35 protein-coding genes and 1 pseudogene are annotated in these 57671 nt (G+C 34.1%); 23 read left to right on the forward strand and 13 right to left on the reverse strand.

Annotation, left to right across the window (positions count from 1 at the left end; genetic code table 11):
* Positions 1 to 217: 217 nt before the first annotated feature.
* From ACFSSE_RS12325 to ACFSSE_RS12370, 10 genes are all read right to left on the reverse strand, one after another.
* Positions 218 to 2992: a putative Ig domain-containing protein gene (locus tag ACFSSE_RS12325; RefSeq protein ID WP_379040217.1), complete on the reverse strand. Its 2775-nt coding sequence runs from the start codon at positions 2990 to 2992 to the stop codon at positions 218 to 220.
* 452 nt (positions 2993 to 3444) lie between these two features.
* Complete coding sequence (locus ACFSSE_RS12330; RefSeq protein ID WP_379040215.1) at positions 3445 to 4338, reverse strand: glycosyltransferase family 2 protein; 894 nt, start codon at positions 4336 to 4338, stop codon at positions 3445 to 3447.
* 50 nt (positions 4339 to 4388) lie between these two features.
* Positions 4389 to 5834: an oligosaccharide flippase family protein gene (locus ACFSSE_RS12335; RefSeq protein WP_379040214.1), complete on the reverse strand. Its 1446-nt coding sequence runs from the start codon at positions 5832 to 5834 to the stop codon at positions 4389 to 4391.
* A 91-nt stretch (positions 5835 to 5925) separates the two neighbouring features.
* The gene (locus ACFSSE_RS12340) at positions 5926 to 7143 is read right to left on the reverse strand and encodes a hypothetical protein (RefSeq protein ID WP_379040213.1); all 1218 of its coding nucleotides are present in this window, start codon (positions 7141 to 7143) and stop codon (positions 5926 to 5928) included.
* A 47-nt stretch (positions 7144 to 7190) separates the two neighbouring features.
* The gene (locus tag ACFSSE_RS12345; RefSeq protein ID WP_379040212.1) at positions 7191 to 8093 is read right to left on the reverse strand and encodes a glycosyltransferase family 8 protein; all 903 of its coding nucleotides are present in this window, start codon (positions 8091 to 8093) and stop codon (positions 7191 to 7193) included.
* A gap of 116 nt (positions 8094 to 8209) precedes the next feature.
* Positions 8210 to 10579, reverse strand: a complete 2370-nt coding sequence (locus tag ACFSSE_RS12350; protein WP_379040211.1) for a GumC family protein — start codon at positions 10577 to 10579, stop codon at positions 8210 to 8212.
* 10 nt (positions 10580 to 10589) lie between these two features.
* Positions 10590 to 11387: a polysaccharide biosynthesis/export family protein gene (locus tag ACFSSE_RS12355; RefSeq protein WP_379040210.1), complete on the reverse strand. Its 798-nt coding sequence runs from the start codon at positions 11385 to 11387 to the stop codon at positions 10590 to 10592.
* 87 nt (positions 11388 to 11474) lie between these two features.
* Positions 11475 to 12239 carry a WecB/TagA/CpsF family glycosyltransferase gene (locus ACFSSE_RS12360; RefSeq protein WP_379040209.1) on the reverse strand — a complete coding sequence of 255 codons (765 nt, stop codon included), beginning with the start codon at positions 12237 to 12239 and terminating at the stop codon, positions 11475 to 11477.
* Entirely contained in the window at positions 12232 to 13146 is a 915-nt protein-coding gene (locus ACFSSE_RS12365; RefSeq protein WP_379040208.1) for a polysaccharide deacetylase family protein, read from the reverse strand. The genes ACFSSE_RS12360 and ACFSSE_RS12365 overlap by 8 nt, the downstream gene beginning before the upstream one ends.
* Positions 13139 to 14209 (reverse strand): glycosyltransferase family 4 protein, encoded by a 1071-nt coding sequence (locus ACFSSE_RS12370; RefSeq protein WP_379040207.1) that lies wholly within the window; start codon positions 14207 to 14209, stop codon positions 13139 to 13141. The genes ACFSSE_RS12365 and ACFSSE_RS12370 overlap by 8 nt, the downstream gene beginning before the upstream one ends.
* Positions 14210 to 14342: 133 nt before the next feature.
* Here ACFSSE_RS12370 and ACFSSE_RS12375 point away from each other — a divergent pair, with 133 nt between their 5' ends.
* From ACFSSE_RS12375 to glgB, 23 genes are all read left to right on the forward strand, one after another.
* Positions 14343 to 15134, forward strand: coding sequence for a polysaccharide biosynthesis/export family protein (locus ACFSSE_RS12375; protein WP_379100943.1), 792 nt, complete (start codon positions 14343 to 14345; stop codon positions 15132 to 15134).
* Between the two features lie 5 nt (positions 15135 to 15139).
* Positions 15140 to 17518 carry a GumC family protein gene (locus ACFSSE_RS12380; protein WP_379040205.1) on the forward strand — a complete coding sequence of 793 codons (2379 nt, stop codon included), beginning with the start codon at positions 15140 to 15142 and terminating at the stop codon, positions 17516 to 17518.
* Between the two features lie 44 nt (positions 17519 to 17562).
* Entirely contained in the window at positions 17563 to 18843 is a 1281-nt protein-coding gene (locus tag ACFSSE_RS12385) for an O-antigen ligase family protein (protein WP_379040204.1), read from the forward strand.
* 21 nt (positions 18844 to 18864) lie between these two features.
* Positions 18865 to 20295, forward strand: a complete 1431-nt coding sequence (locus ACFSSE_RS12390) for an oligosaccharide flippase family protein (RefSeq protein ID WP_379040203.1) — start codon at positions 18865 to 18867, stop codon at positions 20293 to 20295.
* Position 20296: 1 nt separating this feature from the next.
* The gene (locus ACFSSE_RS12395) at positions 20297 to 21457 is read left to right on the forward strand and encodes a glycosyltransferase family 4 protein (protein ID WP_379040201.1); all 1161 of its coding nucleotides are present in this window, start codon (positions 20297 to 20299) and stop codon (positions 21455 to 21457) included.
* Positions 21458 to 21844: 387 nt separating this feature from the next.
* Positions 21845 to 23284, forward strand: coding sequence for a DUF4832 domain-containing protein (locus tag ACFSSE_RS12400; RefSeq protein WP_379040200.1), 1440 nt, complete (start codon positions 21845 to 21847; stop codon positions 23282 to 23284).
* Between the two features lie 300 nt (positions 23285 to 23584).
* Positions 23585 to 23815, forward strand: a complete 231-nt coding sequence (locus ACFSSE_RS12405) for a hypothetical protein (protein ID WP_379040198.1) — start codon at positions 23585 to 23587, stop codon at positions 23813 to 23815.
* Positions 23816 to 23940: 125 nt separating this feature from the next.
* Positions 23941 to 25020, forward strand: coding sequence for a formylglycine-generating enzyme family protein (locus ACFSSE_RS12410; protein WP_379040197.1), 1080 nt, complete (start codon positions 23941 to 23943; stop codon positions 25018 to 25020).
* Between the two features lie 395 nt (positions 25021 to 25415).
* Positions 25416 to 25490, forward strand: a complete 75-nt coding sequence (locus ACFSSE_RS12415; RefSeq protein WP_379100956.1) for a hypothetical protein — start codon at positions 25416 to 25418, stop codon at positions 25488 to 25490.
* 1103 nt (positions 25491 to 26593) lie between these two features.
* Positions 26594 to 27187: an RNA polymerase sigma factor gene (locus ACFSSE_RS12420; protein ID WP_379040196.1), complete on the forward strand. Its 594-nt coding sequence runs from the start codon at positions 26594 to 26596 to the stop codon at positions 27185 to 27187.
* Between the two features lie 93 nt (positions 27188 to 27280).
* Complete coding sequence (locus ACFSSE_RS12425) at positions 27281 to 28489, forward strand: FecR family protein (RefSeq protein WP_379040195.1); 1209 nt, start codon at positions 27281 to 27283, stop codon at positions 28487 to 28489.
* Positions 28490 to 28675: 186 nt separating this feature from the next.
* On the forward strand, positions 28676 to 32185 hold the full coding sequence (locus tag ACFSSE_RS12430; RefSeq protein WP_379040194.1) for a SusC/RagA family TonB-linked outer membrane protein: 3510 nt from the start codon (positions 28676 to 28678) through the stop codon (positions 32183 to 32185).
* Positions 32186 to 32199: 14 nt separating this feature from the next.
* Positions 32200 to 34050, forward strand: coding sequence for a RagB/SusD family nutrient uptake outer membrane protein (locus ACFSSE_RS12435; protein ID WP_379040193.1), 1851 nt, complete (start codon positions 32200 to 32202; stop codon positions 34048 to 34050).
* A gap of 25 nt (positions 34051 to 34075) precedes the next feature.
* The gene (locus ACFSSE_RS12440) at positions 34076 to 36922 is read left to right on the forward strand and encodes a SusC/RagA family TonB-linked outer membrane protein (protein ID WP_379040192.1); all 2847 of its coding nucleotides are present in this window, start codon (positions 34076 to 34078) and stop codon (positions 36920 to 36922) included.
* Between the two features lie 26 nt (positions 36923 to 36948).
* On the forward strand, positions 36949 to 38649 hold the full coding sequence (locus ACFSSE_RS12445; RefSeq protein WP_379040191.1) for a RagB/SusD family nutrient uptake outer membrane protein: 1701 nt from the start codon (positions 36949 to 36951) through the stop codon (positions 38647 to 38649).
* 92 nt (positions 38650 to 38741) lie between these two features.
* Positions 38742 to 39776 carry a hypothetical protein gene (locus ACFSSE_RS12450; protein WP_379040190.1) on the forward strand — a complete coding sequence of 345 codons (1035 nt, stop codon included), beginning with the start codon at positions 38742 to 38744 and terminating at the stop codon, positions 39774 to 39776.
* 140 nt (positions 39777 to 39916) lie between these two features.
* Entirely contained in the window at positions 39917 to 41347 is a 1431-nt protein-coding gene (locus tag ACFSSE_RS12455; RefSeq protein WP_379040189.1) for a glycoside hydrolase family 30 protein, read from the forward strand.
* Positions 41348 to 41360: 13 nt separating this feature from the next.
* Positions 41361 to 42806 carry a glycoside hydrolase family 30 protein gene (locus ACFSSE_RS12460; protein WP_379040187.1) on the forward strand — a complete coding sequence of 482 codons (1446 nt, stop codon included), beginning with the start codon at positions 41361 to 41363 and terminating at the stop codon, positions 42804 to 42806.
* 61 nt (positions 42807 to 42867) lie between these two features.
* The gene (locus ACFSSE_RS12465; RefSeq protein WP_379040186.1) at positions 42868 to 44292 is read left to right on the forward strand and encodes a glycoside hydrolase family 30 protein; all 1425 of its coding nucleotides are present in this window, start codon (positions 42868 to 42870) and stop codon (positions 44290 to 44292) included.
* A 395-nt stretch (positions 44293 to 44687) separates the two neighbouring features.
* Positions 44688 to 46421, forward strand: a complete 1734-nt coding sequence (locus ACFSSE_RS12470) for a cellulase family glycosylhydrolase (RefSeq protein WP_379040185.1) — start codon at positions 44688 to 44690, stop codon at positions 46419 to 46421.
* 52 nt (positions 46422 to 46473) lie between these two features.
* A complete protein-coding gene (gene bglX / locus ACFSSE_RS12475) occupies positions 46474 to 48693 on the forward strand; it encodes a beta-glucosidase BglX (protein WP_379040183.1) in 2220 nt (739 codons plus the stop codon).
* Positions 48694 to 49279: 586 nt separating this feature from the next.
* The gene (locus tag ACFSSE_RS12480) at positions 49280 to 51790 is read left to right on the forward strand and encodes a glycoside hydrolase family 31 protein (RefSeq protein ID WP_379040181.1); all 2511 of its coding nucleotides are present in this window, start codon (positions 49280 to 49282) and stop codon (positions 51788 to 51790) included.
* A 221-nt stretch (positions 51791 to 52011) separates the two neighbouring features.
* On the forward strand, positions 52012 to 54123 hold the full coding sequence (glgB, locus tag ACFSSE_RS12485) for a 1,4-alpha-glucan branching protein GlgB (protein ID WP_379040180.1): 2112 nt from the start codon (positions 52012 to 52014) through the stop codon (positions 54121 to 54123).
* A gap of 222 nt (positions 54124 to 54345) precedes the next feature.
* Here glgB and ACFSSE_RS12490 read toward each other — a convergent pair whose 3' ends face one another.
* The 3 genes and pseudogenes from ACFSSE_RS12490 to ACFSSE_RS12500 form a co-directional block, all read right to left on the reverse strand.
* Positions 54346 to 55002 carry a T9SS type A sorting domain-containing protein gene (locus ACFSSE_RS12490; protein WP_379100959.1) on the reverse strand — a complete coding sequence of 219 codons (657 nt, stop codon included), beginning with the start codon at positions 55000 to 55002 and terminating at the stop codon, positions 54346 to 54348.
* A pseudogene (locus tag ACFSSE_RS12495) lies at positions 54976 to 56239 on the reverse strand (ice-binding family protein); the annotation flags it as partial. The gene ACFSSE_RS12490 and the pseudogene ACFSSE_RS12495, both read right to left, overlap by 27 nt.
* A 112-nt stretch (positions 56240 to 56351) precedes the next feature.
* Positions 56352 to 56870, reverse strand: coding sequence for a helix-turn-helix domain-containing protein (locus ACFSSE_RS12500; RefSeq protein ID WP_379040179.1), 519 nt, complete (start codon positions 56868 to 56870; stop codon positions 56352 to 56354).
* Between the last annotated feature and the right edge of the window lie 801 nt (positions 56871 to 57671).

The raw sequence follows: 57671 nt of genomic DNA on the forward strand, positions 1-57671 counted from the left end.
TGTTTTACAGGACTACACTCCGTTTCGGTATTTTTTTTGAAAAATGTACAAACCCTTTCAACCGCTAACATATTAGACTTTAAACAGAATTTATTGGCTCACCTTAAATTATCTTTTTTAAAAAAGAGCTACTCAAGCCATTCGGTGTATTAATACAAAAACAGGTTCCCTATTAAATATAGAGAACCTGTTTTTTAGCGGTTAAGTTGGTTGTTCACTACCTCTTAACCACCAATACTTTAGCTATCGTTTCTTGATTACCTACAAGCTTTATTAAATAGCTTGATGATGGTAAATCTCCTACTTCTAATGTAATCTCTGTTGCTTGTGTGGCAATTACTTTTTTCTGTACCAATCTACCATTTAGGTCTACTAATTCTATGCTGGTAAACTTTCCTGACTCAAATACTATATTTACTAAATCTGTACTTGGATTTGGATAGATTGTCACTTTTGAATCATTTGCTAATGCTACTTTCGCACTTCTTATCCCTAAATCTTCTCTAGCTCCATCTAAATCTACTTGTACCAATTTATAATAATTATCTCCACTTTTTGGTGTTCTGTCTGTGTAGTTATATAAGCTGCGTTGAGTGGTTGTTCCATTTCCTTTTATTGTACTTATCACTACAAAGTTTTGTCCGTCTGTTGATTTTGATATTTCGAAATAATCATTGCTTTGTTCTGCAAAGGTATCCCACGTTAACAATACTGTTCCGTCTGTTTGTAATTTAGCTGAGTATTGGTTAAAAGTTACTGGTAATGTTGCTCCAACTACAATATTAAAAATAGCAGTAATTGTTCCTCCACTTCCATCATTTGCTATCACATCTATACTTACCGTTCCAACATTTGCATTTAATGGTGTGCCAGAGAATGTTCTTGTTGCCCCGTCAAAACTTAACCATAATGGTAAAGCTCCACCACCATTTAATTGTGCCGTGTAGGTTAAAATTGCGCCTGCATCCATATCTGCAAAGGTGTTTAGAGCAAATTGGAAATTGAATGCCTGATCTTCTGTTGCGTTTTGATTTGGAATGGCGTTAGCTACTATTGGTGCATCATTTACATTATTTATGTTGATAGTAAATACTTTTTCGTAACTGAGTGAGCCTTGGTCTGTTGTTCTGATTCTTACTGAGTAGCTATTTTTTACCTCAAAGTTTGGACTATCGGTAATTCTTAAACTGCTTCCGCTGATGTTGAAACTTGCATTATCTGTACTTCCTGCTCCTGCTACCAAAGTATAAGTGAAAGTATTGCTCGCATCTGGGTCGGTGGTAGTGAATGTGCCGACCTGACTGTTTGCTGCTACATTTTCATTGATACTATTCGCTGATAAGGCAATATCCGTAGGCGTTTCGTTAACATTGTTGATTGTTATCGTGAATGTTTCTTCATAGAATAAGCCTCCTTGGTCTGTGGTTCTGATTCTTACTGAGTAGCTATTTTTTACCTCAAAGTTTGGACTGTTTGTAATTCTTAAATTAGCTCCGCTTATGCTGAAACTTCCATTATCAGTATTGCCTGTTCCAGCTACCAAAGTGTAAGTGAAGCTATTGCCTGCATCCGGATCGGTTGTAGTTAAAGATCCTACTGTAGAATTGGCGGCAACGTTTTCGTTGATGCTTGTTGGTGATAAGACAATATCTGTTGGAGCATCATTAACTGGGGTAATATTAATTTGAATTTGACCAAGTACTACGGTTTGACCTCCGCCGGAACCCGTATTCCCGTTATCATTTGCGGATACAGTTAAGGTTGCTGCATTTAGTCCACTTAGATTTGCTGGAGGCGTGTATACAACATTGGTATTAATATTTAAATAGGTCTCAATATTTTGTACTGTTCCTGTAAAAGTACCTGTAGAAGTACCAGGACCAGTGATATTTACTCCTGTCCCAAAAGGATTTGCATAATTCAGAGTTCCTTGATTAACACTGAGAGTCAAGGTTACATTGTTGCTCCCTGCATCAATATCATTAAAAGTCCCCGACGATAGTGCACCGCTTAGGTCTGCATTTATAGCATCCTCTACCACAGTAACAGAAGCAGGTAGTCCCGTAAATGTCGGGTCATCATTTACTCCTGAAATGTTAAAAGTTACTGTGGCTGTATTAGAGTTTACAGTACCATCATTGGAAACAAAAGAAATAGAGCCAGCATTGGTGCCAAACAAATTGGGTGTTGGTGTAAATGTTGCTGCATCCAATGCAGTATTAATAGCTGTCAGGGTTCCTGATGCAGTGAAGCTGGATGAGCCATTTCCTCCGCCTCCAAAAGTAATTCCAGCGGTGCCAAGAGAAACCGTACCTCCAGTTATGGTAAAGGTCACCGATTGATTGTCTCCGTTGACATCAGTAATCTGAATATTATCAGCTAATGCTACTGCCACGGCATCTTCTTGAACTGTAGGTGCTGTAGGTGCAGTGGCAACGGGAGCAGCATTCACAGGTCCCGTAAATACTGAACCATAAGTGAAGTTATCTATCGCAACATAAATGTCTGTTGCTTCTATTCTAATTTCATCCACATCATAAAAATCCGGGTCACTTGCGTAATCTTTTACCCCGTTGAAGTTAATTGTTTTAGCAGATCCGGTCGGATTTCCATTTTTATACCCCCTAATAGTACCACTTGTACTGGACCCAAAACCTCCTTCTTGTATATAGATACTCCTAAATTGAAATTCTGATCCTCCATTGCGACTAATAGTCCATCTTGTTAGCGCTCCGGACACTACATTATTATCGGACAAAGCCCTCGTTCCTCCCTCTCCCATATTATTATAAAACCCAACACCATATTGGTTGGTCAAGTTTGAGGCAAATGTAAATCCTTCAACTGAATGTTGTTTGACAATCTCAGTTCCGTTTGGTGCGCTAACTTCAGAATTAAAATCAATAACAGTAACCTGCGCAAATCCTTGCTGTGGGAAACTTGAAAGTAAAAACGCAATTAAAAAGAGTGGCAGAAGTAGAATTTTTTTCATCTTGATGTGGGTTTAATAAATTTGAAACATTTAAAAATCACTTGAAACAGAGTTTAAATCGCCTTAAGAGATTTATTTTGATTAAAATTTAGGAATGTAAATACCTTCAATATAAATGTTATGGTTAATTCCCAAATAAGGTTTTAGTTATAAATATTAAATAGGTAGCAAACAATTGTTTGAAGGGGTAAATACACAGCGTTTTCATAAATTATTTTTTTATTAGATAATTAATTAAAATAAAATATAATAAGCGTCTTTAAAGATAAATTACAATACTAAATTAGAATTATATAAATAAATTACAAAATAAACTGATGATAAATATTAATAAAATGTGTAATTAATTAAAAGGTACTACCGTTAAGCTTCTTAATTTTCGGTAATATTCAACTTGCTGAAAACTGTTGTACTCAGCGGGCGAAATGGCAAACTTAATTTTGACTTTTAAATCAAATCTTAATAAAATACGCTAACGGATACCACTTTTGTTCAGCGCTTTCCTGCAATTTTTTCTTTTCGTAAGATTTTAGAAATATTTTTTTAATTACAGGTAACTGTATAGTGATGTAGTAGGCATTTATATACAAAAGTTTCGCTAAACGATAAGGGTTATTCAACTTTAATTTGAAATATCTTTTCAGCGCATTCCTAAAAACTTTCTGCTGTATTTTTAACAAGCTTTCTTTAGAATCGGCAGTGAGTTGGTCGGCACCGTTTCTTCGTAGTGCTGCACCATAATGGTCAGAAAAATTTCCTTTGTAAAATTCACTGATTCTCATCCAAAGGTCAATGTCTTCGCCATGATAAATATCTTCATGAAATACGCCCACCTTATCAAAAACTTCCTTTTTAAAAATGAAGCCATTTGTTTGAGCCACGTTATGCGATGCGATATTCAAATTTATAATCTCTCTTTCGTTAATTTCTTCTTTTGTCCATAAGCTAAAAGTAGGAGGTGTGGTGGTTTCATTAATTTCTAAAATTCTACAAAATATATAGCCAAACTCTGGGTTTTCTTCAATTGCGGCAACCATTTTTTTGATGTGCCCGGGAAAAAAGTAATCATCAGAATCTAAAAATAAAACATAAGGATTTGTTGCAGCTGCTATCCCTCTGTTGCGGGTGCTAGATGGTCCTTGCGTTTTACAATCATGCGGTTTTAAAACAATTTTAACCTGCGCTCCAAATGACGCGGCAATTTTAAGTGTATCATCTTTAGATCCATCATCAGAAACAACTATCTCTACTTCGCCATCAAAATCCTGAGATAAAACACTCTCAATTGCTCGTGGTAATAACTTTTCTCTGTTGTATGTTGGGATAATAATACTGACGCTTTTCATTGATTTATTTAACACAAAATGACCATCTAAAAATTAATGATTTTAATATACTATTTAGGTTGAAAATAAGATTTTACTTCTGTAAAATACTTTTTATAAAGTAAGAAAACTGCCACTAATGAACACAATAAAAAAAGTAAAATCTTTATATTAAGGTTAATCCCTTCTGGTATTTGAACGGATAGGAAATAGCCGATTACCAAAAACAAGAAAATTTTAATATAAAACATTGTTGAAATTTGCTTTTTAACAAACCTATCTACCACAAAAAAGTGTAATATTAAATTAATGCCGGTGGCAACCATAAAAGCGGCAGAAAGGTATTGAGCCCCAAATTGCGAACCATACCATAGCAAAGGCACTCCAATTATTGTACAAACAAAGGAGAGATAACCCAATTCTTTTTGCCTGTTGATGGCACCCAAAATAGTTCCGAATAAACATACTACAGAGAAAAATGCAATGTACCAGCATTGATAACTTAATACCAAGCTGGAGCTGATGTACTTTTCGCCATATAATAGCACCACAATTTCTTTGCGGAAAAGTGTGACGCCAAAAGCACCGGCAATGCCAATAAAGCTGATGGCTAAACACATGGTTTTGAAAATATTTATAAAACGGGCAAAATCACGCTCATAAAGTCTCGCAAGAATTGGAAATATGGCAGAAAGTGCGGTGTTTACAATGATACTGATAGGCAGTAAAACCTTGCTTGCAATGTTGAAATAGCCAATTTGTTCTGTCCCGGAGCGATACTCTAAAAACAGAATGGGTATTTGCATACTCAATAGAGAAAAAAGGTCTAGGTAGTAAAAAGGTAAACTTTCTTTACCCAATGAAAGTGCAGTATCTGGCGAACTAACTGTATTTGAAAAGTTGGCTTTATAGTTTGTTTTTTTTCTGATAACGAATAGAAAAAGCAACACCTTGATAATATTAAATAAGGCAAATAGTAAGAATACAAAGTTTAGGTTTAAATGCTCATCAGGAATTAAAAAGATGGCTAACAGCCAGCAAATTGTGCTTGTGAAATTTACAAAACCTGAAAACTCCATTTTTTCTAATCCAAAAGCAAGGCTATTAAAATGGTCGAAACTTACCGTCATAATCACCGCTGAAATGACCAGTGCAAACAGGAAAATATCGTAAGATTTAAAAAAATAATAGTAAATCCCAAAAATTAAAACGGCAAAACCTGTTCCTATTAAACGTAATATTAAAGAGTTTTTAAGTAGGCTATTAACGTTTAATTTATCCCTAGCAATGTTTCTGATGATGATTCTACTTATACCTAAAGTACCTACTACAGAAAATATGGTTGCATGCAGTTGTAGTAAATTGTAAACACCAAAATTGTACGGACTTAAAACTCTAGCAATTTTAATCCCAATTACCATACCTAAAAACTGTGTCAAAACGGTTGACAAAGTAAGTACAGAAAAGTTTTTAAAGAAAGTATTCTCTTTTAAAATTCTATTAAAAGCGGCTATCATTTGTATTTAATTATTTGGCAATATGCATTGCTTTAACTTCTATTTGAACGGATAAATGATTGTAGAGTTTCATTAAAAACTACTGTTAATCTCATTGTTTTCTTAAAAAGTCTCCAACTCTTTCAATAACTTTAGTTTCTTCATAATTGCACCTTATTAAATAAAGCGCAATAACTGTAGAAGGCATATATCCAGGGTCAAAAATAGAATATCCCGTAAAAGCTGTAATAAAAATCATTAAAAAGTAGGCTTTAACATGGGTAAAATTCTGAGTGTTTACCATACTAAAAGCTTTGTAAAAAAACAAAATCCATATAATTTCACCAAATATCCCAAAAAAGCTAAAAAGACCCGTTAAACCAACATCGGAGGTAAAAAAACCTTTGTCCTGCCCGTAATAAGTAATGGTTTCTAATTTGCTCCCTTTTGCAGGATAACCATTCCCGAAAATAACAGTAGGCCAACCGCCTTGTAAATCGTTTAAAAAGAAACTGTAGGCTTGTACCCTTATATCTTCTCCGGCAAATTGCGCCTGTTCTGCATTTTGTTCTTTAATACCTTCAAAAACACCTGATGTTAAATAAACTAAAATGCCCATAGCTAAGCCCGCAAAAGCAAAAACATAACGGTACCTAAGCTGGCTTAAAAGTAAAATAACCACAGAACCTAAACCCATACCCACCAACATCATTCTAGATTGTGTTAAAAAGAATAAGAATATGGCGCCTATAGCATAATAAAGTAAATGCAACAGGTTAAAAGTTTTGAAATATTTTTGAAGATAGTAGAAAGCACCTAAAAATGTAAAGCCTTGTCCGTCAAAAAAAATGGTAATTCCGTTTCTTCTTTCTTCGCTACGCATGGTGAAAGTGGGGTTGGGGAACGTAAAAAAACCAATTACAAAAATGATGAGTGTTAAAAAGAAAATGATTAAAATGATTTGCTCAACTTCTTTTTGCGTTAGCTGAAAATAGACCAGTACAAAGTATAGAAAATAGATGTAGAACAGCCGGTAAGATAAAAGCGAGGTGCCAATGGGTTGCCCCCAATACCAATAAGCTGTGAAAAAACTTAGAAAAACGGCGGCCATAAAAAGGATAACCAATTTATCTAAACCACAAATAAAGAAGTCGTTTTTAAATAAAATTGTATTTATCGATAACAACATCATTAACATACCGCAACCAAAAATTGCAGTGGGGAGCACTTTAGAGTCCTCACTTATTCCTGTGTAAGAAAAAAACTGGAGGAAAATGAAGATGATTAAAATAATCATTGCTTTTACCCAGAAGTATGATCTGCTCTTCATTAATGATAAATTATGATTTTTTAAATTACCCCAATTGGCAATTAAAGTTAAATGGTATAATCTGGTCCCGAGCTAAATTTTTGCCTAAAAAAACGAACATATTTTCTACCAATATTTTCTAAAGTTATGTTTTCCGTTTTTAAATTTCTAAAAGGGGTCATCTTTAAATATTTACGGTAAAGATGTTTGTTTGGGCTATTATCAACATAATGCCAAGGTTTAGAGTTTCCCAAATAATGTAAAATAATTGGGAGCTTGGGGTATTTTATTACTGCATCTTTATTGTAGGTAGCATCTAATTCTTTTTTATCATTCTTGAAAAAGATGTTCATAATATCCTGATCTAGGTAAACCAAATTTTTACCATATTCTCGGCCAATTTCAATCATTTTTTCGGCCATGCCCTCTGCTCTCCATTTTTTCAAATTGGCATAAAAAACGCCAGTATTAAAATAGCTAGTTAAATTAGCACCCACTTTATTTAGTCTTTTTATTTCCCTATCTGCCCTCACGTCTGTTACTGCAAATAATGATGTTTCTTTATGATTATCATCATAAAAACTTAGGTTAATAAACTCTTTTAGAGAGCCAACAACAACAATGTCACAATCTAAATATAAGCCACTTGTAACCGTTTCAGGAATCATTTTCCCTAACAGTAATTTAAAATAGCCTGCTTTGGTGATATGCTCTGAGATAAAAAAATCATTAAAATATTTATCCTCAAAATTTATCAACTCCACCTTTTGGTTGTATTTATCTTTAATAAATTTACAAGTGAGGTCTAACATATCATTTTGTCCCATTTCATGTAAAACAAACACTTGGATATTTAAATCCTTGTTATTTTCAAAAATAGAAGTTAATGTTACTGAAAAAGGTACGATGTAATTTCTATCGAGAACAAAAAAAATATTTAGCGTATTGTCTTTCGTTAATTTTTTATCCATTTCAATTTCAAAAATATTGCTGTTAATTATAGGAACATTCAATTATGTTACCGCTGTAAGTTATTTTTTTGTGCGAAGTGCAAAATCCGGATTGCTCTCAGCAGAATTTTACTGCTTTAAAATCTTTTCCAAAAATCTGTAAAAATAGATTTTTTTATGGTTTTGTTATAGTAACTGTTTTTATAACTATATCCATATCCATATTTGGCTTTTTGTATGCCATTAAAAACAATATGTACGTTAATTAACTGGTTTTTTTCTTCTAATTCTTTAAGAAATTCAAGTTCTGTTTTTTCTGTATATCCTTGTTTAATAATGTATAAGGTTACATCTGTAAAACGAGATAAAATGAGTGCATCTGGAACCAAATGAACTGAGGGACTGTCTATAATGATATCATCATAACTGTTTTGAAGTGTAGCAATTAAATCTTTTAATTTTTCACTTTCTAATAATTCTGAAGGGTTATCAACTTCTTTACCGCTTCCAATAATATGTAGAAATGGGTTTAACTCATATTGCTGAACAATTTCATCAAGTTTAGCTTTATTGTTTAAAAAATCTGAAACACCAGGCACCTCACTAGAAATATTTAGGCTATCGTCTAAATTAGGCTGGCGTAAAACCATTTTAAGAATAATAGTTTTTCTGCCAATTTGAGATAGGCTAAGAGCCAAGTTATTACTAATAAAAGTTTTCCCTTCTCCTTGTACGCTAGAAGTAACTAAAGTGATTCTTCCACGCTTTTTATCGCCGTAAAGCGTGTAAAGATTGGTTCGCAGGGTCCTTAATTGGTCACTCACGATATTTGCTTCACCCTTTTTTGAAATTATTAAACCTTGTGATTTTTCTAAGGATATGTCTCCAATAATAGGCGTATCAATAATGTCTTTAATTTGTTCCGCATTAATAATTGAGTCATTTAAAACATTTCGCAGAAAAATAATTCCGATAGGTAAACCAAATGCTAAAATAAGTGCAAGGGCTAAAACTATTGCTTTTTTACTTTTAGGAGTGCTAGCATAAGCTTGGTCAACAACACGATCGGAAACTGCTATGTTTGAATAATTTGTGGCTATTTCTTCTCTTTTTTGAAGTAAATAAGTATAAAGGCCAGCTTTTACCGACTGTTGTCTTTCTATGCTTTGCAGCTGACGCTCTAAGGTTGGAATGTTTTTTATGGATGATGCTAAACCATTATTAAAAGACTGCAATTTAGAACGAGTATCTAATAATGATGATTTGATATTTGCAACATTCTCTTTTAAAGCCGCCTTAGTACTTGCAATTTGTCTATCTATTGGGTCAAAATCTGGGTTAGTTTCTGGCGATACTGCCAAAAGTTTTTCCCTTTGCAATTGTAATCTCGATAAATTCTCTATCAAATTATTTAATACCGGATCTGTTATGCCAACTGTTGCTGGTGCTTGCGCCAGCTTAGATGAGTTTACATAATTTTCAATACTATTGATAATACTTAGTTTAACATTTACATCGTTCAAACTTTGGTCAATATTTTGAATATTTTCTAAGTTTATTTTAGATTCAATACTAATATCAGTAAGTCCGCGACTACTTTTAAACCCTTCAATCCCTTCTTCTGCTATGTTAAGGTCTTTAATTAACGAATCTAAACGATTATCTAAAAAGGCTAAAGTTGCTTTAGCCTTTAATTCGTTTTCTTCTATAACTAAGCGATTGTAGTTGAAAATTAGCTGATTAAGAATATCTTTTCCTCTTTGAGGTATTTTGTCTTCTAAATTTAATGAAATAGCGGTAGATAACTTGTTAGGTATAGAAACATCAATTGCTTTTTGATATTCTAAAGCTAATTTATCTCTATCTGTGATGGTTATTTGTATAGTTTGGCCTTTAAAATCGGTTACTAAATATGTTGGTTCTAATTTCCAAGTACCCCAACTATTACTTAAATAAGTGTTAAAAGCATGTTCTTTTAACTGATCATCAGCACTTTTAAGAAAAAAACTTTTATTGTCTTTTATTACAACAGTAATCACTTCTTTATTAAAAGTGGTAGGGTTTCTGTCAGAAGATAAAACTTCGTTAAATAGCTTTAGTTTTACTGGTCCTGATTTATATAAATCTGTGGTATTAAAATCATCTTTTTTTAGGTAAGCTATGTCTAACTCTAACTCTTTTACTACTTGGGTTATTAATCTGTTTGATTTTAGAACTTCTATTTCATTTTCAATCAATTTTGCAGAATTTACCAAATCAATTTCACTCAATGCCGATTGCTGTTCTGGCGCTTTCTTATTGTCTTTAATAATTAAGCTAGCATTAATCTCATATACAGGTTTGGCAAATTTTATGTAAACTATAGCTGGCGGTAAAGCTATTAAAAGTGTTAAAAAAAATAATGGCCAATGGTAAACATACCTTGTAATTAGTACCTTAATGTTTAAAGCCCGCTTTTTTTGCTCGGGAATAATTAAGGTTGTAATTTGAGGTTGCTGTGTAGCCATGCCTAAAGGTTTATCTTAATAAATTAGATATCACAATTGCAAAAACTGAAAGCCCAGATAGTACTAAAGTTGCAGTACGATAACCCCGATCTACAGGAGCGTACTTGGTACGATCTGGAGTTACATAAATTTCATCATTATTTTTAAGGTAATAATAAGGAGATTCAAATATTTTTTTAGAAGTTAAATCAATTGGTATGTAGTTTCTAATACCATCAATTTCTCTTATTAAGAGTACATTTTTACGCATTGCCGTAATGTTCAAATCTCCAGCCAAACTTAGCACTTGTGTTATTGTGGTTCGTTCGTTTTGTAATGTATAAAGGTCTGGTTTTTGCACATCGCCATAAACAGCAACTTTAAAATTTATAATTCTAATACTTACCGTAGGTTCTTTATAAAGCTTAAGCAACAATGGCCTCATCTTCTCTGTTAATTGTGATGTAGTAATGTCAGAAACTTTTAAGACCCCAATTAAGGGTAATTCTATATTCCCTTTTTCATCAACCAAATACCCTGTAACAGGGTTATCGCTAGAGTTATCAAAGTTATTTCCATTTATTCTATTCAAATTATAATTAAATGCAGCAGAAGATTCAGGATTTCTACTATTAACATTTATTCCCAAAATATCTCCGGGTTGAATGGTTAACGGCGAAAAATTAGAGGTTGGTTCTTGTGAAGGACTTTTACGATTAAGGTCTTGATAATAAGGAATATCCTTATAAGACCCGCAAGAACTACAAATGATGATTAATATTAGATATAAAAAAATATTACTTTTATTCATAGTAAATGATACGCTCATAAGTGGGCTTAAAGGTAAACAATTATGTTTTAAGTGAAAAACTTAATATGAGTTCTCATTATAAGCATTTTATAAAAAAGAGAAATTTTAAAGTGGTTTAGATTCTTTTAATGTGTTAAATGCACCCGTTCTATATCTTTCTTTAATCATGTATTTAAAAAATACAGGTCCAAAGTATAAGTATCTCTTCCATATTCTTTTGGGTTCATTAAGCAATCTTTTAAACCATTCTAAACGCAAATCAATCCAAATTTGACTAGGTCTTCTGACAGTACCTGCATAAAAATCAAATACAGCACCAATAGAACAAATTAATTGAGCATCTAATTGGTTTTTAAAATTATAAGACCATATTTCTTGTTTTGGAGCTGTCATGCCTACAAACAATACGTCTGGCTTAAAACTGTTTACTTTCTCTAACATTTCCGCATTTTCCTCATCTGTAAATGTAGGTTTATACGGCGGAGAAAATGTTCCGACTCTAATATTTGGGTACTCTTTTAATACACGATCCTTAATTTTATCTAGCGTTTTATCTCCAGAACCTAAATAAAAGCAAGAGCCATGTTCTCTATTTAATTTTTCTAAACAATACAAATGTAAATCGTCACCAGCTATTTTCTTTATAGTTGTATTATCAATAAGTTTTACCGCTACAACAATTGCAACACCATCTGGCAATAAAACATCTGATTCTTTTAATGAAGTTTTAAATTCTGGGTCTTTTTCTGCTAGGCAATACGAATATTGGTTAATAGTATTAACTAAAGTTTGATGTTTTGTTGGAAGATAATCTAAGCTCGATGCAAATATGCTATAACCTAAACTAATTACGCTTGTTGGCTTATCCATTTACTATTTTTTGAATTTCTCTCCTGTGCTTATACTCTCCAGTACTTTTTATTCTTTTTAAATTGTCCCAAACAGCTCCTAAAATTAGTTTTGCTTTTAAAAACAACATCGATTCGTTGTTTGAAACGCCAATTCTAGGAATGCTCATTATTTCATTTTTAGAATTGAAATTTTTAGCCTCGGTAGAAAAGGTGATTTTAATATCGTTTGCTCTTAACAAATTTTGTTCTCTTTCTGTAAAATCATAACCTGGTATGCCATTAGGGTAGGAAAAACATTTTATTGGATGTCCTAATAATTCTGCTAATTCTTTTACCGAGTTATTTATCTCAAATGTAGCACTTTCATCATTTTCGTTATGCAAAACAGGATGATTCATAGTGTGCCCACCAATTGTAACTAAGCCATCGTTATCAACTTCTTTTAACTCTGCAATACTCATATTTTGGTATGGCTTTAAAGCTGTGTTTGTTTTTTTACGGTATAGTTCTAAAAAATGATGAATAGTTGCTATGTCAAAAACTTTTAATACGTTAAAAATTGAATAAGGGTTTAGTTTTTCTGCATCTATTTCTTTTTCTTCTGCAATAATTTTCTTCAAAATGTTGGTGTTATAACCTTCAACTTCTTGAAACCAGTAATTTATGCCCTCGTTAAATATTTTTGGAGACACATATAAAGATGCTGGAACGTTGTGCTTTTTTAATATCGGATAAATGTATTTGTAAAAAGTTTGGTCGCCATCGTCAACAGTTATATGGCAAGCGTTTTTTAGTTCAATTTTGCCTTCATAATAATCAACCAAAGTATCAATACTTACCATTTGGTATTTAGATTTTATGAGCTTAATTGCTTCTTCAAACCATGCTAAATTATCAACCAAATGGAAGTTTAAAATTTTATTCATAACTGTAAATTTGGTTTAGTTTTTTGATGTAATTGATAGGATTAAAGTTATTAAAAACAGTTTGTTTTGCTTGTATTGCAATTTTGGTTTTTAATTCTTGATTATTGCTAACAGCGAGTATAGCATCAACTATGTCTTGGCTGTTTTTTGTTTTTACAAAAAGTCCGTTAATTTTATTTTCAACAACATATTTTATAGAGCCTACATTGGTTGTAATTGCAACTTGGCCAAAAGACATTGCTTCTAATAAAGATATTGGTAAGCCTTCAAAAAATGAGGGTAATAAAAATATGTTGCAATCTTTTAATAATTGGGTTTTCTTTTCTCCAAAAATCACCCCTTCAAAAATGAAATCTGAATTTAATAAGTCTCTAAATTTTTTAACATATTCTTGCTCTTCTTCTCCTTTACCTGCCATATAAAACTTAATCGGAAATTGTTGTTCTTTTAAAGTTTTAAAAGCTTGGTAAATATATTCAATGCCTTTTTCTTTACTTATTCTGCCTAAAAATAAAAATTTTAATTCGTTATCAACATTTTCATTTCTGTTAAAATCTACTGCATCATCTAAATTTAAGCTATTAGGTAGTACCTCAACATTTTTGCATTTAAAAGTATCTACAATAAATTCTTTTTCTGTTTGGCCTAAAACAATTTTAGGATTTTTGCCATTAAAACAAATTTTTATTAAAAATTTAGCCCAACTAGGGATGTTGTGGTTTGCAATATAAGCTCCTCCATGAATATGAATAATCATTTTTACACCTAAAAATTTTGTGATAATTATTAGAGGACAGTCTCTAATCACAGATTTTGCATCTAAAGGAAGGTTAAAGTGAACTAATTTATTTTTGGTTGATAGTAAAACATAAAGCCATTTAAAATAACTTTTTAAAATATTTAATACTCTAGTGAAACCTCTTCCATCATTATCTCGTTTACCAATTTCAAAATGGATGTAATTTTTTGAAGGATTTTTTGCAATTATAAAGCTTGCAACAGAAGAAATGCCACTTACATTAAAATTAGAATTTAAAGAAGGAGCAGTGATGATGATGTTCATAAATTAAATATGTTTAAAAATAAGTTCTTTTTCTGAGAGCTAATGAATTAATTTTACTTTTGGGCTAAATTGGATAGTTTTGTTAAACTATTTCTTAGCAGTTTAATAAAATAGGCTAAACACAAACTATTAAATGGGCTATAAAAAACAAATTTATATATTTTTTTTGTTGACTTTCTTTTTATCCTCTTGTGGTAGGTATAATCAAATTCCATATTTTCAGGATTTAAAATTAAATGGTCCTGTACAAGAAGAAATTAATAATCTTTCTGCGCAAACTATCCAAAAAGATGATGTTTTAGGGATAATAATTAGCAGTTCAAGTGCAGAAGCTTCAGCCGTGTTTAATAATAAATTAACAAGGCTTAACAATAATAACGATGATGTAAGCTCTGCAAATCCAATAAACCCCTACGAAGGATATTTGGTGGATAGCAGCGGAGAAATTCAGTTTCCGGTTTTAGGTGCTTTAAAAGTTGCAGGCTTAACCACTCCGCAGTTAAGAAAAATGCTTACAGATAAGCTTAATCAATATTTAAAAAATCCGGTGGTTATTGCTAGAATTATTAATATGAAAGTTTCCGTTTTAGGAGATGTAGCTAAACCAGATATTTATCCCATAAAATCTGAACGTATAACTGTATTGGAGGCTTTGGCTTTGGCTGGCGATTTAAATATTACCGCTAAAAGAAAAACAGTAATTTTAATAAGAGAACAAGATGGTAAAAGAGCGTACATTCCTATTGATTTAAATGCAAAAGCATTATTTAAATCTGACTATTATTACCTAAAAAGTAATGATGTGATTTATGTACAGCCAGATAAAACCAAATATGCTCCTTATGATATTGGTTATAGAAACGCTACTTTAATTGTTGCGGCACTATCTGTACTTGTAATTGGTTTTTCTACTATTTACAGATAGGGTTTATGTTTAACACTACTCCAAAAAATGATTACCCAATTGTAAGAGCTTATAGCCAAGACGACTCTTTTAAGCCGAGAGAAGTTTTGATGAAATACCTTTTTCATTGGCCTTTATTTTTTATTTCTTTAACAATGTGTATTGCATTGGCTGCTGTTTACCTAAAAATCACCCAGCCAGTGTACGAGATTAAAGCATCGCTATTAATTAAGGATGATAATAATTTAGAAAACAACAGACGCTCTGGAAATGCTTTACAAGAGCTTGATTTAACTTCTCCAAATAAAGCAGTTGATACTGAAATGGAGGTGCTAAAATCTAGAAGTTTAATTACTACTTTAGTAAGCGATTTACAACTTTGGATAGATTATCAATCTGATAAAAAAATAGGTAAAGAGAACTTATTTGGAAAAAGTCCTGTTAAAATAAATTTCAGTAGAACTGACGAAAAAATTGAATCGAAAAAAATACTTGTTTATATAAAAAACGATAAAACTTTTTTTATCACAGAAAAAGCTGATATAGCTGTTGAATATCAGTTTGATAAAGAAATAACCAGTTCAATTGGTACATTCGTTATAGAAAAAACACCTTTTTATAAAGATTATGTTGGTAAAGCTATTGTTATTTCATTTAAAGATTTTGAAAGAACAGTTAGTGATTATCAGAAAGGAATTGAAATTGCGTTGCTGAATAAAAAATCGCCTACGGTTGGATTAACCCTTACTGATGCTACCAGAGAAAGAGGAAAAAGCGTACTAAATTATTTAATAACCATTTATAATAAAGCCACCTTTGCCGAAAAGAATAGGGTAACTGCAAGTACTCTGAATTTTATTGATAGTAGGCTTGCAACTATTTCAAAAGAATTAAGTGAAGTTGAAAAGGAATCTGAACAGTTTAAAAGTAGCAGAAGGTTAACAGATATTACTTCAGAGTCGCGTATATTTTTAGAAAACGCACAAGCTAATGATACTAAACTAAATGATGTTAAGGTAAAACTAAATGTTATTGAAGGAATTGAAGAATATATTAGCTCTAACTCGCTTTACAAAAAAGTGCCATCTACTTTAGGTATTGATGATCCAGGGTTAAACGGGATGATTGCCAAGCTTAATGAATTAGAAACTAATAAGGCAAGGCTATTATCAACCACGCCAGAAAATAACCCAATATTTAACCCAATTAATTCTCAAATTGCAGATTTAAAAACGGCAATAAAAATAAATATTTCTACCATAAAGCTAACACTAGAAAACACTAAAGCAAAGTTAGAAATATTTGAGGAAGGCTTTAAAGCTGATATTAGTAAAATACCAGGCGAAGAACGCGAGTATATTGCTATTAAAAGACAACAAAATGTTAAGCAAGACTTGTTTCTTTATTTACTAAAAAAGAAAGAAGAAATATCGTTAAGTTATGCATCAACATTGGCAGATGCAAGGGTGATTGATGCAGCTTACGCTGGCCCGGTAAAATGGCCTAATAAAATTTTAGTATTGGTAATTGCGTTATTGGCCGGTTTAGGTTTGCCACTTGGGCTATTAATTGCCAGAAGCTTATTTAACGATAAAGTTAAAGACAGCGCAATTGTTAATAGAGAAACTGTTTTACCAGTAATTGCAGAAATAAGACAAATATCTACTGACAAACCAATAATTATTAATAACCCTTATTTTAATGGTATTATAGAAGAATTTAGGTATTTACGTACCAAAATTTTGGATTTACATTCCAAAACAGAACAAGGCAGAATTACTTTGCTTACATCAAACGTTACAGGAGAAGGGAAATCTTTTATAGCGTCTAACTTGGCTTTATCTTTGGCAAAATCTGGACGTAGAGTAGCTTTATTAGATTTAGATTTAAGAAGAAATTACTTAGCCTCTTTTTTTAGTATTGCAAGTGATGAGCCTGGAGTTATTCAGTTTTTAGAAGGAGAGATAGCACTAGAAAGTTTGGTTAAAAAATCTGAAATGCACTATGGTTTAGATGTAATACCAAGTGGTTTTTCATCAGAAAATCTTGCGTCAGAGTTGATTGAAAAAGTAGAATTAGAAATTTTAATGAATAGGCTAAAGCAAAATTACGACGACATTGTTATTTATGCGCCACCAATTAGGTTAGCTGCCGATGCACTAATTTTAGCTAAATTTAATCCGCTTTTATTATTTGTTGTGCGCTGTAACAGAACAAAAATTGGATATCTAAAGTTTATTAATTCGCTACAAAAGAGTTTTACTCAAACGGGCATAGTTATCAATTCGGCCAAGCCAGAAGAGGGTATAAATAATTACGGAAATAGCTATTATCAAAACAAAGGATATAATAAACCAAACATAGGGTTTAAAAGAAAGTTTTTTGCGTTTTTTAAACGTTTTTAAAAGCTTTAATTGGTAATTAAAATCAGGTTATTTGAAACAAAAATTTGAAAGAGTTAATCTTAAAAATAATTCCGTATTTAGTTATCCTGCTTTCTTTTTATGCCATTTTAAAAAGCAAACAGCCGGGTAAAGAATACCTGCTTTTTATCCTCTATTTTTATCCTATAATTTACTCAGCAGATTCTGTTTATAGCGCTTTTCAGTTTATCACCTACTTTTATTTTCTTTATTCTTTACGCAATAATCAACCTTTGTTTAGCAATAGTAAGTTTGGGATAAGCTTATATTTAATATTAGTACTGTTTTTAGGGGCTTTAAGCTCTAATTTTGTGTCCAATTCAATATTAGGCATTGTCAAGTTTTTGCCCATTATTATATTTATACACGTACTAATTTCTGAATGTTTAAAAGATAAAGAATTTGTTTTTAGAGTTATTTCTGCACTTAAATTTACGTTAGCAATTTCTGTTGCTTTTTTGTTTTTACAGATAGTTTTGGGCTTAGATTTTTCATTAACCACCATGGAAAATCCCAACATTACTTTTGAGAGCATTCGCTATCCAGGTATTTTTCAGGATCCTCAAAAACACGCTCAGTTTTTATCAGCTTTAGCTTTTATAGCATTAATAAAAAAGCCAGGTAATAAAGATTATTCAAAATATAGCTATTATTTATTTGGAGCGGCAGTAATTGGTCTTTTTTTAACAGGCGGAAGGGCAGCATTGTTGGGCTTAGTATTAGGTATTTTTTTTATAGTACTTTTTAGCGAAACAAAAGTTAAATTTTTAGGATTGTTAGGGATTTTACTAATTGGTGCCATAGTGGTTAGCTTGAGCCAATACTTAATTGTGTTTAGTAGAGGAGAATCTTTAGGAGATTCTTACGCCGTACGTAACGCTATTTGGCAAGATGCGTATAAAATGTATTTTAGCCATTTTTGGTTAGGTATAGGGATAGATAATTATTCTAAATATGTAGAAATATATTTCCCAGACCAGTTTTGGTTGGTTGCCGGCGAAAAAGTGTTTTTTGACCACCCAGAGAATGGGTATTTAAAGTTTTTGACAGAGTTAGGCACTTTAGGCACTTTAGGGATATTTGCTTTTATTTTAAACGCGATTACGAGAGGTTTACATACTTTTTTAGTGAAAGTAAAAGATTTTAACATCATATTCTTAATATCGGCTTTATTAAGTTGGTTTTTAGGTTTTTACTCGGTTTATTCTTTAGGCGATACCCGAATTATGATATTAATAGCTACCATTACAGGTGTATTAGTGGTTTATGCCCAAAGATATAATGAGGGAGTTCTTATTGTAAAATAGATTAGTGCTTATAAATATAACATGACAAATAAGAAGGGACTTTTACAAAATAGTATGTGGGGCTTGGCCTCAAATATTTTGCAAAATATTTTATTAAGTGTATTCTTCATAATTATTGCCAGAGAATTATCTGAACAAGATTTTGCCAATTATTTAATTGCCAATTCTTTGTATTTGGTAATTAGTTCTGTATCTGCTTTAGGTTTGGGCCAATGGTTTATTAGGCAATTAAATGATGAAGAAGATGTATCACATTTTTTGAATAAATTTTTAAAAATTCAGCTATTAGCCGGCTTGTTCTTTTATTTAATAAACGTAGCAGTTGCATTTACTTTGTATCAAGATAAAACCATACAAATATTAAGCATTTTAATAGGGGTTAACATTGTGTTTGATAATGTTATTTATGGGGTTAAGCACTTAAACATAGCTCAGTTTGAACAAAATAAAACATTTGTAGTATTAATTGTTGAAGCAGCTATCAAACTTTTATTGGCAGTTGTAATTTATTTATATCCATACACTGTAATAGAAATGGCAGTTGTTTTGGTGATTATAAGAGTAGTTACCCTTAATTTATTTCTCCGAATTTCAACTTCTAAATTGGCTAATTTAGCATCAATTATTAAAAATAAAATTAGTTTTACCGATTTTAAAAAGCTGATAATTGCCAATTGGCCTTTTATTATTGTGGGCAGCATTGCTATAATTTATTGGCGAATTGGTAGCATTTTAATCTCTAAATTTTTACCAGTAAGAGACGTTGCAACTTATGAAATTGGTTATAAGTTTTTCTCGCTCACGCAAATTATTCCTGTAATTGTATCGGCATCAATATTCCCCGAATTGTTAAGAGCCCATAAAGAAGGGGGTAAAGAAGCTTTTAATAATTTATACAAGCTATTTTATAAAATTTATTTAGTGTTTGGCTTTTTAGCCTTCTCTTTTATGTACTCATTTGCTGATGATGTTATTTTGTTAGCTTTTGGAGAAAAATTTGCAGATGCAGGGTTTTATACCAAAGAGATGTTTTTAACTATTTTAGTTTTTCCAACAGCTTTACTACAAGCCAATGTATTAATAATTCTCAAAATGGAACGCAAAGACATGTGGTTTAATATAGCCAGCTTTGTACTTAATTTTTCTTTGGCATTTATAGGTTTAATGTATTTTAAATCCTTATCAGTAATTAACCTTTCTATTTTCATATCTTTTATAGTGTTCCATTTACTACAAGATACTGTAATGGTAAAAGAAAAAATCACCAAACCGCTCCATATTATTGGTTCTTACCTCATCTTATTTATGGCTTGGTTTGCTTACGCTTACTTATCAGATATGGTAAACCAATATTTGCTTTTTATAGGTTTTTGGATAATTGGTTTTACAGTTTTTATATATACCGATAAAAGAATTTTAGGTTTCATTAAAGAAAAGGCAGGTTTTAAATAGAATGGTTAAAGTAAACTACATTACAAGACCTTGGTTTTTTGATATCTCTATAGAGTTTATTAAAGAATTAAAAGAACATGTTGAACTTCATGTGATTTTAATTATTGCACCTGCAACTTTAGGCTATTTAGGCATATCTAAAACAGATGGAGAAAAATATCTGAATAAAACTTTAAACATAAAGGATGTTTTAAAAGGAGATAACGCTCTTAAATTTGCCGAATATTTTGATGGGGCTAATGTATTTTGCAAGTTTGAACAACATAAAGAAACCAATTACCATAATGCTTTAGCTTGGATAAAATTGCTTAGTAAAAATAAAAATTTACTGAAAGCAGATTACACCATTATTGAGTCTTTAAGTTTAGCCGATTGGTATTTTCTATTAAGGTTCATCAATAAAAAATTAGCCTATATAATACATGACCCTATTGCACATAGCGGCGAGGAGCGAGGCAGAGTTGATAAATTGAATAATATTTACTTTCCATATATCAATCAGTTTTTTACCTATTCAGAATTTGCCGGTAAGCTTTTTAAACAGAATTTTCCGAAGTATAAAAATTTGGTATCAGTATTTCAAATGCCTGTTTACCACAGTTTAAACTTAGGCGGAAAGCAACCCGCAGAAGTTAAGAGTAAGGTTGTTTTTTTTGGCCGTATTTCGCCATATAAAGGAGTGGAGCTTTTTTATAAAGCTGCAAGTAATTTAGCAAATAGATACCCAGCAACAGCATTTATAATAGCAGGTAAAACTATTGATGATTATCATCCGGCTTTTCTTTCTGATAATCCTCACAATAACATCACCATCATAAACAAGTTTATTGATTTAGATGAGCTTTATGAATTAATGAATGATGCATCTTTTTGTGTTTTACCTTATTTAGATGCCACCCAAAGTGGGGTAATTATGACTGCTTATGCTTTTAATTTGCCAGTTTTAGTTTCTGATTGCGAAGGTTTATTAGAATATTGTTTTAACACTACCCACTTTTCTTTTAAAAACGGAGATGCTGCAGATTTGGAAACCAAAATGGAAAAACTTTTAAATTCGGGTAAGCTATTAGCTGAAAATAAAATACAAATTGCCAACTATAATGCATTTAATATCTCTGAAAAAAATGTGCGGACTCTTTTAAATGCGTTAACTGTATTGTAAATTAAATGTGTTAAATTATTTTAATTTATACAAATACATTATTGGTAGTACAATATTTTCTCCCACATATTTTATGCTCTACAAACTAATAGTCTAGCATTGTGGCTCAAAAAAATGTTGCTTTAAGTTAGGTTGATTGCCAAACTATAATTTATAAAAGCAATAATCAACTTCAAATTTATGTTTGATAAAGTGCTGCACTATTTCATAAATTATACCACAAGCTTAAAGCAGCATATTAATTTTTGTAATAAATCTTAACCATCTGTAAATATTAGTTTAAATGCTAATTTGTATAGATTTGAAAAAATATTGAAATTGATGAACCCTTTTAAAAACTTAAGCGTAAAAACTACTGAGAATTTTAATCCCCACATAGTAGCGCTTATGAAACAAATTTTTAATTTTATTTTAGCAATAAGTGGTGCCATTGTTTTATTATCATGTGAAAAAGATGATTTTAAAGATTTTTCTGGCGGTAAATCAGTCTCTATTGTACAAGTTGATGAGGGTGTTTTAACAGATACTACAAATATGCAAAGCATTAATTTAGTTGAAAGTTTAGACCTTTTATTAAACCCAGGTAAAGGTTTTGTGAAATATTACGATTACGAAGAGCAATACGCAAGCGTATTTAGCACAAAATATATCAGATACGATTGGGCAGATATACAACCACAAGAAGGTAATTATAATTGGAATTGGATTAATAACGAAATAGCCGAATGTAAGTTAAAAGGTAAAAAGTTTGCTTTTGGAATTATGTGTGCCAATACCAACAGATCTATCAATACAATAGATAAAGGAAAATATGTTACCCCAAAATGGGTTTTTAATGCAGGTGCAAAAAGCAGAACAATTAACGCTACTTATTGGGAAACTGGTCAAACCATTAAACAAGTAATTCCGGTATGGACTGATGCTGTTTTTATAAATAAGTTGCATCAATTTATAGCTGCTTTAGGCGTTAGATACAATGGTAACCCTGATATTGCTTTTGTTGATATAAGAGATTACGGCAATTGGGGCGAACAACATTTGTACGAATTAGGTGGAGTTAACATTACATCAACGCAGTTAAAAACCATGTTTATTTTACCTTATAAAAACGCTTTCTCTAATACCCAACTGATAAACCCATGGGGCGAAGCTTTTTATAACGATACTTACGAATGGGCTGTTGATAATAAAATTGGAATGCGTAGCGATGGTATTTTTAAATACTCAAATGGCAGTGAAACAACAAGAGCGCACCAAAAAGCGCCAAGTGTTTTTGAATATACCGCAAATTACGAGTGGCTAACTTCAGAAAATTATTGGAACGCCGATACTTTATTAAGTTATATTGAAATTGGGAAACCTAGCTATATTCAGTTTGATACACAGATGTACTTAGCAAATCCAACTTTATACACCAAAATAGCAAATAGAGTAGGTTATCATTTTGTATTAAAAAATGTAAAAATTCCGAAAAGCTTAAGTAATAATCAAATTTTTAGTGTAGAAACTTCTGTTTTAAATAAAGGGGTAACTAAAGTTTACGAAAATTGCGAATTAGTTATTGCTTTATTGGATGCCAAAGGAAATGTAATTCAAAAAAGGTTGTTAAATGGGGCAATACCTGCTAATTGGAATTCAGATCAACTCACTACAGAAATAAGTACGCTAAGTTTTAACGCAATACCTAACGGCATTTATCAGTTAGCTGTTGGTTTATTTAGCGATATTAATGATGCTAAACCAGCTTTTAGATTTGCAAATACAAATAGCACTATCAATAATTGGTACGTCTTAACTAACGCGATAACTTTAAAAACAACTCCATAATAAGATTTTAACCCAGATTAGATAGTAGGACTACAGGAGTTATTAAATCATTGAAGAATTGGTTATACCAATAAACGTTATTTAGCCGAAGACAATACCAAATTTGTAGTCAACATTATTTTGTACCCCATAGGGATAAATGCCTAGCTTAATCATTTTTCATTTTTCGTGAGGGTAATCATGATTAATTAACCTTTACCATAAATGCCTTAAAAAAAAATCTCACTATATTTGCGGCTCTTAAAACCACCAATTGTACTAATTTCTAAATTTTTAAGTCCTAATTTCTCTTTCAAAAAAATGTTCTTAGATGGAAGGTTAACGGCATTGCTACAATGGCAAAATATTGATTTAGGAATAATGAATGAAAGCAACCGTCAAAGAACTACCACCTCTGGACCTGCTTTTTTTACCACCACTAATTACATTTATGAAACAGATGTACTGATGTTGAATTTAGGTTTTAACCTTAATAAGTTAACCAGAAAACTTAAATTGCCAGGAAGTGAATTTGGCGAAAAAGAATTTTAATTTTTCTAGCTTAGAGCAAAAAGCTATAAAATTGATTATGACAGTTAAAAATTAAATAGATAAAATTTTACGGCAAAAAAACGTTTTAACGTTGATTTTATAAACCAAAAAATATCATATTGCAAATGAATAACCATATTTTAAAAAGTTTGTTCTTTATTGGAGCAGTAGGATTAATAGCCTGCAACCAAGATAAAAAAGTAGTAGAAAATACTGATTCAGTATCAGTAGAACAAAATCTAAAAGTCGATATCCAATTTAATGGAGATACATCAACCAACGGGATGGTAAAAATTCCTGGTGGAACTTTTACAATGGGTGGAGATAATGAACAGGCAGACAAAGACGAATATCCAAAACATAAAGTAACAGTTGATGGCTTTTATATGGATGAACATGAAGTTACCAATGCCCAGTTTCAAAAATTTGTTGACGCTACTGGCTATGTAACCACAGCAGAGAAAAAACCAGATTGGGAAGAATTAAAAATGCAATTGCCTCCAAATACGCCAAAACCAGATGATAGCCAATTGGTAGCTGCATCATTAGTTTTTACCCCACCAAACCACTCTGTAGATTTAAATAATTATTCGCAATGGTGGAGCTGGGTGCCAGGAGCAAGTTGGAGACACCCAGAAGGACCAAATAGTGATATTAAAGGAAAAGAAAACTACCCGGTAATTCATATTAGCTGGGATGATGCAATGGCTTATTGTAAATGGACAGGCAAACGACTACCAACAGAAGCCGAATGGGAGTTTGCAGCAAGAGGTGGTTTACAAGAAAAAATTTACCCATGGGGAGATGAAAATATTGCAATAGGTAAGGCTAAAGCAAACTCTTGGGATGGGGCATTTCCAAATGCAAATTCGGAAAAAGATGGATTTAAGGATTTAGCACCTGTGAAACAATTTGCACCAAATGGCTATAAATTATATGACATGGCGGGTAACGTTTGGGAATGGTGTGCTGATTGGTACAGAAACGATTATTATGAATACGTTAACAAACCAGAAGGTGTTAAAAATCCACAAGGTCCGGCAGATAGTTATGACCCTGATGAGCCTTATACACCTAAAAAAGTAGCAAGAGGAGGTTCTTTTATGTGTAATGATAGTTATTGCTCTGGCTACAGAGTTGCAAGAAGAATGAAAAGTTCTTACGATTCTGGCTTAAGTAATATGGGATTTCGGTGTGTGAGATAACCTAAAAAATTAATAAAGACCAAATAACTATTATTTGGCTCATTTTTAAAGATTAATCCAGTTTTTAGTTTTTGTTGTTAAACATTTAACTAATTAGTTATTCCTTAAAAACCATTTAAAAAATTGATAATAAGGAGTTTAATTTATATTTTATTTATTTTTAGTTGCAGGATTCTGTATATCTAACCTAGAAACCTTGCAGATTAAAACTATGTTAGCAAAAAAAAATACGTCAAACCAGTCGAGTTTTTTCTCATAAAAAGACACATTAAGTACTAAGTACCCACTTTATATTTTAGCTAACTGTACAACAGTTTGAGACGGCGTTTAGTCCTCTGTATTGTCTTGATAACGGTTGTCTCGCAAAACCAATCCGCTTGATGGTAGGCTTGTTGATGCTTAAGCATATCCGTAATATTTCTTATAAAAGTATCGTGGAACAATGGTCTGATAATCTGTGCTATAAATAATTCTGCGGTTTGCAGGAGTTTATTGAGACAGTTCCCTGCGAAGCTTCAGAGTTGGTTCATTTGCGAAAGATTGTAAACGGCTGGTAGATGAATTCAAACTTGATGGTATCGATATTGATTGGGGATATCCTACAGCAGATTATGCTAAATTATCTCTACAAGACCCAATGATAATGATGACTTTACATTACTAATAAGTGGAATTAAGAAAGAAATTGGAAAATATAAACTGCTTATTTCAGCAACAATTACAAGTGTTCAAAACATAAATTTTAAAAATATAAGAGCCTGTTACAATTTGTATTGTAAAAATATTTATAGATTATTTTTGAGCGAAAGGAGACAAACTTTGTAGAGATAGCCGAAAGCTATCTCGAAAACTGCTTTAGCGCTCTTGAGTTCCTTTTTTTAAAAAAAGTAACGTATCGAAAAAATTTAACGATTTGTAGCCAAAAATAAGCATAAACAAATTATTAGATAAATTTTAAACAGGCTCTAATAAATGATGTTGATTTTGTTAACATCATGGCATACGTCATGGCTTCTGCACCTTTTCATCACTCTGGTTTGTATAAGTAAAAATTCACCAAAGACGTATCGGTAGCTGATGCTGTTAATATGTATATTAAAGCCGGAGTTCCCGTTCATAAATTAGTACTAGGTATTCCCTTTTACAGTAGAGGTGATAAACAATAGGTTGTTTTATAGATTATAATATGCTTATAAAATTATATGCTTATCTAGAAAAGTGCGACGAAATTGCAAAAGCACCATATTTAATAAATGAAAAGGGCTAATTTGTTTGTTCTTGCATATTTTAGATTTAGCAATCGATTCAATTAACCACATTACATTGATTTTTAAAATATGTTAATTTTTTTAAAAAATATTTAGAATTCTCTTTGTTAATACATGTATTTAAACTTAATTTGTGAAAAGTAATACAGATTTTAATTGAAAAAATCTTTTACTACTAACCCATTATTTATAAACTGATAAGTAGATTTTTCTTAGCCTTGAATGTGCAATTTTCACAGCGCTAGGTCATTTTTTTAAAAAATGAAGAATGGATTAATTTACAACAAACAAGATTTGCTTTTTTAATGATTAAAGAGATACAAGTATTAGATGATCTTTTGCTTTTAAAACGTGTTTCGTTAAAAGACCAGCTGGCTTTTGCCGAGCTCTATAATCGTTATCGTAAAAAAGTTTATACATATTCTCTTAAAATTTTAAAATATCCAGATAGAGCGGAAGATATTGTTCACGAAATTTTTCTTACCATTTGGCAACACGACAATTTAGAGAGCATTTTAAATTTGGATGCTTATTTAAGAGTTGTTACCCGCAATCATACCTTAAAATTATTGAGAAGGCAGCAACTCGAGTTAAAGTCAAACAAATGCATGTTTGTGGGTTGGCAAGAAGTTCATAACGAAACTGAGCAAGAAATTTTATTAAAGGATACAAATGCACAATTAGTTCAAGGAATAGACAAACTTCCTCCACAACAAAAAAAGGTATATCAACTTTGCCGCGAACAAGGCTTAAAGTATGAGGAAGCAGCAGAGCAACTATCTATTTCTAGGCTTACCGTTAAAACCCACATGCAACACGCTTTAAGATTTTTAAGAACTTATCTTACCCAACATACTGATGTTATAGGGCTTTTATTGTTCCTAAAATTCTTTTTTTAATTTTTTTCAATTCTTACTACTCCATAGTTTATTCTCGCGGGTCTTTGTTAAAAAGGGGAATGTTACACCTAAGCGCATTTCTTTTTATAACCAATGAATAAAAACCGAATAACCCTTTTATACAAAAAATATTTGGCTGACGATTGTACAGCCGAAGAATTGAATGAACTGAAATCATTGATGTCAGATAATGACCATCAAGAGGAAATCAGCAATTTACTTGACGAAACTTGGGTTAATTTAACTGATAGTGAACTGATAGATTTTTCTGAAAGCAACTCAACCGCTATATTCAATAAAATTGTTAATTCTGATAAAAAAGAGAATAAACAGCGGTTTATTTGGATGAAATATGCTGCTGCAATTTTGGTAATGCTAGGTTTAGGAGCATCAATATGGATGTACAACTTTAAAGAAAACACAGTGCTTCCTACAAAAAACACAGCGAAAGTAATACCGGAAATTAAGCCTGGTAGCAACAAAGCAACTTTAACTTTAGACAACGGGAGTAAAATTGATTTAGAGAAACAAGGAATTGTTGTGGTTAATAACAAGGTTAATTATTCTGACGGAAGCTTATTGATGAGTGCTGAAAATGAACAAGGACTCCTTAACCAAACCCAATACCTTTCTTTAAATACACCATGCGGCGGCGAATACCAAGTGGAATTGTCTGACGGTACAAAGGTTTGGTTAAATGCCGACAGCCGTTTAAGATATCCTGTTGATTTTGAAAAAGACAAACGTGTGGTAGAATTAGAAGGTGAAGCTTATTTTGAAGTTGCTAAAATGAGTGAAAAGCCTTTTATAGTTAAAACTGAAAATCAAGAAGTGAAAGTGTTGGGTACACATTTTAATATTAATTCTTACGGTTACGATAAAGGTATTAAAACCACGCTATTGGAAGGTAGTATAATGGTGAGTAGAACATTGAAAAATGGAGGTATGCGAAATCCGCAGTCTCGTATGCTAGTGCCGGGCGAACAATCTTATGTAAGCGAAAATCTAAAAGCAATTTCAGTTAAAAAAGTAAACACTACCGAAGCAGTTGATTGGAAAGAAGGCTTGTTCATTTTTAATGATGAACCTATACAAAGCATTACTAAACGTCTGGAAAAATGGTATAGTGTAAAATTTGTATATGATAAAAATGAAGACTTTTCAAAAGTGCGTTTTGCTGGAAACTACGCCAGAAGTAAAAGTTTAAATAATTTGTTGAACAATATAGCGCTTACTGGTCTTGTCCAATTCAAGGTAGAGGGCAGCGGGAAAGAAAGGAGGATTATGGTAACTAATTACTAAAACGTATTTCATTAAAATGAATTCAGGAGTGTTGGCGCACCCCTGAATCAGCAATCAAAGATTGCATGGGCATCAAAGACTAAATTAAACGAACCTAAATCTAAACACCCATTTCAAATGTATAAAAAAATTTCGGTATGGTCATGCTGGACGCATGTGTGCTGTCCAAACAAATATTTAATTGTTATGAAACTGACTGTTATGTTATTAACAGTTGTTTTTTTGCAGACAGCAACTGCTGGCTTCGCCCAGAAGGTCAACCTGGACATCAAGAAAACAGCTGTAGAAGATGTATTATATCAATTAACCAAACAAACCGGCTATAGCTTTATTGCTGATGCTGATTTACTAAAAAAACTTAACCCAGTAACCATTAATGTTAGAGGAGCATCTTTAGAAACCGTCTTGCGAAAAATGTTTTCTTCAGGTCGTTTCGAGATCATGTTTAACGAAAGTGAAACCGTAGTGATCAAAGAGCGAGTATTTCCTCCTATTGATGTTAAAGGAAGAGTTCTTGATGAAAGTGGCAATCCTCTGCCCGGAGTTTCAGTAACCAGAAAAGGAACTAATTCTGGCACCCTTACAGATATTAACGGTAATTTTTTACTTAGCAATGTAGCTTCAGACGGGGTATTGGTGTTCTCTTTTATGGGAATGAAGAGCCAAGAAGTTAGCTTAAACGGACGGACGCAGATTGCTATAACCTTATTAGCGCAAACAATCAACATGGATGAGTTGGTGGTGGTTGGTTACGGACAACAGAAAAAAGAATCTGTTGTTGGGGCAATATCCACTATTAACTCTAAAGAATTAGTGCAATCACCCGTTGCAAATATAAGCAATGCCTTAGCAGGACGACTATCAGGGTTAGTTGCTGTTCAGGAAAGTGGTAAACCAGGCTCAGATGAATCCGCATTATACATTCGTGGTGTGGGTACCTATACTGGTGAAAACTCACCTTTAATAATGGTTGATGGAATTGCCAGAGACACTTATAATGATATCGACGCTAATGAAATAGAAACCATCAGTATATTAAAAGATGCTTCTGCTACAGCAGTTTACGGAGTTAGAGGTGCAAATGGAGTAATCTTAATTACCACCAAACGCGGTAAACTAGGTGCTCCAAAAGTGAGTGCTTCAGTACAAACAGCAATTTCTGAATTTACAAATATGCCCAATTTTGTGAATTCTTATGATTTTGCAACTTTACTAAACGAACGAAGCTATCAAACCTATTGGATTAACCACGCTAACGATGCTGATATTGTAACATGGAGCGATTTTGTTAAAAAGCGTGATAATAACTGGATAAACGAATCAAGTGTTTATTACTCTCCAGAAGATTTAAAATATTACCAGAACGCCAACACACCAACGCTGGCTAACGGGCAACCAAATCCGTATTACGATCCCTATTTTCATCCCGATCAAAACTGGACAGATCAGATTTTTAGACAATTTGCACCACAGACTCAGGTTAATGCCAACCTAACCGGTGGTACAGAATCTTTAAAGTACTTTCTTTCTTTAGGATATTTAACGCAGGGTGGCTTGTTTAAAACTGATTATATGACATTCTCTGATGAGATGGATTTCAAAAAAGACCGCTACAATTTACGTGGTAATTTTGATTTTGATGTCAACAAAAATTTCAGGATTTCAGTTGATATGGGTACGCAATTTATTACCATAAACGGTATGGACAACGACAATTACACTTGGGAAAAACGCATCCTTTGGTCTTCGCCGTTAGCATCTGCCGGACTGGTTGATGGAAAATTTGTTCTTCCTTTTAACAATCAAAACCCAGCTTTAAATCCATTGTACTCTGTAGCCAATGATAACAATTTCAATACTACTAATAACAGTATCCTTAACTCTTCCATACGTTTAAGCCATAAATTGGATTTTATCACAAAAGGGTTGTCCGCAAACGGGCGGGCCGCTTATGATAGCTATTTCTCTAGCAGAACCGGAGGAAGTTTTAAGCCTTTACTTTATGGTTTAAGAGAAAATCCTAACGGAGATAAGTTAGATCCTCTTTTTGTCCAGTTGAACGAAGTAACTCCTGCACAACGGTGGAACGATTGGTACAACGGAAAATGGAGGAAAATTTATGGCGAGCTGTCTTTAAACTATGCAAGAGACTTTGGAAAACATGGTGTTTCTGGTCTGGTGTTATATAACATGGAGAAAAAGTATGATCCGGACTTATCCTATAATCTACCTCATGCTTATTTGGGTGTTGTTGGTAGGGTAACTTATAATTACAACAACAGGTATTTTGCTGAGTACAATATGGGTTATAATGGATCAGAAAACTTCCCAGAAGGTAAAAGATTTGGCTTTTTGCCTGCTTACTCTGCTGGCTGGATACCAAGTAACGAAGCTTTCTTTCCTAAAAACGACTATGTAACCTATTTAAAAATTAGAGGCTCTGTAGGTAAAGTGGGTAACGATAGGATTAATATTAACGGAAGCCAAAATGCCGCTCGTTACTTGTACTTACCAGATACTTGGAGTTACAATGGGGGTTACACTTTTGGAACGCTTAACGATAGAAACTATGTACAAGGTGCCAACGAAAGTGTAATTGGAAACCCGAACGTAACTTGGGAAACTGCTACAAAATCTAATATCGGTTTAGAACTTCATCTGCTAAAAGACAAAATATCTATCATATACGATCACTTTAATGAGCATAGAAAAGATATTCTATCTTACAAAGGCACCATCCCAGGTATTGTTCAAGCTACTTTGCCACCTTACAACTTAGGTGAAGTTAAAAACTGGGGTAATGAGCTAGAAGTGAGCTATCGTGATAGTTACAATAAGTTCAATTACTGGATCAAAGGAAACGCATCAAACACTAAAAATGAAATTATTTTTAGGGATGAAGCCATTATCCCAGGTTTGGAGTATCAAGCCCAAACAGGTAATCCAATCAATCAACCCTTAATTTTACAAGCAGATGGTCTTTATACTTCGTGGGCGGATCTTTACCAAATAGATGGTAACGGTAATCCGATTTTGGCAAGCCCTATTCCGGCTTTAAACAAAAACGGAGAATCTTATGTGAACGAATCGGGTAAAACAGTTTATCAAAAAGATCTCGGTTATTCTGGCGTAGCCTTACAGCCTGGGGAAGTTAAATTGATTGATGTTAATGAAGATGGTGTCATCAACGAAAAAGACCGCACCAGAACAGGCTATAGCGACATCCCTAGGTTTGCTTACGGTATATCTTTCGGTTTTGAATTTAAGGGATTTGATTTTTCAACTTTATTACAAGGTGTTTCTGGAGTGTCTAGATATGCGATGAGTGACGGTAATGCGCATTTTAACAAGCAACAGTCTTTGTTCGATGTGGATAAAAACAGATTTACATTGGAGCGCTATAATAACGGAGAGAGAATTGATTTTCCAATAGCTGCTTATAACCAAGCCGCCGCCCGCAGTACTTATTTCCAAAAAAATACCGATTACTTAAGATTGAAAAACTTAGAAGTAGGTTATACTATACAAAAAAGTTTTCTTAAAAGAGTTGGTATTCAGTCTGCTAGAATATATGTAAACGGGAATAACCTTTACACTTGGTCTCCAAACTCACTTTGGGGCGAACCCGAGAATTTAGGTTACATCGGGTATCCTATTACCCGTACCTATAACATGGGTGTTAACATCAATTTTTAACCAATAAAAAAGACATGATGAAAAAACGAAATATAAACTTCCTATTGTTTTTAGGCATTTTGATTGGTTTACAAACCACAAGCTGTACAAGAGATTTTCTAGAGAAACCTAAAGGTGGCTCAGTAACGGTTGATACCATTTTTCATACACAAAGGCAAGCACAATATGCTGTAGCTCAAATGTATAATAGATGTATCACAGGCTATCTAAGAACTAGTTCCCCTGGTCATGCTCGCCCAGATGTGCTTAGTGATGCTTTATATATTTTACATCCTAGTTATGATTGGTCAGCCGCTCATATCAACTACGGAACATACGTTACTGGAAATATGAGTGCTGCGGCAAATAATGATTGGGGAGGTTTCGGCAGTCATTATAGTGGTATCCGCCAAGCAAATTTGGTGTTAAAAAATATCGACATGGTTGGTGATGCAGATCCTAGCTGGAAATCAGATGTAAAAGGACAGGCCCTGTTTTGTAGAGCAATTCAACATTATGAGCTGTTTAAAAACTATGGCGGAATTCCAATTGTAACACAACCCTTAGATGGCAATGGGCAAATAGATATTCGCCGTAGCTCAGTAGCTTCAGTTGTTGATAGCATTGTAGCTTGGTGTGATAGAGCGGCGATTTTATTGCCACCAACACGGTCATCTATTGATTACGGAAAAGTAACCAAACTGGCTGCATTGGCTTTAAAGTCAAGAGTTTTATTGTATGCTGCAAGTCCATTATTTAATACGCCACCATCTATGGTTGCAAATGTTACGGGTGCAAGATTTGGCGATGTCAAAGATTCTGTGCTATGCTACCCAACCTATGATAAAGAGCGTTGGAACAGAGCTGCAAAAGCTGCAAAAGCTGTAATTGATAATGCCGCTGCTGCAGGTGTAGAGATATATGACACCGGTAAGCCACTTTCAACAGGCGAAACTTATGAAACCATTGGCGATTACGAAGCGGTATCTAATGTGTTTGCCAATAAAGAATTGATTTTAGTGAACACGGCGAATGCATCTCCTAGTGGTAACCCATGGGGTGATGGTACTGCCTGGGGTAGGTTTATACATTCTAAAGTAGGAATGCTTAAATCGGAAAACTGGGGCGTAAAAAACAATGTACCTATAGAGTTTATGCAACTTTATGAAAAGAGAGATGGTACACGATTTACATTACCTAGTTCTGGTAACGATTTACCCGTAGATATTAAAGCATTTGATCTGGACCCAAGGTTTTATCAAACTGTTGCTTATGATGGGATGTATTATAATGCTGGTAACGGTAATTTAGCTTACTACAAAAAAGGCGACTACTCATCAGACGGACGCGGAGCATCTAGTGATGCCGGCGTAGATGGTTATGCCATGGAAACTTACAAGTTTGTAGCTCGCATAGATGGAGGAAGTTGGGATCATTTCTCATGGCCAGTATTTAGGTTAGGAGAGTTCTATCTTAGCTATGCAGAAGCTTTAAACGAATATCAAGGGCCATCTGGAGACCCAACAACTTATCTTAACCTTATTAGAAAAAGAGCAGGAATGCCGGCGAAAAATATCGGTGACGATATCAACTTTAGAGCCGCAATCCAGAATGAGCGGGCGGTAGAGTTGGCTTACGAAGGCTTAAGACTTGACGATTTAAGAAGATGGTTAAGAGCAGGTACTGTATTAAATAGACCTTTAAATGGTATTGTAACTACCGCAAGAAACGTAGGGGGCGATTTAAAACGTACGTGGACAATTGTACCTTTTATCCAGAGGGTTTTTCCTAGCAAGTATTACTATTCGCCTTTTCCTAATGACGAAATCAGTAAAAATTATTTAGGAGACGGTAGTAGCTGGACGGGCCAAAATCCAGGATGGTAATATTTATATATTTAATTGATAAAAAATGAAAAAAGAATATATAATCCTTTTTGCTATTCTTTTTATTTTCTGTGGTTTTGTGGCTAACGCTCAACAAACCGAGGTAGTAAAAGACTCAGTAATAAACGGAAAAGATGAAACTAACATTATCCATGAAGGTTTAAGAAATGTAGATGCCAAAAGAAATACGGGTGCGGTTTTTACCCTTTCGGGCGAGGAATTGACACGTATGACCTCGGGTAACCTACTCAACACTTTACAAGGGAGAATTCCTGGATTAACTGTGGTAACAGGTTCTGGCGAGCCCGGTTATGATAACCCAACATTTTATTTAAGAGGCCAAAGCAGTTGGAATATTGCCGGCAACAGAGTGTTAATTTATTTGGATGGATTTGAAGTTGAAATGAATGCAATTAGTTCTCTTTCGGCTTACGAAATAGAATCCATTACGCTACTTAAAGACGCTTCTGCTTTAGCAGTTTACGGATTAGAAGGTGGTGCCGGCGTTTTAGCTATCAAAACTTATGATGGTGCAGTAATGCCAAAAACTAAAATCACGTTAAACGCCAGATACGGGATACAAAGTGCTATTGATTTGCCTACGGTAACTAACGCTTATGATTATACCCGCTTTTACAACCAAGCCTTAACTAATGATGGTTTGCCCATCAAATATGCAAATCCCGATTTGTATAAAGCTACAAACGACCCTTTTCATCCAAACGTGAACTGGTATGATGAAACCTTAGGAAAAACATCGCAAATACAGGATTACAACCTTTCTTTTAGAGGAGGAAGCACAACAGCAAGGTATTTTGTTTTGATGAACTATACCGATTTTAAAGGTTTATATAAAAATGCAGATGCAATTGATAAAGATTTTGGAACCAATGCACAGTACAGCAAGTTCAACTTACGTGGTAACGTTGAGCTTCAGTTAAGTAAAAACCTATCAGTAAAAGCGAACATTACCGGTATTACCGAAGATAAAGATACCCCTTCTGGTTTCACTGCTGATGACTTGTTTGATAACCTCATAAGAATTCCTGCTGCAGCATTCCCGGTTAAAAACCCTAATAACACTTGGGGTACCAGTTCTGTTTATAACTTTAATCCAGTACAACGGTTGCAGCAAAACGGAATTTATAATGCACACACTCGTAATTTGCAAACCAGCGTAAGATTTACAGAAAAGCTAGATTCGTTTGTGCCAGGATTAGATTTCAGCGGTGGTATATCATTCAGTAACCAATACATTGGAAACTACGTGAAAAATTTCACCGTTCCAGCCTATGAAATAAGTAAAAATGAGCAAGATGAGCCTAATTTAGACGCTAACGGAAATCCCATTTATTTGATTCGTGGAGCAAATAGTCAAAGTATCAGCGATGGCGAAGTAAGCCACTGGAATAGAACCACAGCCCAATTAGGCTTTAACTATAACCGCACTTTTGGAAAGCAAACATTCAGCGGAATGGTGCTGGCGAAAAGACAAAGCTATACACACAATGGTATAGTTTATCAAGTACGTACCCAGGGTTTATCTGGAAACGTAACTTATGATTATGATAAGAAATACATTGTAGATTTATCAGCATCTTACAACGGATCTGCCGATTTTGCTGAAGGGAAGATGTATGGTTTTTTTCCGGCGATTGGTTTAGGATGGGTTGCTTCTGATGAAGATTTTCTTAAAAACAGTTCTGTAATTGATTTTTTAAAAATCAGAGGCTCTTATGGTAAAGTAGGGAATATTAACGAAAATTTCCGCTTTTTAAATGAGCAATGGGGAGTTAATGCACCAGGTTGGATTGTAGGAACAGGAAACTCTGGAAGAGAAGGACGAACAGAAGGAAGAATTGCAAACCCAAATGCTTCTTGGGAAAAGAAAACATCTTTTAATATTGGTGTCGACGCGATTTTATGGAAAAATTTATCTGCAACAGTAGATGTATTTAGCGAAAGACGTTCGGGAATTCTAGACATCTCAGCAACATCCGTTCCTTCTTACACCGGCTTTGATTTGCCTATAACCAACAGTGGTATAGTGAATAACAAAGGTTTTGAAGCTAGTTTAAATTATACGCAAAAGGCCAGCAACTTTGAATATTATTTAGGTGCATCTGCTGCTTTTGCAAGAAACAAAGTTGTGGAACGCTCACAAGACGCACAACCCTACAGCTACCTGTATGATATTGGCTACAGACTTGGTCAAATGCGAGGCTTAATTAATGATGGCTTTTACCAAGAAGCAGATTTTGATGCCAATGGCAACTTAAATTCTGGAATACCAAGTTCTTCTTACGCAAACGTTAGGCCTGGAGATCTTAAGTATATTGATCAAGATAAAAATGGAATCATCAATGATTATGATAAACTTCCGATTGATTACGCTAAGCTTCCAGAAATTACTTTAGGCTTTAATTTAGGCTTTAAATACAAAAGATTCGATTTTGATGCCTTTTTCCAAAGTGCTTTAAATAGAACAGTAAGTTTGCTGACTGATGCATATAGCTATACGCATCCGTTCACTAACAATAACAACATTACCGCTTTTTCTACAAACAGCTGGACACCTGCAACTGCACAAACTGCAACCACGCCACGTCTTTCTACTTTAAGCAATGCCAATAACGACCAAGCATCTGACTTTTGGTTACGTGACGGAAGCTTTGTGAAGCTACGTAGTGTTGAGCTAGGCTATACCTTACCCCAAACGGGAGCATTTAAAAAGCTAGATGTAGTTAGACTTTACATCAACGGTACAAACCTGCTAAGCTTCGATAAAATAGAGGATTTAGAGGCTGAAAGGTTATCAATGGGCTACCCATTAATGAAAGCAGTAAGTTTTGGTTTAAGAATGAAATTTTAATGATGAACTCTTATAAACATAACACAATGAAAGTAACTCGTTATATCATAATATTATTAACATTAGGAGCCACACTTACCGCGTGTAAGAAAGATTTTCTAAATGTAAAAACAGTAGATGCAGATATTCCTGTAGATCAGCTATATTCCAACTATAATTACGTACAAGGCGTGGTTTGGAATGTTTACAGTTACCTACCAGACGGTTTAGGGAACATAGATATGGAAGCAGCAACAGACAATGCAGAAGCTACCAATGTGAGCTCAAGGGCACAGATGTTTAATACAGGAATCTGGAATCAGTACAATAATCCATATGGTGTGTGGACGCTTAATTTTGATGGCATCCGCCAAGCAAATCTTTACTTAAAAAATAAGGATAAAGCAGATATCGATTACATCAAAAATAAAATAACCACTACAGACTCTACCACTTATTTTAATGCCAGAGATAACCTCAAATTGATGGAGGGCGAGGTTTTGTTTTTAAAAGCTTACTTCTATTTTGAATTGGTAAAACGCTATGGTGGAGTACCCATTTTTGAAGAACCTTTAGATTATAAAGATAAGGCAACTTGGGAAAACATACCTCGTAACTCGGTTAACGAATGTTTACAGTACATCTCTACACTTTGTGATAAAGCGGCCACAATTATCCCCGCAGACTTAAGTCAGTACGCAGCATACAGAGCAGATGCAGGCAGAGTAACCAATGGGGCAATATTAGCGTTAAAATCCAGAGCTTTACTGTATGGTGCAAGTCCGTTATTTAAAGAATTGGGTTCTTCAGTAACTTGGGCGCAAGCTGCAGAAGCCGCTTATGATGTTATTGCGTTAAACGCTTACAGCTTAGATGCAAGTTATGATAACCTTTATGGTGCAAACAATTCCAGTTCTTCAGAATTTATATTCTACAAACGATATGGGGCTATGAATGCATTAGAGTATTTCAGTTTTCCAATTGCTTTTGAAGGCAGTACTGGAAATAGTATTACGCCAACTCAAAATTTTGTTGATGATTTTGAGGTTTTACAGAAAGATGGTAGTGGCAACATTACAGGCTCAGTTCCTTTTGATTGGAACAACTCAACTCACACAGCAAACCCTTATGCAAACAGAGACCCACGTTTTGCGACTACAGTTATCTACAATGATAAAACTTTTAAATCTACGCAGATACAAACCTACACGGGTGGAAATAGTGGCTTGCCGAAGCAAAACGCCACAAAAACCGGATATTATATGGCTAAATGGATTAATCCTTCTGTCGATTTATTGAATGGTACTACTACAAACCACACCTGGTCTTATTTTAGGTATGGCGAAATACTGTTGAATTATGCCGAGGCGATGTTTAATGCTTACGGTGCCGAAGGCGATCCAGAAGCTTACGGAATGACGGCTTTACAAGCAATCAATAGAGTGAGACAAAGGGTAAACATGCCGGCAATTACTGCTGGTCAGTTAAATCAAACCCGGATAGAGCATGAAAGAAATGTAGAAATGGGTTTCGAGAATCAACGTTTTTGGGATGTAAGAAGGTGGAAGAAAGGAACTGTTTATTTTAAAGCTCCGGTAAACAGGATAGAAATTACTAAAACCGGAACCAATTTTTCTTACATGGTTAAGAAATTAGAAGATAGATCTTTTGAGGAAAAAATGAATTTATATCCAATCCCACAAAGTGAAATCGACAAAACAAATTGGACACAAAATACAAATTGGTAGTTGGTTAACAATTGGTCGCTGGTTCGCTGGCGACTTTTTGAAACAAGCAATTACTTAAACACAAATGGATAATAATCATTAAAAAAACAGACATGAGAATTACATCCTCAATTTTAAAAAGCTTAGTGCTTACCTTGTTGGTTTTTACCGCTTGTAAGCAAGAAACCATCCAGGGCATAAAAGCTACTGAAGCTGTAAAGGTTTATTTTCCTGATGCAGAAAAGCCAAATGGTTTAATAGAGGCCATTTCAAAAACCAACATGGTGGTAGATACAGTTGCGGAAACGGTTAATTTTCCGGTTCCGGTTTATCGTGGTGGCTTTTACAATTTAGAACAGTTTACGGTTGATGCAAGCGTGGATAATAGCGCAATTGACGCATTGATTTTATCTGGGGATTTACCTGCAAACACCGTTATTTTAACGCCAGGCACTTATTCTATCACTCAAAAGGATACTGTCAAAAAAAGTAGTGATATTTTAAAAGGTACCATAACAACGAGGGTAAAAAAATCGAGCTTAATCGATTACGCTGGTAAAACAGTTGCTTTAGGTTTAAAAATCTCTAATCCTTCGATGTATGAAGTCAATGAAGATTTAAGCAAAGTCATCATCTATTTTAACGTGGATGATTTACTGGATCGGATTACGCCAAAGGATAACATGATAGATAAAGCTAACTGGGTAAATCTAAGAATCAACAATGATGAAAATGTGAAGTTTGAAATTAATCCGAATGGAAAGATTCTAGCAACTGGCGGAAATTGGGGGCATGCTGGCGTTTACCAAGCAGTAGAGGTAAGAGCAAATAAAAGTTATAAAGTGGATATGAAAGTGAAAGGTTCTGGTGCAACTGATGTTTGGTTTGAGGTATATGTTAGCAAAAAAGAACCTACGCAAGGCTCAGATTACTCAGAAAACGGAACAAGAATTGGCCTAAATACTTGGAACGGATGCGGAAATACTAGTTTTGATGATTTGCTTTCCAAAATTAAATGTGCCGGAAGTAGTAACGTAGTTACTTTCCCTACTGCTGGAACAGTGTATATCGTAATTAAATCTGGCGGTGGAAATTTAGGGACCACTGGTATTACCATGTCTGCTGTAGATTTCAGAAGAATAGACTAACCAAATAATCCGAGTTTAATGCCTTAAGAATTGTTTACGTCGTCTCCAAAAAAAGAGTCGCTAGCATTAAACTCGGATTTTATTTTCTTTAAAATTAGGCGGTGCCTCTAGTGCTTCTCGCCATTGTTTAAATCCTAAAAATGAAAAATAACCCTAAAAGTTCAAGAGCGATAATCATTTTTTTAGCGATAGTTTCTTGCGTTTTATCATTTCAGTGTACGCCAAAATTGAGTCAAAATTCCAAGTCGAGTAATGTTAGTTTTTGGCTAACAGATCCAAAAGAAAACGTTTTGTTTCAAGAACAAAACAAACTTTCTTCAAGTGAAGCTCAAAACAATGAGATAATTACCATCAATCCAGAAACCAAGTACCAAACTATGGACGGTTTTGGTTATTGCCTTACCGGCGGAAGTGCCAGATTGCTGGCTCAAATGGAAAAAAATGCAAGAGCAAAACTGATAAAAGAATTATTTTCTACAGAAGGCAACGGCATTGGTACAAGTTATCTACGTTTAAGTATTGGCGCATCTGATTTAAGCGATAGCGTATTTACCTATAATGATTTACCGTTTGGTGAAATCGACGTTGAAATGAAAAAATTCAGCATCGCTGAAGAGCAGGTTTATTTGATCCCGATATTAAAAGAAATTTTAGCGCTACAGCCAGATATAAAAATTATGGGTTCGCCATGGTCCCCACCGGTTTGGATGAAAACAAATCAAAACTCTAAAGGCGGAAGTTTAAAGCCGGAGTTTTATGACGCTTATGCGCTCTATTTTGTAAGATATATTGAAGCAATGGCAAAAGAAGGAATTACAATTGATGCCATTACTGTACAAAACGAACCATTGCATCCCGGAAATAACCCGAGTTTATTAATGTACGCACAAGATCAGGCTAATTTTATCAAACAAAGCTTAGGTCCAGCTTTTAAAAAGGCAAACATCAAAACCAAAATTATTGTTTACGATCATAATGCAGATAGGCCAGATTATCCTGCAACCATTTATCAGGATAAAGAGGCGGCAAAATATGTTGACGGAGCGGCTTTCCATTTATACGGAGGCAAAATTGACACACTAAATAGCCTTCATGAAGCTTATCCTGATAAAAATTTATACTTCACAGAACAATGGGTTGGTGCACCTGGTAAATTAAGTGTGAATTTAGAATGGCATGTAAGTCAGTTAATTATTGGCGCAACACGTAATTGGTGCAAAACCGTATTGGAGTGGAATTTAGCCGCAACGGCTGACTATAAACCATATACGCCGGGAGGCTGTACAAAATGTGTTGGTGCCGTTACAATTATCGGCAACGAAGTTGAAAGAAATCCGGCTTACTATATTATTGCCCATGCAGCCAAGTTTGTTCGTCCGGGAGCAGTTAGAATTGCATCAAATGAGTTAGATGAAATTTTAAATGTTGCCTTTTTAAATATGGATGGCTCCATTGTTTTGGTAGCAGTTAATAACAATAAAACAGCACAGTCTTTTCAGATAAAATTGGGAGCAACAAATTATACAGCTTCATTAAATAGTGGTGCAGTAGGAACTTTCATACTCAACTAATCTAATCTCTCCCATGCTAAAAAGTAAATTCCTCCTATTTTGTCTCTCTTTACTTATCTGCATTAGTGCATGTAAAGACAAAAAAACGGTAACTCCAGAAATTGTTGTTCCGCCAACACCTCCAACTTCACAAAAATCAGATGTAGAGTGTTGGCTTACCAATGCAGATCAATCAGCTTTGTTTCAACAGCAAAATGTGTCTTTGTTTTTCAAAAGCGAGCAGAATAATAACTCCACTATTGTGGTAGATACCAGCACCACTTATCAAACTATTGACGGTTTTGGCTATACCTTAACAGACGGAAGCGCAAGTTTAATGAATGCTTTAAGTGCGGATAAAAAATCGGCAATCTTAGAACAATTATTTGCTACCGATAAAACCAACATCGGCGTAAGCTATTTAAGGATAAGTATTGGCGCCTCAGATTTGAGTGCTTCGCCTTATACTTTTAACGATATGCCTACTGGGCAAACAGATGTTAATCTAGAAAACTTCAACATGGATAAAGCCATGCAAGATTTGGTTCCAATTCTAAAGAAAATCATCGCCATTTATCCCGACATAAAAATTTTAGGCTCCCCATGGACAGCTCCTGCCTGGATGAAAACAAATAATTCTTTTGTAGGAGGAAGTTTAAAGCCAGAGTACTACCAAGTTTACGCAAATTACTTAGTTAAATTTATCAAGGCAATGAAACAGGAGGGCATTGTAATAGATGCCATTACACCGCAAAATGAGCCATTACACGGAGGTAACAACCCTAGCATGGTAATGCAAGCTTCAGAACAAGCCAGTTTTATCAAAAATGCTTTAGGACCTATCTTTAAACAAGAGGGGCTTAATACTAAAATCATTATTTGGGACCATAATGCCGATAGGCCAGAATACCCACTGGAAATTTTAAATGATCCCGAAGCCAGACCTTACGTAAACGGCTCTGCATTTCACCTTTACGGCGGAAGCATTTCGGCTTTGAGCCAAGTTAGAGACGCCTACCCTGATAAGGGGATATATTTTACCGAACAATGGATTGGTGGTCCCGGTAATTTCGCCGGCGATTTAAAATGGCATATAGAAACCCTAATTATAGGTGCCACGAGGAACTGGAGCCGTAATGTTTTAGAGTGGAATTTAGCCGCCGATGAAAATTACCAACCACACACAGATGGTGGTTGTAGCACTTGCCTAGGTGCAATTACGGTAAACTCAACGGTGAAGAAAAATACCGCATATTATATTATTGCTCATGCTTCAAAATTTGTGCGACCAGGTTCGGTCCGGATTGCATCAAACCAGATGACAGATTTACCTAACGTTGCCTTTAAAACTCCTGACGGTAAAAAAGTATTGATTGTTTTAAATAAATCGGGTATCAATCAAAACTTCAACATCAAATTTAAAGATAAAGCAGTTTCAACATCGTTAAAAGTAGGTTCGGTTGCAACCTACGTTTGGTAATTGCAATGAGATTAAAATTCAATATCAATTAATAAATAAGACAGAAATAACAGATAAATAGATGAAAAAATCGATTTTACTACCCTTGGCGGTGGTTTTTAGTGGAGCTTTAATGGCTCAAAATATTGAGAAAGCAAAAATTTACACCACTGTAAAAGGCGGAGACAAGCCCATGAGCTATACCGGCGAAATAAGTTTTAGAGCTTTACCACAGCCGTTGGAAACAGAGCCTGCTATATTTATAGATCCTAACCAAACGTTTCAGACTATGGTTGGAATTGGTGGTGCCATTACAGATGCTTCTGCAGAAGTTTTCGCTAAACTTTCTAAAGATAAACAGCAGGAATTGCTGAACGCTTACTACAGTAAGGAAAAAGGCATCGGCTATACTTTAGCCAGAACGCACATTAACAGCTGCGATTTCTCAAACGGATCTTACACTTATGTAAAGGATAATGATAAAGAGTTAAAAACTTTCGACATCTCACATGATGATAAATATCGCCTTCCAATGATTAAGCAAGCTATAAAAGTTGCTGATAATGATTTGCCACTTTATGTAAGCCCTTGGTCTCCGCCGGCTTGGATGAAAGACAATAATAACATGTTGCAAGGAGGTAAATTAAAAGATGAGTTTAAACAATCTTGGGCAAACTACTATGTAAAGTACATTCAAGAATTAGAAAAAAGAAACATTCCGGTTTGGGGCTTAACCGTTCAAAACGAGCCAATGGCAAAGCAAAGATGGGAATCTTGTATTTATACTGCTGAAGACGAAAAAGATTTTATCAAAACTTACTTAGGTCCAACATTAGCAAAAGCCAATATGGGTGATAAAAAACTGATCGCTTGGGATCATAACCGTGACTTAATTTATCAGAGAGCAAGTGTTATTTTAAGCGATCCAGAAGCCGCAAAATATGTCTGGGGGATAGGTTTTCATTGGTATGAGACCTGGACAGGAAGTCACATGCTTTTCCAAAACTTAAACAAGGTTAAAGAAGCTTTCCCAGATAAAGAACTGATTTTTACAGAAGGCTGTAAAGAAAAATTTGATATAGACAGCATAAATAATTGGTCTTTAGGCGAACGTTACGGCCATTCAATGATCAATGATTTTAATAGCGGAACTGCTGCTTGGACAGATTGGAACATTTTATTGGATGAAAACGGTGGGCCAAATCACGCTGGAAATTACTGCTTTGCACCGATACATGCTAACCTTAAAACCAATGAACTAATTTATACCAACGCTTATTATTATATCGGTCACTTTTCAAAATTTATTGCTAAAGGCGCAAAACGAATCATTGTTTCTTCAAGTAGAGATGTTTTAGAATCTACGGCCTTTGTTAATCCAGACGGTAAAATTGTGGTGGTGGTAATGAACAAAACTGACAACGATATCAAGCATCTTTTATGGATAAAAGGGCAAGCAGCGGAAACTGTTAGTGCAGCACATTCCATCAGTACTTATATTCTTTAAGAAAACTTTTGTTAGGCTGAATAAGATGGGTGTCACCCTGAGGCCTAATATATTTCATATAAATCAATATAGAATGACGATAAAACTTATGATTTGGCAACAACACAAGGGGGGAGACACCCTGAGCGGAGTCGAAGGGGAGCGAAGGGACTTATGCTTCGACTCCGCTCAGCAGGACAAAACGGCTCTGCTTTTACCAACCTAATTAATAGGTGATTATAAAAAACGTCAATGGTAGCGGAGTCGAAGAGAGCGTTGGACTGTATGCTTCGACTCCAATCAGCAGGACAAATGGCTCTGCTTAGGCAAAAATCAGAAACTGTTTTAGGGATAGAAATAAATTAATTTTTCCAAGCAGGGGGATCGCAGAAGACTCTGCGTTAAAAGTTATAAACATGAGAAAATTAAACAAGCGCATTTTACTTTTGTCAAGTTTTTTGATGATAACAGCCACTTTTAAAAGCTTTTCACAAGGCTTCTTAAAAACTGACGGTCAAAGAATCGTTAACGAAAAGGGTGAAAATGTGCTCTTGCGAGGGATGGGTTTAGGAGGTTGGATGTTACAAGAAGGTTATATGTTTCACCTCTCGAATTTGGGTAGGCAGTACCGCATCAAAGAAGAAATCTCAAAGCTAGTAGGCGAGCAAAAAGCCAACGAATTTTATGATTCATGGCTGAAAAACCATACCACCAAAACTGATATTGATTCTTTGGCAACATGGGGCTTTAATTCGGTTCGCTTGCCGATGCACTATAGTTTATATACGCCAGCCGTAGAGGAGGAGCCTATTTTGGGCGAAAATACATGGATACAAAAAGGTTTTGATATGACCGATAGCTTATTAGCTTGGTGTAAAGCAAATAAAATGTACCTCATTTTAGATTTGCATGCTCCACCGGGCGGGCAAGGCAACGACTTAAACATCTCCGACAGAAACCCAGATAAACCTTCATTGTGGGAAAGTGAGGCCAATCAGCAAAAAACAGTTGCGCTATGGCGGAAGCTTGCAGAAAAGTATAAAGATGAACCCTGGATTGCCGGTTACGATATCATTAACGAACCAAATTGGGGTTTTGAAAGTAAAGAAGATTTTAGAGGAATTGCCGAAAAAACCAATGCTCCACTGCGCAAATTGATGGTAGAAATTACCAAAGCGATTAGAGAGGTTGATCAAAAACACATCATTATTATTGAGGGTAATGGCTTTGGAAATAACTATTCAGGTATTTTCCCTAAGTGGGATGATAATATGGTGCTGAGTTTTCACAAGTATGGAAACTTTAACAATATTGAGTCCATTCAGCAATTCCTCAATTACAGAAAAGAACATAATATGCCTATATGGTTGGGCGAGTCTGGCGAAAACTCCAACACATGGTTTAAAGAAGCTATCAGCTTGGCAGAAAGCAATAATATTGGATGGGCTTGGTGGCAACTGAAGAAAATGGGCATCAACAACCCCTTAGAAATTAAAGCGCCAGCGGGCTATCAAAAACTATTGGCTTATTGGAACGGAAAAGGCGAAAAGCCATCGGCAGATGAAGCATGGGAAACCTTACAAGCTTTTGTGGCCAATACCAAAATAGGAAACACCGTTTATCATCAAGACGTAATTGACGCTATGTTTAGGCAAGTTAATGATGATAGTGCAAAACCATTTAAAGCTAACCTAGTTAAAAACGGGACTACTATTAATGCCGTAGATTATGATTTAGGTACTCAACGGGTTGCCTATTTTGATAAGGATACAGCGAGCTATCAATATACGCCTGGCGTAAATACTCAAGGAAATATTGGAAGAACCTATCGTAATGACGGTGTCGATATTAAAACCGACGCAACAAACCATGAACCTTATGTCTTTAATTTTGAAGATGGGGAATGGTTGCAATACACTATTCATGTAGCCAAAGCAGGTACCTATACCATTGAGGCTAAATTAAATTCAGCCTCCTCCGCAACAATTGCTATAGAAATGAATAACGAAATAGCTACCATACCCATTAAGGCTGGTTTAAAAGAACAATGGATTTCTTTAGGAAAATTTCAGTTAAAAAAAGGGCAACAGAGCATTAAAGTATTTGCTGAAACAGGTGGTTTCGATTTTTATCAACTCAAATTTGATTAAACAGCTTTCCGAATTAATTTTTCAAATATTTAAAAACATACAAAAAATAACCATGAAAAAAATACTCATCATTTTCTTGTGCTTAAATTTTTTTAGGGCTAATGCGCAACAGAAAACCATTGCTCAAAAAGTAGATTCTCTTTTAAGTATCATGACGCTTGAAGAGAAAGTAGGGCAACTCAATCAGTATTCTGGAAGCGATGTTACCGGCCCAGCAGACAAAAGAAACGTCAACGTTTTAGCCGAAATAAGAAGAGGAAATATGGGCTCGATGCTAAATGTGAAAGGTGCAAAAATAACCAGAGAAATTCAGCAAGAAGCCATGAAATCTAGGCTAAAGATTCCACTTCTTTTTGGTTTAGATGTGATACATGGTTATAGAGTGACCTTTCCCATTCCACTAGCCGAAGCCGCTTCTTGGGATTTGGATGCTATACAACTTGGTGCAAAAATAGCCGCAAAGGAGTCATCTGCAGCGGGTTTGCATTGGACATTTGCACCCATGGTTGATATTTCTCGCGACCCACGATGGGGCAGAGTAATGGAAGGTGCCGGAGAAGATAGTTACTTAGGTTCACAAATTGCCAAAGCAAGAGTAAAAGGTTTTCAGGGCAATGGTTTAGGGAGTTTAGAATCAGTAATGGCTTGTGTTAAGCATTTTGCAGCTTACGGTGCGGCAGTTGCAGGTAGGGATTACAATAGCGTAGATATGAGCCCAAGACAATTGTGGGAAGTTTACTTGCCGCCATTCAAGGCAGCTGTCGATGCTGGAGCTGCTACTTTTATGAGCTCTTTTAATGATTTAAACGGTATACCTGCAACGGGGAATTCTTATTTGCAAAGAGATATTTTAAAAGAAAAATGGGGCTTTAAAGGATTTGTGGTGAGCGATTGGGGTTCTATGAGAGAAATGGTTGCTCATGGTTATGCAAAAGATGGTAAAGAATCCGCTCAAATGTCTATATCTGCCGGAAGTGATATGGACATGGAAAGCAAAGTTTTTGAAGAGCACTTAGTTCAATTGGTCAAAGAAGGGAAAGTTTCTTTAGCTCATGTTAACGATGCTGTTAGTAGAATTCTGCACAAGAAATTTGAGATGGGCTTGTTTGATAATCCCTATCGCTTTAGTGATGAAACGAGGGAGAAAAAGGAGTTGAATTCTTTGGATAACCGTAATTCGGCAAGAGAGGTTGCTAAAAAGAGCATCATTTTATTGAAAAATGAAACCAATATTTTACCGCTATCTAAATCAATTAAAAAAATCGCATTGATTGGTCCATTGGCAAAGTCTAATACAGATATGAAAGGCTTTTGGTCGGTAGATTGGGGCAAAGAAGATCAATTGGTTTCACTTTATGAAGGCGTGAAGAACATATTAGGAACTAATTCAGAAATAAGCTACGCAAAAGGTTGCAATATCAACGATACGTTAACCACAGATTTTGAACAAGCTATTAATACGGCAAAAGCTGCAGATGTAGTGGTAATGGCCGTTGGAGAAGCTTTTGATATGAGCGGTGAAGCAAAAAGCAGATCCGATATTGGGCTGCCTGGCGTTCAAGAGAAACTTATTGAAGCGATAATTGCTACTGGTAAACCTGTTGTAGTATTGATAATGGCAGGCAGGCCATTGGTATTTAATTATACTGCCGATCATGCAAAATCTATTTTATATACTTGGTGGCTAGGTAGTGAAGCCGGTAATGCAATGGCAGATGTCCTTTTTGGCGATTATAATCCGTCAGCTAAAACCCCAATGACTTTCCCAAGAGCCATAGGTCAAATTCCTATTTACTATAATCATTATCATACAGGTCGTCCTTTTGTTGATGGTGAAAGTCCAAACTACCGTTCAACTTATTTAGACATTTCAAATGCTCCTCAATATGCTTTTGGCCATGGCTTAAGTTATACAAACTTCAAGTACTCAAATCTAAAACTGAGTACCAATAAAATTTATTTGAATGACACTATTAAAGTCACGTTAGATGTCACCAATACCGGAAGTAGGGATGGGGAGGAAGTGGTTCAGCTTTATTTAAAAGATCAGGTAGCTCAACCTATAAGACCAGTGATGGAGCTAAAAGATTTCACAAAGATGATGGTAAAAGCTGGAGAAACCAAAACCATCACTTTTGTGATTGAGCGGGATAAACTTTCTTTTTATAACGAGAAGTTAGATTGGATTACACAGCCCGGCGCATTTAAATTAATGATTGGGAGTTCATCAAATGATATTCGCTTAACGCAAGACTTTGATTTATTGGATTAACAGAAGAAACAACTGCAAGCATATTTATAATATTAACACAAAAAAATCAATTTCTCCAAAAATAAACCAATTTAAATATAGGAACAGGCGCTCAAAATGAGCCTCTTCCGTCCCGAAAAAGATTAATTAAGCAGCTATCAGAATTAAACGAAATAAATTCATCTCTAACTAATTATGAAAAAAGCTTATTTCAATTTCTTAACCGCAGCAGCACATTTTGAATTAACTTTTACGCATAACTAATTCTACTATAATTACAACTTCTGAAATTGGTTAAAGTTTATTTTTAAAAATGGAGTCCATCCAATTTTTCTTTAAGGATAACAAAGATCTTACTATAAAATTTCTTAAAACATTTTTAAAAGCTAAAATACAATCTATTTTTTGCAAGAGGTTTTAATAAAAGCAATAAAAACTTAAATTTTTTGCTCTTTTTGCTTTTTTTGGTATAGTTTTTAATTAAAAGCTTATTTTAACTCCAATTTTGTTACGGTCTTGTTAAATTAATATGGTTTTTTACAGGCTTTATTTTTCTAATTAAAGTATAATAAGCATCTTAGCAAAAGAATTCAAATTTGAATAAATTATGAAAAAAGCAAAAACTACAGAACAAGATATAGATAAGCCTGAGCAAAATTTAGATATAAATGACACCTCAGAACATATACATGTTAGTGTTGAGGATTTAGATGAAGATGAAATTCATCATGTTAATAACCCTATTGTTGGAATGAAACCCATAGAAAAAGTTTTTTTAGGGGCGGTAAAAGAAGTAAGACAACAAGACAATAAATACATTTTTAGTGATGGTTCTGCATCTGTAGAAATAAGAGTTGTAAGCGATGAAATTATACGAGTGAGGATGGCACCTCATAGCGTATTTTTAGAAGATTTTTCTTACGCAGTACCTCAATTAGACCAAAAAGTAGCAGTTTTTAACTTCACAGAAGAAGAAGATCATTATGCTGTTTCTACCAACACGGTTTCTTGTATCATTAATAAAGCTAATTTCCATATTTCTTTTAGAGATAATGAAAGCAAAATAATTAATGAAGATTATTTGGCCATGCATTGGGAAGAAAATGAGCAATTTGGTGGTTACTACGTTTATTGTACAAAAAAATGTTACCCAGAAGAAGCTTACTATGGTTTAGGAGACAAACCTACAGATTTAAACTTAAGAGGTAAAAGACTTCAAAACTGGAACTCAGATACTTATTCTTTCGCAAAACATCAAGATCCATTATATAGAAGTATTCCGTTTTTCATCAGTTTAAACGAAAATATTGCACACGGTATATTTTTAGATAATACTTTTAAAACGCACTTTGATTTTGCTCACGAAGATAATGAGAAGTTAAGTTTTTGGGCTGATGGCGGAGAATTACAATACTACTACATACATGGGCCACACATGATGGATGTTGTTAAACGTTACAACTCTATCACCGGAACGCATAAATTGCCTCCAATGTGGGCTTTAGGTTATCACCAATGTAGGTGGAGCTATTATCCAGAATCTAAAGTAAAAGATTTGGCAGATAACTTTAGAACTCGTAAAATTCCTTGCGATGCCTTGTATTTAGATATTGATTACATGGATGGTTACAGGTGTTTCACTTGGAATAAAAAGTACTTCCCCAACCCAAAGAAAATGATTAAAGAACTGTCTGATGACGGTTTTAAAACAGTTGTAATTATTGACCCAGGTATTAAAGTTGACGATAATTATTGGGTTTTTAAAGAAGGTAAAGAAAATAAATATTTCTGTCGCCGAAGCGATGATTACTTTATGGAAGGGCATGTATGGCCAGGAAGATGTCAATTCCCAGATTTCACCAACCCCGATGTAAGGTTATGGTGGGGCGGCTTGTTCAAAGAATTGGTAGAAGTTGGTGTAGCAGGTGTTTGGAATGATATGAATGAACCAGCTGTTTTTGGTAAAGGCACATTCCCAGATGATGTTCGTCATAATTACGATGGTTTTAGAGGTTCGCACCGTAAAGCTCACAACGTATATGGTATGCAAATGGTTAGGGCAACTTATGATGGTTTAAAGAAAATTCAAAAGAACAAACGTCCGTTTACCATTACAAGAGCAGGTTATTCTGGTGTACAACGCTACAGTTCTTGCTGGACAGGCGATAACGTGGCAAGTTGGGAACATTTAAAAATTGGTAGTTTACAAATGCAAAGATTATCAATGTCGGGTTTACCTTTTGCAGGTACAGATATTGGCGGTTTTAGTGGCGAGCCTACTGGCGAATTATTTACTCGTTGGATACAGTTAGGTGTTTTTTCTCCGTTTATGAGAGCACACTCTGCTGGTGATACCGCTGAGCGTGAACCTTGGAGTTTTGGTACAGAGTTAGAAGACATTAACCGTAAGTTTATTGAGCTTCGTTATAAATTGCTGCCTTACATTTATTCTGCTTTTTGGGAACATCACCGTTACGGTTTTCCCATATTAAGACCAGTGGTAATGATGGAACAAGAAAATCCGATAAACAGATTTAGAGAAGATGAGTTTACTTTTGGCGATAAAATTTTGGTATGCCCAATTTTAGAAGAAGGAGCAACATCAAGAAATGTTTATTTACCAGCAGGTATTTGGTATAACTACTGGACGCATGAAGTTTTAGAAGGTGGGTCAGAACATTTAATAGATGCACCATTAGATTCTATGCCAATATTTGTTAGAGCAGGTTCTGTAATACCAGAATATCCGGTAATGCAACATACTGGGCAATTTGAAATTGATGAATTAACTTTCCAAATTTATTTTTCTAATTATGAGGTTAATTCATTCTACTTCGAAGATCATGGAGATACTTTTGCTTATGAGCAGGATATTTACATGGAAAAGAAATTTGTTGTAAAAGGCGATAAAAAAAGTATGACTATCAAACAATCTGTTGAAGGTTTGTTTACCCCAAGATATGAAACTTACGAATTAAAATTAATTGGCCTGCCATTTAAACCTTCGAAAGTATTAATAGACGGTAAAGAATATACAGGTAGTTTAGAATTTGATAGTTTAAAAAGAGTATTTGTAAAAGCAACTAAGCACTTTAAGCAAATTCAAATTATAAAATAATTATTCCTGATGTTCTAAACTGAATTAAAGAATAATAAATTAATTGTGCATGTAGTTAAAAATAAAGAGGTTGTTCCGTTAAAAAGCAGCCTCTTTTTTTTCATAGCTTTTAATCTAAATAAATTATAGGTTAATAAACATTATATGTAAATTGTAAGACTTATAAACCAAAAAAATCTTTTCATAAAATATAAATATGTAAGATTTCTCAAAATATTAACATGGCAAAAAAAGTTAAGGAAATTAAAACCAAAGAACCTATTGCTGAAATAAAAGATGCAAAAGCTAAACCAGCATCGGTTAAAAAAAGTATAAAAAAGCCTTCGGTAATTTCAGACAAAACTGAACCGGTTAAAGAGGTTAAAGTTAAAAAAGCAATCAAGAAAAATAGCGATACTGCAACAAATATTGATACAACATTGTTAAACAATTTTGGTGTTCAACAATATTCTAAATTTACAGATTTTGACGTTTTACTTTTTAAATCGGGTAAACATTATAAACTTTACGAAAAATTAGGTTCTCATGTTGTTAATTACAACGGTGTTGTAGGAACTTATTTTGCTGTTTGGGCACCTAATGCCAACTATGTTTCGGTAATTGGAAATTTCAACCATTGGGATAATTCTTCTCATCCTTTATTTGTAAGGTGGGATGAAACAGGAATATGGGAAGGCTTTATTCCGCATGTTGGTAACGGCGAAGCTTATAAATATTTCATTAATTCCACCACCGGAGAGGATTTAGAAAAAGCAGATCCTTTTGCGCTAAAAAGCGAAGAACCTCCGCGTACAGCATCTATAGTTTGGGATAATTGGTACGAGTGGAAAGATAAAGAATGGATGACTAAACGTTATCTTAAAAATGGGTTAAATAAACCTATGTCTGTTTATGAGGTACATTTTGGCTCTTGGGCTCGTAGTCCAGAATCTCCAGATTTGTTTCTTTCTTACAGAGATATGGCCACTAAAATAGTGTCTTATGTTAAAGAAATGGGCTTTACACATGTAGAGTTTATGCCTTTAATGGAGCATCCGTTTTACCCTAGTTGGGGCTACCAAATTACAGGTTATTTTGCCGCAACTTGTAGGTTTGGCACTCCGCAAGATTTAATGTTTTTGATTGAAGAATTTCATGCAAATGGAATAGGAGTAATTATGGATTGGGTGCCATCACATTTCCCTGGAGATGCGCATGGCTTGTACAATTTTGACGGCTCACATTTGTACGAACATGCAGATATGAGAAAAGGTTTCCACCCAGATTGGAAATCATACATTTTTAATTACGGCCGAAATGAAGTAAAAGCATTTTTAATTTCTAATGCTATTTTTTGGTTAGAACGTTTTCATATAGACGGTTTAAGGGTAGATGCAGTAGCCTCTATGCTTTATTTAGATTATTCTAGAAAAGAAGGAGAGTGGATAGCAAACGAACACGGCGGGCGAGAGAACTTAGAAGCTATTTCTTTCTTAAAAGAATTTAACGAAGCTGTATATGCTAATTTCCCTGATGTACAAACCATTGCAGAAGAATCCACATCATTTGCAGGCGTAAGTCACCCAACTTATACAGGTGGTTTAGGTTTTGGGCAAAAATGGATGATGGGATGGATGAATGATACTTTAAGATATTTCTCTGAGGATCCTATCAATAGAAAACACCACCATTCAAGCTTAACCTTTAGTACAGTTTATGCTTTTACAGAGAATTTTATGTTGCCGCTTTCGCATGATGAAGTAGTACATGGCAAACATTCTCTAATTTATAAAATGCCAGGAGACGAATGGCAACAATTTGCAAACCTTAGAATTCTTTATGGTTACATGTGGACACACCCCGGAACAAAATTATTGTTTATGGGATGCGAGTTTGCACAAACCAAAGAATGGAACCCGCAACAATCTTTAGATTGGCATTTGTTAGAATTTGCACCTCACCAAGGAATTAAAAAAACGGTAATGGCGCTAAACAAACTGTATAAAGAAGAGCCAGCCTTGTATGAGCGTAGTTTTGATGCCAATGGTTTCGAGTGGATTGTTAACGATGATGCAGAAAACTCGGTATTGGTTTATTTAAGAAGAGGTTTAGATGCTAAAGATGATATCATTGTGGTGATTAACCTAACTCCAGTGCCACGCGAAAATTATAGATTTGGAGTGAGCGGAAAAGGAACTTGGAAAGAAATTTTCAATTCAGACGCATTAGAATATTGGGGCAGCGGAATCACCAACCCAGATAAACCTTCTGAAGCAAGAGGTAGCCATTGGAAAGCAAATTCAATTGAAATTAATATACCGCCATTGGCAATGGTAATGTTTAAAGCTATCTAATAAGAGAAAATTAAACAATCAAACAAGCCTGAGTTTTATTTACTCAGGCTTGTTTTTGTTTATAAAGCATTTGCTTTAACTATATTAAGCTCTTAATTACACGAATACACAAGCGTTGGGTAGAAAAAAAATGTATATAAAAGCATAAAAGCCGCCTTAGTTTAATCTAAGGCGGTTTTTTTGGCTATGCCAGTAATGTGATTATATCTAAATCACTATTTGTTAAAGAGAGATTTTACCTGCAAATAGTTTTTTTCCTTCACTTACTAAATAAATTAAGTAAATACCCTTTTGAGTAGGTTTTGCTATGTTATAAGTTGACGTTGATGATAAAACTATCTTTTCTGAGGAAATTTTTTGACCATTTATATTATACAATTCTAAAGAGCCTGAACCTGGTTGTGCACCCATAACCTGAACGGATATGTTATTTTCATTGACGAAATATTTTACTTCAAAGCCAGTGGTTAAACCTGTTTTAACAGATATGGTACGGAAGTAATCTTTATCTCCGTTTAAATCAGTTTGAGAAATACGATAATAACTTAAATCATTAGGTTGAACAGTTTTAAAAGAATATTTGTTTTCGGTACTAGATACGGCTGCAGCATTAACAGTTGCTAAAGTTTCAAAGGTAATACCATCTATACTTCTTTCAATAGTGAAAAAGTTATTGTTTACTTCATTAGCAGTTGCCCATTCTAGTACTACATTGTTTTTAACAGGTTTTCCTTTAAAGTAAAGCCAAGTTACTGGTAATGTTGCACAACCTGCGGTTAGGGTTGTAGTTAATGAGTTGGTAGTAATCGCTCCGTTGGTAGTTAATGCTCTACCCTCTAATTTGGCTCCAGCATTAAATGCTATGGCTGCATTACTTATTAAAGTACCTTTGAAGTCAGAAAGTGGGCTAATAGTTACTCCTCCACTAACTTTCCAGAATGTTTTTTGCTTTAGCTTGGTTAATTAACTTTACCGCAGCCGAAGCTGTTGTTGAAAAAGGACCATCTATTTTAATCACAAAAACAGCATTCGGGTTGCCTTGAGCATTTAAAGTAATGGTGTCTGTTAATGAGGTAGCCCCATTCATATGATAGGTATGTGGGGTAAGCGTTAACCCATTACCAAAAGCCGCCGGGTATAACAATTGTATGTCAGTAGTTAAATTAGCAAAATAGTTATTGTCCAAGTTCAATAAATCATCTTTTACTAAATTTGTAGTGGTATTAGGACCTGAGTGAATGGTACCTGTTACATTTTCTGTAACGTAACCACTTGTTGCTCCCAGGTTTGTGCCTATGTCACCAACTACATTGGTAGGGTTTGCCCTTGAATTTGTTACCGCTCCATTACTCGTAAATAAAGAAAAACAAGCAATAGAACCCAAAGTAGGCTCAGCCGGACCAGTTAAGGCAGGAACTGTACAACCTAAAGGCATTCTAGCTGTTAAATTAGTGAAACTGATAGCACCAGTGGTAGAAAATACCCTTCCTTCTACCTTAACACCAGAACCTAAAAGTATAGCTGCATTATGGGCAATAACATTTCCTTTCATAACGGTATTAGTACCTAAGTCTATAGCGCCAGTAGTTAGCCAAAAAATATTACAAGCCACTGCGCCATTGGTTAAAATAACTTTGCTTTCAGGTGAACTGTTAAAGGTACCTTTAATTTGGAAAATAAATTTTGCGTTAGGGTCTCCGGCGGCATCTAGGGTCAAATCTCCATTAAGAAAACCAGCTGCATCATTTATTCTGTAAACACCAGCAGGAAGTGTTGTACTGTTTCCCAATATAGGATTTGAAAGAACAGAAGTTGGTTGTTCGGCATCTAACTCGGTATGTGCAAGTAATAAATCCGTTGCAGCTTGTCCGGCAACACCAACACCAATACCCCCATTTGCATACATAGAACCGTCAACATTAATACCTACGGTTACGGCTCCATTAGGCGATCCTACATTGCCCGTAAGCTGAGAATTACCGGTATTTGCAATCGCTCCGTTAGAAGAAAAGACGACAAAATTTTCAGCACTTTTTAGGATGCTTTGGCCAAAAACAGAGTTGCCGATTGATAACAAGGCTAAACCTGTTATAAAAATAGTTAGATTTTTTTTCATCGATCAAAAAAAATATTAGTGAATAAATTATTTTGGCTTAACTAGCCGTTAACTAAATTTCAGAATTTAAAATGTTTAAAAGTTATATAATTATTTAATAATGTTACATAAATCATAGGTTTTCTAGATTTAGCCTGTTAGGATATTTTGATTGTTTAAATGAAGAAGGTGATAAACCAGTGATTTTTCTGAACTGATTTGATAAATGAGCTACACTGCTATAACGCATTTTATATGCGATTTCCGTGAGGCTAAGCTCGTTATACAATAAAAGCTCTTTAACTTTTTCTATTTTATGGATGATAATGAATTGCTGTATGGTAATGCCATTTGCTTCTGAAAATAGGTTTGCTAAATAGGTATAATCATAATTCAGTTTTTTGCTTAAATAATCTGAATATTTCATTTCAGGTAATTCATTAGAATAGTGAATCATTTGAATAATGACACTTTTTATCTTTTCAATTAATATACTCCTTTTACTATCCATCAATTCCAAACCAGATTTTATCAGATTGGTTCTTAATTTTTCGTAATGTTGAGGAGTTAGACTTTCATAAATTTCTACAATTCCGAGTGTAACATTTTTGTGTTTTATATCTAATTGCCCCAATTCCTCTTTTACCTTCATTATGCAGCGAAGGCTTACCATGTTTTTTATATATAATACCATTTAATATTTATAAAAAATATTAACAGTACCTTTTTAATTAACAGGTAGATGAATATTAGTCTGATGATTGCTTCACAATTGATAGACCATAATTGTTTTACTTCATATACTTTTAAATAATGTTATTAATTATATTTTAATATTTATTAATTGTTTTTTCTTTTCAAATTATTTTATTAATCAAATATTAAATGAAAATTGCCGTTTTATTTGCTTTAAAGGCACTTTTTTAGATTCTTTAACAGAAGCATTCGCATATAACAAGTTGACTTATTTAAGTTTTGAGTGTTTTATTTAGCGAGAAAGCAAAAATAATCTTTTAAGAAACCTATCAATTTAAAAAATAAAAGATGGAGATAATAGTTGTATTTAAAAATTTTAAGCTTGCAAGAAATCCTGTAAATCAGAAAATAATGTATTTAATTATGGTCATTTTAACAAAGGTTTGAAAATCAGATAAAAATCATGAATTAACTCAAAAGTATTTTATGAAGCATTAAATGTGATAAAACAATAAATACACAATAATTGAATAAAACTATAACTAAAGCTTATTACCTTTCTTAATTAAAAGAATTTGCAACCTCATCAACAAACAACCAACAAACAGCTTAAAATATTGATTTTTACTTTACCACATCTTATTTCAGCTGGGTAAGGGAACAACGAAAATCTAAATGGATTGATAAGGCAATTCTCTGTAGAAATTAGATTTTAATTTGAAAAAAATAATAAAATAAGCAATAGATATTTTAAACA

Source organism: Pedobacter alpinus (genome assembly GCF_042684645.1).
GTDB lineage: Bacteria > Bacteroidota > Bacteroidia > Sphingobacteriales > Sphingobacteriaceae > Pseudopedobacter > Pseudopedobacter alpinus.

Coding starts and splice junctions, on each gene's coding strand:
- ACFSSE_RS12325 (WP_379040217.1), bottom strand. CDS start 2,992: ATGAAAAAAATTCTACTTCTGCCACTCTTTTTAATTGCGTTTTTACTT.
- ACFSSE_RS12330 (WP_379040215.1), bottom strand. CDS start 4,338: ATGAAAAGCGTCAGTATTATTATCCCAACATACAACAGAGAAAAGTTA.
- ACFSSE_RS12335 (WP_379040214.1), bottom strand. CDS start 5,834: ATGATAGCCGCTTTTAATAGAATTTTAAAAGAGAATACTTTCTTTAAA.
- ACFSSE_RS12340 (WP_379040213.1), bottom strand. CDS start 7,143: ATGAAGAGCAGATCATACTTCTGGGTAAAAGCAATGATTATTTTAATC.
- ACFSSE_RS12345 (WP_379040212.1), bottom strand. CDS start 8,093: ATGGATAAAAAATTAACGAAAGACAATACGCTAAATATTTTTTTTGTT.
- ACFSSE_RS12350 (WP_379040211.1), bottom strand. CDS start 10,579: ATGGCTACACAGCAACCTCAAATTACAACCTTAATTATTCCCGAGCAA.
- ACFSSE_RS12355 (WP_379040210.1), bottom strand. CDS start 11,387: ATGAGCGTATCATTTACTATGAATAAAAGTAATATTTTTTTATATCTA.
- ACFSSE_RS12360 (WP_379040209.1), bottom strand. CDS start 12,239: ATGGATAAGCCAACAAGCGTAATTAGTTTAGGTTATAGCATATTTGCA.
- ACFSSE_RS12365 (WP_379040208.1), bottom strand. CDS start 13,146: ATGAATAAAATTTTAAACTTCCATTTGGTTGATAATTTAGCATGGTTT.
- ACFSSE_RS12370 (WP_379040207.1), bottom strand. CDS start 14,209: ATGAACATCATCATCACTGCTCCTTCTTTAAATTCTAATTTTAATGTA.
- ACFSSE_RS12375 (WP_379100943.1), top strand. CDS start 14,343: ATGGGCTATAAAAAACAAATTTATATATTTTTTTTGTTGACTTTCTTT.
- ACFSSE_RS12380 (WP_379040205.1), top strand. CDS start 15,140: ATGTTTAACACTACTCCAAAAAATGATTACCCAATTGTAAGAGCTTAT.
- ACFSSE_RS12390 (WP_379040203.1), top strand. CDS start 18,865: ATGACAAATAAGAAGGGACTTTTACAAAATAGTATGTGGGGCTTGGCC.
- ACFSSE_RS12395 (WP_379040201.1), top strand. CDS start 20,297: ATGGTTAAAGTAAACTACATTACAAGACCTTGGTTTTTTGATATCTCT.
- ACFSSE_RS12400 (WP_379040200.1), top strand. CDS start 21,845: ATGAAACAAATTTTTAATTTTATTTTAGCAATAAGTGGTGCCATTGTT.
- ACFSSE_RS12405 (WP_379040198.1), top strand. CDS start 23,585: ATGTTCTTAGATGGAAGGTTAACGGCATTGCTACAATGGCAAAATATT.
- ACFSSE_RS12410 (WP_379040197.1), top strand. CDS start 23,941: ATGAATAACCATATTTTAAAAAGTTTGTTCTTTATTGGAGCAGTAGGA.
- ACFSSE_RS12420 (WP_379040196.1), top strand. CDS start 26,594: ATGATTAAAGAGATACAAGTATTAGATGATCTTTTGCTTTTAAAACGT.
- ACFSSE_RS12425 (WP_379040195.1), top strand. CDS start 27,281: ATGAATAAAAACCGAATAACCCTTTTATACAAAAAATATTTGGCTGAC.
- ACFSSE_RS12430 (WP_379040194.1), top strand. CDS start 28,676: ATGAAACTGACTGTTATGTTATTAACAGTTGTTTTTTTGCAGACAGCA.
- ACFSSE_RS12435 (WP_379040193.1), top strand. CDS start 32,200: ATGATGAAAAAACGAAATATAAACTTCCTATTGTTTTTAGGCATTTTG.
- ACFSSE_RS12440 (WP_379040192.1), top strand. CDS start 34,076: ATGAAAAAAGAATATATAATCCTTTTTGCTATTCTTTTTATTTTCTGT.
- ACFSSE_RS12445 (WP_379040191.1), top strand. CDS start 36,949: ATGAAAGTAACTCGTTATATCATAATATTATTAACATTAGGAGCCACA.
- ACFSSE_RS12450 (WP_379040190.1), top strand. CDS start 38,742: ATGAGAATTACATCCTCAATTTTAAAAAGCTTAGTGCTTACCTTGTTG.
- ACFSSE_RS12455 (WP_379040189.1), top strand. CDS start 39,917: ATGAAAAATAACCCTAAAAGTTCAAGAGCGATAATCATTTTTTTAGCG.
- ACFSSE_RS12460 (WP_379040187.1), top strand. CDS start 41,361: ATGCTAAAAAGTAAATTCCTCCTATTTTGTCTCTCTTTACTTATCTGC.
- ACFSSE_RS12465 (WP_379040186.1), top strand. CDS start 42,868: ATGAAAAAATCGATTTTACTACCCTTGGCGGTGGTTTTTAGTGGAGCT.
- ACFSSE_RS12470 (WP_379040185.1), top strand. CDS start 44,688: ATGAGAAAATTAAACAAGCGCATTTTACTTTTGTCAAGTTTTTTGATG.
- bglX (WP_379040183.1), top strand. CDS start 46,474: ATGAAAAAAATACTCATCATTTTCTTGTGCTTAAATTTTTTTAGGGCT.
- ACFSSE_RS12480 (WP_379040181.1), top strand. CDS start 49,280: ATGAAAAAAGCAAAAACTACAGAACAAGATATAGATAAGCCTGAGCAA.
- glgB (WP_379040180.1), top strand. CDS start 52,012: ATGGCAAAAAAAGTTAAGGAAATTAAAACCAAAGAACCTATTGCTGAA.
- ACFSSE_RS12500 (WP_379040179.1), bottom strand. CDS start 56,870: ATGAAGGTAAAAGAGGAATTGGGGCAATTAGATATAAAACACAAAAAT.